This window comes from Brevibacillus sp. AG162, from assembly GCF_006715575.1.
Lineage (GTDB): Bacteria > Bacillota > Bacilli > Brevibacillales > Brevibacillaceae > Brevibacillus > Brevibacillus brevis.
In genome coordinates, this window is the sequence record NZ_VFNO01000006.1 from 288,358 (window position 1) to 339,899 (window position 51,542).

At 48.0% G+C, this 51,542-nt stretch carries 42 protein-coding genes, 15 tRNA genes and 2 riboswitches (1 of these 59 running past the window's edge); of the genes, 4 read left to right on the forward strand and 53 right to left on the reverse strand.

The annotated features are described in order from the left end of the window. Both FB479_RS19920 and FB479_RS19925 read right to left on the reverse strand, forming a co-directional pair. On the reverse strand, positions 1 to 360 hold the beginning of the coding sequence (locus FB479_RS19920) for a CpaB family protein (RefSeq protein WP_106652447.1). The gene continues 483 nt to the left of window position 1, outside the view; only the first 360 of its 843 coding nucleotides appear in the window; it begins with the start codon at positions 358 to 360; its stop codon lies beyond the left edge, outside the window. Positions 361 to 457: 97 nt separating this feature from the next. After that, entirely contained in the window at positions 458 to 913 is a 456-nt protein-coding gene (locus FB479_RS19925; protein ID WP_106652446.1) for a prepilin peptidase, read from the reverse strand. Positions 914 to 1,135: 222 nt separating this feature from the next. On the opposite strand from FB479_RS19925, the gene FB479_RS19930 reads away from it, so the two are divergent. The 3 genes from FB479_RS19930 to FB479_RS19940 all read left to right on the forward strand — a co-directional run bounded on the left by FB479_RS19930 (position 1,136) and on the right by FB479_RS19940 (position 4,513). Next, positions 1,136 to 1,480 carry a thioredoxin family protein gene (locus FB479_RS19930; protein ID WP_142066465.1) on the forward strand — a complete coding sequence of 115 codons (345 nt, stop codon included), beginning with the start codon at positions 1,136 to 1,138 and terminating at the stop codon, positions 1,478 to 1,480. A gap of 453 nt (positions 1,481 to 1,933) precedes the next feature. Then, positions 1,934 to 3,088 (forward strand): response regulator, encoded by a 1,155-nt coding sequence (locus FB479_RS19935; RefSeq protein ID WP_142066466.1) that lies wholly within the window; start codon positions 1,934 to 1,936, stop codon positions 3,086 to 3,088. 27 nt (positions 3,089 to 3,115) lie between these two features. Then, complete coding sequence (locus tag FB479_RS19940; RefSeq protein ID WP_142066467.1) at positions 3,116 to 4,513, forward strand: DUF4832 domain-containing protein; 1,398 nt, start codon at positions 3,116 to 3,118, stop codon at positions 4,511 to 4,513. A gap of 73 nt (positions 4,514 to 4,586) precedes the next feature. Here the strand turns inward: FB479_RS19940 and FB479_RS19945 are convergent, their stop codons facing one another. The 32 genes from FB479_RS19945 to FB479_RS20115 form a co-directional block, all read right to left on the reverse strand. Next, a complete protein-coding gene (locus tag FB479_RS19945; RefSeq protein WP_106652441.1) occupies positions 4,587 to 5,273 on the reverse strand; it encodes a DUF4956 domain-containing protein in 687 nt (228 codons plus the stop codon). Positions 5,274 to 5,295: 22 nt separating this feature from the next. Further along, positions 5,296 to 6,030 (reverse strand): polyphosphate polymerase domain-containing protein, encoded by a 735-nt coding sequence (locus FB479_RS19950; RefSeq protein WP_106652440.1) that lies wholly within the window; start codon positions 6,028 to 6,030, stop codon positions 5,296 to 5,298. Beyond that, positions 6,027 to 7,751, reverse strand: coding sequence for a CotH kinase family protein (locus FB479_RS19955; protein WP_142066468.1), 1,725 nt, complete (start codon positions 7,749 to 7,751; stop codon positions 6,027 to 6,029). The genes FB479_RS19950 and FB479_RS19955 overlap by 4 nt, the downstream gene beginning before the upstream one ends. Positions 7,752 to 7,782: 31 nt before the next feature. After that, the gene (gene pelG / locus FB479_RS19960; RefSeq protein WP_142066469.1) at positions 7,783 to 9,183 is read right to left on the reverse strand and encodes an exopolysaccharide Pel transporter PelG; all 1,401 of its coding nucleotides are present in this window, start codon (positions 9,181 to 9,183) and stop codon (positions 7,783 to 7,785) included. A gap of 5 nt (positions 9,184 to 9,188) precedes the next feature. After that, positions 9,189 to 10,595 carry a GT4 family glycosyltransferase PelF gene (gene pelF / locus FB479_RS19965; RefSeq protein ID WP_142066470.1) on the reverse strand — a complete coding sequence of 469 codons (1,407 nt, stop codon included), beginning with the start codon at positions 10,593 to 10,595 and terminating at the stop codon, positions 9,189 to 9,191. A gap of 3 nt (positions 10,596 to 10,598) precedes the next feature. Beyond that, positions 10,599 to 12,446 (reverse strand): DUF2194 domain-containing protein, encoded by a 1,848-nt coding sequence (locus FB479_RS19970; RefSeq protein WP_255438467.1) that lies wholly within the window; start codon positions 12,444 to 12,446, stop codon positions 10,599 to 10,601. A 56-nt stretch (positions 12,447 to 12,502) separates the two neighbouring features. Then, positions 12,503 to 13,477, reverse strand: a complete 975-nt coding sequence (locus FB479_RS19975) for a hypothetical protein (RefSeq protein WP_142066471.1) — start codon at positions 13,475 to 13,477, stop codon at positions 12,503 to 12,505. Then, the gene (locus tag FB479_RS19980) at positions 13,470 to 15,674 is read right to left on the reverse strand and encodes an NAD-dependent epimerase/dehydratase family protein (protein ID WP_142066472.1); all 2,205 of its coding nucleotides are present in this window, start codon (positions 15,672 to 15,674) and stop codon (positions 13,470 to 13,472) included. The genes FB479_RS19975 and FB479_RS19980 overlap by 8 nt, the downstream gene beginning before the upstream one ends. A gap of 27 nt (positions 15,675 to 15,701) precedes the next feature. Continuing rightward, positions 15,702 to 16,067, reverse strand: a complete 366-nt coding sequence (locus FB479_RS19985; RefSeq protein ID WP_106652435.1) for a response regulator — start codon at positions 16,065 to 16,067, stop codon at positions 15,702 to 15,704. 360 nt (positions 16,068 to 16,427) lie between these two features. Further along, positions 16,428 to 18,038, reverse strand: a complete 1,611-nt coding sequence (gene ggt, locus FB479_RS19990; RefSeq protein WP_106652434.1) for a gamma-glutamyltransferase — start codon at positions 18,036 to 18,038, stop codon at positions 16,428 to 16,430. A 313-nt stretch (positions 18,039 to 18,351) separates the two neighbouring features. After that, the gene (locus FB479_RS20000) at positions 18,352 to 18,882 is read right to left on the reverse strand and encodes a chromate transporter (protein ID WP_007729877.1); all 531 of its coding nucleotides are present in this window, start codon (positions 18,880 to 18,882) and stop codon (positions 18,352 to 18,354) included. Next, a complete protein-coding gene (locus FB479_RS20005; protein ID WP_106652431.1) occupies positions 18,879 to 19,460 on the reverse strand; it encodes a chromate transporter in 582 nt (193 codons plus the stop codon). The genes FB479_RS20000 and FB479_RS20005 overlap by 4 nt, the downstream gene beginning before the upstream one ends. 24 nt (positions 19,461 to 19,484) lie before the next feature. Next, entirely contained in the window at positions 19,485 to 20,471 is a 987-nt protein-coding gene (locus tag FB479_RS20010; protein WP_142066473.1) for an ABC transporter ATP-binding protein, read from the reverse strand. Beyond that, positions 20,468 to 21,442, reverse strand: coding sequence for an ABC transporter ATP-binding protein (locus FB479_RS20015; protein WP_026043173.1), 975 nt, complete (start codon positions 21,440 to 21,442; stop codon positions 20,468 to 20,470). The genes FB479_RS20010 and FB479_RS20015 overlap by 4 nt, the downstream gene beginning before the upstream one ends. Before the next feature lie 35 nt (positions 21,443 to 21,477). Beyond that, the gene (locus tag FB479_RS20020) at positions 21,478 to 22,308 is read right to left on the reverse strand and encodes an ABC transporter permease (RefSeq protein WP_142066499.1); all 831 of its coding nucleotides are present in this window, start codon (positions 22,306 to 22,308) and stop codon (positions 21,478 to 21,480) included. Then, positions 22,308 to 23,264, reverse strand: coding sequence for an ABC transporter permease (locus FB479_RS20025; protein WP_017249656.1), 957 nt, complete (start codon positions 23,262 to 23,264; stop codon positions 22,308 to 22,310). The genes FB479_RS20020 and FB479_RS20025 overlap by 1 nt, the downstream gene beginning before the upstream one ends. Positions 23,265 to 23,305: 41 nt before the next feature. After that, complete coding sequence (locus FB479_RS20030; protein WP_142066474.1) at positions 23,306 to 24,868, reverse strand: ABC transporter substrate-binding protein; 1,563 nt, start codon at positions 24,866 to 24,868, stop codon at positions 23,306 to 23,308. Positions 24,869 to 24,983: 115 nt separating this feature from the next. After that, the gene (locus tag FB479_RS20035; protein ID WP_106652427.1) at positions 24,984 to 25,460 is read right to left on the reverse strand and encodes an Lrp/AsnC family transcriptional regulator; all 477 of its coding nucleotides are present in this window, start codon (positions 25,458 to 25,460) and stop codon (positions 24,984 to 24,986) included. Between the two features lie 243 nt (positions 25,461 to 25,703). Then, positions 25,704 to 26,174 (reverse strand): nucleoside deaminase, encoded by a 471-nt coding sequence (locus FB479_RS20040; RefSeq protein WP_106652426.1) that lies wholly within the window; start codon positions 26,172 to 26,174, stop codon positions 25,704 to 25,706. Positions 26,175 to 26,244: 70 nt separating this feature from the next. Next, the gene (locus FB479_RS20045; protein ID WP_106652425.1) at positions 26,245 to 28,131 is read right to left on the reverse strand and encodes an ABC transporter permease; all 1,887 of its coding nucleotides are present in this window, start codon (positions 28,129 to 28,131) and stop codon (positions 26,245 to 26,247) included. Beyond that, entirely contained in the window at positions 28,106 to 28,876 is a 771-nt protein-coding gene (locus tag FB479_RS20050) for an ABC transporter ATP-binding protein (RefSeq protein ID WP_106652424.1), read from the reverse strand. The genes FB479_RS20045 and FB479_RS20050 overlap by 26 nt, the downstream gene beginning before the upstream one ends. Before the next feature lie 249 nt (positions 28,877 to 29,125). Further along, positions 29,126 to 30,142 (reverse strand): sensor histidine kinase, encoded by a 1,017-nt coding sequence (locus FB479_RS20055; protein WP_142066475.1) that lies wholly within the window; start codon positions 30,140 to 30,142, stop codon positions 29,126 to 29,128. Then, positions 30,139 to 30,837 (reverse strand): response regulator transcription factor, encoded by a 699-nt coding sequence (locus tag FB479_RS20060; protein WP_106652422.1) that lies wholly within the window; start codon positions 30,835 to 30,837, stop codon positions 30,139 to 30,141. The genes FB479_RS20055 and FB479_RS20060 overlap by 4 nt, the downstream gene beginning before the upstream one ends. A 663-nt stretch (positions 30,838 to 31,500) precedes the next feature. Further along, positions 31,501 to 32,016 carry a sigma-70 family RNA polymerase sigma factor gene (locus FB479_RS20070; RefSeq protein WP_069847459.1) on the reverse strand — a complete coding sequence of 172 codons (516 nt, stop codon included), beginning with the start codon at positions 32,014 to 32,016 and terminating at the stop codon, positions 31,501 to 31,503. Positions 32,017 to 32,311: 295 nt separating this feature from the next. Beyond that, on the reverse strand, positions 32,312 to 32,884 hold the full coding sequence (locus FB479_RS20075) for a GNAT family N-acetyltransferase (protein WP_142066477.1): 573 nt from the start codon (positions 32,882 to 32,884) through the stop codon (positions 32,312 to 32,314). 357 nt (positions 32,885 to 33,241) lie between these two features. Beyond that, positions 33,242 to 34,537, reverse strand: coding sequence for an adenylosuccinate lyase (gene purB / locus FB479_RS20085; RefSeq protein WP_106652419.1), 1,296 nt, complete (start codon positions 34,535 to 34,537; stop codon positions 33,242 to 33,244). After that, positions 34,534 to 35,697: a 5-(carboxyamino)imidazole ribonucleotide synthase gene (gene purK / locus FB479_RS20090; RefSeq protein ID WP_106652418.1), complete on the reverse strand. Its 1,164-nt coding sequence runs from the start codon at positions 35,695 to 35,697 to the stop codon at positions 34,534 to 34,536. Before purK ends, purB begins: the two co-directional genes overlap by 4 nt. Beyond that, positions 35,694 to 36,182: a 5-(carboxyamino)imidazole ribonucleotide mutase gene (purE, locus tag FB479_RS20095; protein WP_012684280.1), complete on the reverse strand. Its 489-nt coding sequence runs from the start codon at positions 36,180 to 36,182 to the stop codon at positions 35,694 to 35,696. Before purE ends, purK begins: the two co-directional genes overlap by 4 nt. A 179-nt stretch (positions 36,183 to 36,361) precedes the next feature. After that, positions 36,362 to 37,900, reverse strand: coding sequence for a M1 family metallopeptidase (locus FB479_RS20100; protein WP_142066478.1), 1,539 nt, complete (start codon positions 37,898 to 37,900; stop codon positions 36,362 to 36,364). A gap of 19 nt (positions 37,901 to 37,919) precedes the next feature. Continuing rightward, entirely contained in the window at positions 37,920 to 39,416 is a 1,497-nt protein-coding gene (locus FB479_RS20105; RefSeq protein WP_142066479.1) for a M1 family metallopeptidase, read from the reverse strand. A gap of 59 nt (positions 39,417 to 39,475) precedes the next feature. Beyond that, positions 39,476 to 40,777 (reverse strand): histidine--tRNA ligase, encoded by a 1,302-nt coding sequence (locus tag FB479_RS20110; RefSeq protein WP_142066480.1) that lies wholly within the window; start codon positions 40,775 to 40,777, stop codon positions 39,476 to 39,478. Between the two features lie 293 nt (positions 40,778 to 41,070). Beyond that, on the reverse strand, positions 41,071 to 42,447 hold the full coding sequence (locus tag FB479_RS20115; RefSeq protein ID WP_106652415.1) for an NCS2 family permease: 1,377 nt from the start codon (positions 42,445 to 42,447) through the stop codon (positions 41,071 to 41,073). A gap of 195 nt (positions 42,448 to 42,642) precedes the next feature. Beyond that, a riboswitch (purine riboswitch) is annotated at positions 42,643 to 42,744 on the reverse strand. A gap of 273 nt (positions 42,745 to 43,017) precedes the next feature. Here FB479_RS20115 and FB479_RS20120 point away from each other — a divergent pair. Then, the gene (locus FB479_RS20120) at positions 43,018 to 43,503 is read left to right on the forward strand and encodes an NTF2 fold immunity protein (RefSeq protein ID WP_106652414.1); all 486 of its coding nucleotides are present in this window, start codon (positions 43,018 to 43,020) and stop codon (positions 43,501 to 43,503) included. Between the two features lie 68 nt (positions 43,504 to 43,571). On the opposite strand, the gene guaA is transcribed toward FB479_RS20120, so the two are convergent. From guaA to FB479_RS20215, 19 genes are all read right to left on the reverse strand, one after another. Further along, positions 43,572 to 45,110 carry a glutamine-hydrolyzing GMP synthase gene (gene guaA / locus FB479_RS20125; RefSeq protein WP_106652555.1) on the reverse strand — a complete coding sequence of 513 codons (1,539 nt, stop codon included), beginning with the start codon at positions 45,108 to 45,110 and terminating at the stop codon, positions 43,572 to 43,574. A gap of 159 nt (positions 45,111 to 45,269) precedes the next feature. Further along, positions 45,270 to 45,372, reverse strand: a riboswitch (purine riboswitch). A gap of 20 nt (positions 45,373 to 45,392) precedes the next feature. Next, entirely contained in the window at positions 45,393 to 47,627 is a 2,235-nt protein-coding gene (locus FB479_RS20130; protein ID WP_185746393.1) for a transglutaminase TgpA family protein, read from the reverse strand. 4 nt (positions 47,628 to 47,631) lie between these two features. Continuing rightward, entirely contained in the window at positions 47,632 to 48,837 is a 1,206-nt protein-coding gene (locus FB479_RS20135; protein WP_142066482.1) for a DUF58 domain-containing protein, read from the reverse strand. 14 nt (positions 48,838 to 48,851) lie between these two features. Beyond that, complete coding sequence (locus FB479_RS20140) at positions 48,852 to 49,805, reverse strand: AAA family ATPase (protein ID WP_142066483.1); 954 nt, start codon at positions 49,803 to 49,805, stop codon at positions 48,852 to 48,854. Positions 49,806 to 50,001: 196 nt separating this feature from the next. Next, positions 50,002 to 50,078 (reverse strand) — tRNA-Arg (locus tag FB479_RS20145). 7 nt (positions 50,079 to 50,085) lie between these two features. Beyond that, positions 50,086 to 50,161: transfer RNA gene (locus FB479_RS20150), tRNA-Gly, on the reverse strand. A 51-nt stretch (positions 50,162 to 50,212) separates the two neighbouring features. Continuing rightward, positions 50,213 to 50,294 (reverse strand) — tRNA-Leu (locus tag FB479_RS20155). Between the two features lie 67 nt (positions 50,295 to 50,361). Beyond that, a tRNA-Lys gene (locus tag FB479_RS20160) sits at positions 50,362 to 50,437 on the reverse strand. 5 nt (positions 50,438 to 50,442) lie between these two features. Continuing rightward, positions 50,443 to 50,517 (reverse strand) — tRNA-Gln (locus tag FB479_RS20165). A gap of 4 nt (positions 50,518 to 50,521) precedes the next feature. Continuing rightward, positions 50,522 to 50,597 (reverse strand) — tRNA-Thr (locus FB479_RS20170). Positions 50,598 to 50,615: 18 nt separating this feature from the next. Beyond that, positions 50,616 to 50,691: transfer RNA gene (locus tag FB479_RS20175), tRNA-Phe, on the reverse strand. A gap of 35 nt (positions 50,692 to 50,726) precedes the next feature. Continuing rightward, positions 50,727 to 50,803 (reverse strand) — tRNA-Asp (locus tag FB479_RS20180). Positions 50,804 to 50,808: 5 nt separating this feature from the next. Beyond that, positions 50,809 to 50,885, reverse strand: a tRNA-Met gene (locus FB479_RS20185). A gap of 78 nt (positions 50,886 to 50,963) precedes the next feature. Beyond that, positions 50,964 to 51,039 (reverse strand) — tRNA-Val (locus FB479_RS20190). A 33-nt stretch (positions 51,040 to 51,072) separates the two neighbouring features. Beyond that, positions 51,073 to 51,146, reverse strand: a tRNA-Glu gene (locus tag FB479_RS20195). Between the two features lie 13 nt (positions 51,147 to 51,159). Further along, positions 51,160 to 51,244 (reverse strand) — tRNA-Leu (locus FB479_RS20200). Between the two features lie 8 nt (positions 51,245 to 51,252). Further along, positions 51,253 to 51,329: transfer RNA gene (locus FB479_RS20205), tRNA-Met, on the reverse strand. A gap of 24 nt (positions 51,330 to 51,353) precedes the next feature. Continuing rightward, a tRNA-Ser gene (locus FB479_RS20210) sits at positions 51,354 to 51,444 on the reverse strand. A 7-nt stretch (positions 51,445 to 51,451) separates the two neighbouring features. Further along, positions 51,452 to 51,527, reverse strand: a tRNA-Asn gene (locus tag FB479_RS20215). Positions 51,528 to 51,542: the final 15 nt, after the last annotated feature.

Consider the following 51,542-nt stretch of genomic DNA (forward strand, 5'->3'; position numbering starts at 1 on the left):
TGAAAATACCGTCACGAGCCTGTTGTTCTCATCCCGAACAACGTTCGCTGGCTTCATGATGTTTTTCGTAATGATATCCCCCTTCGACAAAGGGACAATCGTGACTTGATTTTTCAAACTGGCTTTATCGATCACATACGAATCATCCGCGTACTTTTTCGGGATTTCCCTTACCGTCAATTGGTCGGGTTGAATCAGTGCCCGAGATGGAATGTCTGCATTTGCCTCGTAAATTTCCACCATCTCGCCAAGCTGCGCGTTCAGATCCTTGATTTTTTGCAAAAACAGAAAGCCCGCCAGAGCAGCAAGTAGGAACGATAATACAAGGAAGATGATTGCTCTACGTTTTGATTCCAACATCTGAAGATTCCCTCTCTTTTTTGAAAAATCCATTCATGTGTCATACTTTGTCGTTTTATTACCAAGATTGCGAATCGACATCCTTATGAGAAAAAGACTAGTAATACATGACCATGACCAGCATCAGACTGGTTCCGCCAGCGATAAATGGCGCCAGTGGTATCTCTCGGCCAACCTTCATTCTGCCCGTCATCTTGGATATGACCCACATAGGAAGTACACTGACTCCCGCGAGCAAATACGTAAGCATGAGTACGACCAATCCCGCTTGCCATCCAACCGCCGCTCCCACCAGAGCCAGCAGCTTGATATCTCCTCCGCCCATCTGCCCTTTACTGATCACCGCCATAATCAGTGAGATTCCGCCCAGCATGATAGCTCCTATCGCATAGGTTAGCCATTTTTCCGGATGAAGGTACGCATGCACAAGGAGAAAATAAACGATTCCTGGAAGCGTCAGCCAGTCGTAAATGAGACGACTGCGTAGGTCGGTATACATAGCGACTGCCATTACGAAAAGAATGGGAATGATGACATACATGGATAACACCATATGTCCTCCTTCCTGCTTTTTAGGAAAAATTCACCATTACAGACGGAGGATTTTTGAAGATTGTTGCAAAAATACCCAATTTTTTTGGGGTATTTTAATGGAAACCGCTTCCATATTCTTTTTTCCTGAGATTGTGCGGGACGTTTTTCCTTTTCAATCTGTCGAATCGTAGGTTAAGCTGATGGTAAAGTGTGAGGACAACGAAACAAGAGGTGGAGAACCGTGCAGGATTATGTAGAACTGACTGAACTGCTTACAGACATCGAGGGCCATCCCCTCAGCCTGCTGTTCATTAAAACGGCAAACTGCGGTGTGTGCGATGTCACCTACGCAAGAACGGTAGAACTGCTGAAACAATACCCACAAGTGAAAAGTATGGTTGCATCCATGGAAAAAATGCCTAATCTTTCCGGTGAGTTTCTTGTATTTACTGCTCCGGCGATCCTGCTGTTTATGGACGGAAAAGAAGTGTTCCGACAAGCCCGGTTTGTCTCGTTTGATGAGTTGGAGCTTGTTCTGAAGTTGACAGTGGAGGAGACCCAGGCGAAGAAAAATACAAAAGCATGACAATCCCTACTTTTTGTAGCGAATCATCATGCTTTCCTTTGCGATTACGTGATATAAACAATGGTTTGGTACAAAATAATGATCCAGAACCATACGATTGCAAAACCAGTTGCGACTAGCCGGTAAAAGAGCATTTTTTTTCGTAGTTCTTTCCACTTTCGAAAAAATCCCGGGCATACCAATATTGTCAAAATAGAATTGAAAATAATTAGAATGACGTAAAGACCAAAAGGCATCTTCCACCCCTCCTTTTTAGCGTTGAACCCATTACCGCATCTTGAGTACACTATCACCCTATTCGCAATTCACCGTAATTCGCTAAAAAATTCACACTTCCTTCCACCGTAAAGATTTGGATAACCTCTCTTTTGATGATAGAGTAGAAAGTATGAACAAATCAGTTTCGCAAGACAATCTGTTGTATTTTATCGTTTTTTGAAGGAGAGACAGTGGATGAGAGCCTTATTGGTAGACGACGAGCAACTACCCTTGATGCATCTGCAACGATTGCTGGAAAAAGATGTTGGCGGCGTTAAGGTAGTCGGAGCCTACACCAATCCTCTCGAAGCGATCGACCAAGCAATATCCCTTCAACCAGATGTCGTATTTTTGGATATTAATATGCCGCGCATCAGTGGTCTGGAGATCGGAGAACGTCTGCAAGGAATCGATAACTCCCCGGAGATCGTTTTTGTCACGGGGTACGATAAGTACGCCGTCGATGCTTTTGAGCTGTGTGCGCTGGATTACATCATGAAGCCTGTACAACTTCAACGCTTGCAAAAGACAATGGACCGTTTGCGTGAGAGAATCAAGTCCGCGCAAGAAGCCGCGCCTGTTAAAGCAGAATCAGTCGTTTCCATCCAATGCTTTAATAGTATTTTGTTTCACCAGCCGAATCAGGAGCCGCAAGAGATCAAGTGGCGTACGAATAAAGCTCGCGAGCTGTTTGCGTATTTGTTGCATCACCGTAACAAGATGATCGACAAAGATTCGCTGATCGAGCTTTTGTGGCCGGATTATGATGGAAGCAAAGGCGTAACCCAGCTGTATACGACGATTTACCTCATCCGGCAAACCTTGAAACGCTATGGTCTCCAGACGATATCGATCAACAAAGGCAATTTAGAAGGCGGTTATAAGCTGACGATTGATTCGGCCACGATCGATGTGGAAGAATGGGAGAATCGCCTCAAACAACTACCGCTCCTTTCTCTTGCTAGTATGCAGGAGTATGAGAAAGTGCTCGCGACGTATGCGGGCGATTATTTCGGAGACTACGACTATTTATGGGCAGAGTATGAGCGAGAAAGGCTCCGCAGAATGTGGCTTCAGCTCGCGAAAACAATGAGCAGCTTCTATTTGGGCCACGGCAGAGTACAAGAGGCGATCAACGTCAATCAGCGCATTCAGCATTTGCATCCGTTAGAAGAGGACAGCTACATGATCTTGATGCAATTGTACGCTTCCTTGGATAATCATGCTGCTGTAGAAGAACAGTACCATCTCTTAACCTCTCGTTGGGAGCTTGAGCTCGGCACTGCTGCAAACGAACATATAACGACGTGGTATCACATATGGAAACAGGAGACAGAACAAAAGCAATAATTCTCTCACTTTATCTAGGGGGTACTCATGAAGATCAGAATTTGCGGCTTATACAGTGTACTTCTCGCTGCTTTTTGCATTCTCCCTTCCTCTGCTGCCGCATCCAGTTATGGAACGGCTACCTATTCACCGAAGCAAATCCAAGATGTGTTGCATAACCCGTATATGGGGCTGGCGCCAGATTCACGGATGAGTAATAATGACCAGGACCACACTCTCGTCTATGCCAATATTACGTGGAGAATGCTCGAGCCAACAAAAGGCGACTATGCATTTGATGAAGTCGAGGATGCGATTCGTTTCGAAGAGTGGACAGAAAAAGATGTCAAGTTCATCCTCCGTATCATCATGGACCTCCCAGATAAGAAATCGGACATGGAGATACCCGATTGGCTCTATAACGAAATCGGCGGGGACGATAATGGGTTTGATGATGGTGAGTGGTATCGAAACGACTATGGCAAAGGCTACAGCCCAAACTATAGCAATCCGCTTATCATCAAGTATCACAAACAGTTAATAGACGCATTGGGGGAGCGCTACAAGGATGACCCACGTATCGCTTTCATTGAACTCGGAAGCCTCGGTCACTGGGGAGAATGGCACACCGATACGTCTATCCCTTTCCCTGCATCGGAAATTACCGATCAGTACGTACAACCTTACTTGGACAACTTCGCTGATCCGATGCTGCTGATGCGCAGACCACACCCTATCTCCAAACAATATAAGCTTGGCCTGTTTAACGACATGTTCGGCAACAAAGAAGATACAGACAGTTACCTGTCATGGATACAGAAGGGCTATGTATCCTGGCTTACCAAAGAGAAAATGCCTGCCATGCCTGACTTTTGGAAGTACGCACCAAGCGGTGGAGAGTTCTCCCCATCCGACTCGTTAAGCAGCTACTTTGATCGCTCCTCAATTAACCAGGTAATCTCACAAGCCAAAGCTTCGCATATTAGCTGGCTTGGCCCGAATACACCCGCACGATTCGAAAAAGACGGCGAGCAACAAGAATATTTGGATCGCTTTTTAAACACGATTGGCTACCGCTTCTCCATCACCAAAGAGACACATGCCAAAGCAGTCGAGCCCGGAGACAGCCTCGCTGTGACGATGGATTGGCAAAACCGCGGTGTTGCTCCTTTTTATTTCCCGTGGATTCTCGAACTGTCACTCGCGGATGAAGATGGCGAGATCGTAACCAAGACAAAAACGGATGAAGACATCCGCAAATGGCTTCCTGGCAAGAAAACCGTCAAGCAAAGCTTGGAAATCCCGGATGATCTTCCAGAAGGAACATACACACTCTGTGTAGCGATCCTCGATCCCTATACGGAAGAGCCGGGCATTCAACTTGCCATGGAAGGAAAAAGAGCGGACGGAAGATACACACTAGGCAAGGTTCAAGTACGAGATTAATAAAATCAAAGAAAAATCCCTTCCTGACAGCCTGTTAAGGAGTCGTCAGATAGGGATTTTTTTGCAGAATCATTTATGGTGCATAATCGCCATCGTAGCTTACCAATGATACGTTTTTCACACCTTCTACCTCTGAGATATCTTGAACAAATGCCGTATTATCTCCTTTGATTTTTACTTCCACAATCAATTCGACGATCTCTTTGTTGACTGTCTTTGACTTCAGGGTGTATTTTAGCTTGTTCAACTGGTATTTGACCCCGTCGTTGGCTTGATCGTGATAGTTAATAATGAGCAGATAAGCAACATCTTTCATTTGCCGCTTGGATAATACGACGATGACAGCAGCTACCACCAGTGATCCCAGGACGGAGACAGGGTACACACCCGCTCCAGTCGCAATACCTACCGAGATCGACCAAAACATGAAGACAATATCCAACGGGTCTTTGATAGCGGTACGGAACCGCACAATGCTCAACGCGCCGACCATCCCGAGTGAGAGCACGATATTCGTGCTAATCGTCATGATAATCAGGCAAGTAAGCATCGCCATCGCCACCAGCGTGATGTTAAAGGTGTGTGTATAAACGACGCCACGAAACGTTTTCTTGTAAATATAGTAGATGAACAAACCAAGCAATCCCGACAGCACAAGACCGATGATGGTATCGATGATCGAGATGCTGGCGAATTGGTCCATTTTTAAGACACTTTTTTTGATGATATCTTGAAAATTAATGGTATTGGTAGTATCCATAGTTTCCCGACTTCTCCTCACCCTAAAGATTATAGTACTTTTTGGTCTCCTCTCTGCAAATGACGTATTTGGAGATAGCCGATCGCTGATTACTCAGGTTTTGTAGCAAATGTCTAATATTGAATGGCAGGAAGTGATCGTATTTCACTTCCATGATCATCATGGGCTGATGAATGGCTCTCACCATCATGATGTGCTCGTCAAATATATCAAGGGAATTGACGTTTGCCTTCAAGTACTTGTCAAACGTAATCCTGACATTCCCTTCTCTCATCAAATACGCCTCTCGAACGTAATCCGTAATAACGCGCGGCCGAAACAGATGGTTTTTGCACGACAAGTAAAAATCCCGCAGCACAGCACTTTCCGTCTCTTGCAAAAACTCAACATCGCCTGCCAAAATCAGTTCATACTCCTCTCGCGTGATCGACGCTGATTCTTTACAAATGTACCCGCCAAACTTGCTCTTCCGCTCCATCTTAATGACCGCATCACTTTTGTTGTAGATACGGATGCGGTACTTCTTTCTTTGAAAAACCCCGTAGTTTTTTTCATAGAGAGCCGTGTCGTGATAGTCATCAAAATACAAGCTGCGGATATGATATCCTTCCTCACTCACAGAATAGGGGTCAGGAGTTGCGATTAACCGCAATTTCTGCCGCAGCGGCTCGTAATGACTCAGCCGAAGATAATACTTCAACTCATGCCGCAATCGCTTGTTGCCGAGTTGGATGCCCGTGCTCTGTATTCCTTTCATTTCAATACGAACTCCTTCACCCCATGATAAATCGCATCCTCCGGCTCGACCCTGTCAAATGCCGTCTGTGTATTCCCTTTGCTGTCCCTTACAATCACGCGCCAAAAAAAGCGGCCTTTTCCCGGATCTTTTATCGCGTATTCAACCCCTGTCAGCCCCTTCGCCTGCGCATGTATCTTCGTAAAAGCAGGATCGTAGCTGACGGCAAAGTCGTAGGTCAGATCATCTCCTTGCAGGTCATAGGAATGGTCCCAACTAAAGACGAGCTTGTCCCCTTCTTTTCTTGGCTCCCCCATAAAAAAGGGCATCGGATTCTCTTGGCGTTCATAGTATCTCTTTTTGTTACGCTCCGGTTCACCAGAGAGAAGTGCTTGCTCCTTGTGAAAATAGGAGACATCCAACGGCAAATTATATAAATCAGGTTGTTGCAGCACGTATTTGCTCACAATCGGATAATAGCTCTTCAAGTATTTTTCCGTTTGCTCCTTCGTAATGATCTTACTGACTTCCTCAACCTTTTCGTTTAGCGCCTTGATGTTTTCCGGGTCTTTGAAGATGCGGCGGTGCAGGTTCGACACCCAGTAGTTGGAGAGGCCAAACTGCCATGGACCGAGTCCTTTTTCCGGACTGCGCTTGAGCTCTTCTTCAAAAAATCCCCACGATGAGTCATAGTCCCACGGGAGGAAATACCACTTGTTCGAGTTGCTCGGGCTGTATAAGTAAAAATTGTGAACAGCCGTGTCGTGATTCCCCATCAACAGGTTGGATGCCAGCCAGGTATAATAGTTCTCCCGATCAAAATGCTTGTCCAAAAAGTCTTGCGCATTGATCGCAGGATTGTGGAGATCCTCCAGCATGGCAATGAGCTTTTCATGGTTCTCGCTGCCTTTGATCTCCAAAATTTTCTCAAATGCTTTCTTGTCGTAGGTAGGATCGGTTGCCAGCTTGATTTGATCCTCGTAGCGGTGGAACTCGAAATCAATTGCCTTGTACAAATTTCCGTTCCGGTCCAATCCATGCGCCTGCAAAAATGTTTTGTTCGGCTGTTCAATTTGAGTGAACAAACCGTAATCAACAAAGTCCCGGTCCGGATTTTTTTTTGTCAAATCCTTGATTTTCACTTGAACGAACTGCGTCCGCAAACTGGTCATATTCGGCATCTGCTCGAAATAATCAAAGCTAAGCTTTTGTCGAACACGCGTCATGTCAGACTTGTGCTTGCTTAAGTTGATGTTGCGTTGATCCCGCCAGTATCCAGCGCTGTCGAACAAACGGATTTTGTACGATTTTTGTTCCGCTCTTCGGCTCGATTCCCCCCGCAGCTCAATCGTTCCGTTCGCTCTCGTATCGCCAAAACCAAAGTACCCCTGAGCTGGCCCTTCCGCCGTTCCTTCCTGCAAAATGACTTTGGCCTGGAGATCTTCTCCCTTTTCATTTCGTCCGCTAGGAGCTAAATTGAGTTGCGTAAAGGTGGTCGTCTCCAGTTTCGAATTTTCTTCGTTGACTACCGTCACATATAAATGGATGATGCTCCCATCAACATCCTGATCGTATACGCTTCTATTCTCAATCAGACCCTCGTTCATCTGCTGAGTTGGCGCCGCCTGACTCGTTGCTGGCGGGTTGTCTGACACTGACTGTTCTGACGCATCCTGTGTACAACCAGCCGTGACAACTCCCAATGCTGCGAGCAGGCTCAGCATGAATCGTTTTTTCTTCAACCCAAGTCCTCCCCAATCCATACATACCCACCTATTCCATTCGCTTTCCTTTGACAAAGAGTGGCTGTAGACAGTAGGTGTAATAATCGATATTTTTCAAGTAATAAATTAGCCTGCTGAGACCGGCTACCAGTGCAAGAAACGAAGCAATAAAAAATGAAAAGCCGTAGTTCTGAAGGGGCAGCATCGCTATGGTGATGAGAACCGTACTGACGAGAAATAAGGTTGTCACCGCAAGCGCTCCCTTCCGATCGTCAAAATAGAGCAGCATCAGCACGATTACAAACATAACAGCGTACAAGTATCCCGCGATGACCAGAATGTTATACCGCTCAATCTGATCGGACGTAAAACCGATGTGCGGGAGCAGCGTAATTCCCAGAGCCAGTGCGACGAAGGAAAAGAACAGCTGCACTTCCATCATGAAGCTGAGCTCCTGCATCAATGTTTGGACCATGTCTGTTTTTGCCCGCTTGATATCCTGGACCGAGCCTGTGCCCAATATTGTTCCGTAATACGCTCGATACTTCTCGTAAAAAGCTGTCTCCACAGATACAACAAACATGACCATCGTAGGCAATATGCTCAAGGAGGCGTAGAACGCAGGCACGTCATAAAAAGGCGCAATCACGTAAGTATCCGCAACGACCTCCTGCAGCGGACTTCCCAGCCAGTAAATAAAATGGTGCACATAGAAGCCGAGAGAGCAAAAAAGACCCACACCTAGCAGACTTGGGTATTTTTTCACGTACTTTAGGAAATCAAAGTAGTTCCTCTCCCGTTTGGGGAAATAGCTCTCCAGATGAATCATGGACAGAACGATCATCGTAAAGAAGCCAAGATCCAAAGAAATCAGCATCGCGATTCCTTTTTCCGCTTCAGTCAGATTCAACAGCAGAAACGCAGCCAGAAGCGTAACGGCAACAGCCGCCAAATACCCGCGAATGATGCGCATGTAATCCTTTAATGCAGACAAGTAAGCAGATTGCAGCCATACGACGATCAGTTCCACAAAAAGAAGGTAGGCTACGAGCTTAAAGCCAGTCGGCAAAGGCGCGAGCCAGTAAAAAGCAACGCCGAGAATTCCCCCCAAGCCCAGGCAAACAGCGATAACTCCATACAAGGAAGAAATAATGTCGTTGTACTCACGCAAGTAAATTTTGTCCGCAATATACCGAGAAATGACCATGGAAAAGCCGCAGGTAATCAACAGCGAAAACACGAATGCATAAACGACTGCAGCTAGAAATGACATTCGCTCCAAATAGCTGACATTCAATTGAAGAAGGATTTGCTGTAGCACCGTAATCATTACCATACAAATCAGCATCGGTCCGACTGTGACCAACGAAGAAAATGCATACGCCTTCACACTGGACAAATACCCTTTATTCCGAAACATTTTCTTCAGTTCAAAGCCAATGCCCGCCATGTTTCTTACACCTCGTATTTCCGATACATATTGCGATATCCCGCCAAGAAGTTCTCATGTGTGTAAATAGCCGACACTCTCTGGAAACCGCTTCTGCCCATACGCCGTCTCAATGGCTCGTTTTGACACAACGTAATCATCGCTTGGGCAATTTGGGTAAAATGCATGACGGGTACCGTTATCCCTGCGTTGCCATAGTTGTCACCATTGCCGTACAATAATTCCCGACAGCTTCCCACGTCCGTTGTGACAAAGGGCTTTCTGCATGCCATTCCTTCCAAAATGACGAGTGGTTGGCCTTCACTGATGCTGGTCAAAACAAGCATGTCCATTTTTCCGAGATACTCTTTCACATTGACCGCACCCGTAAACGTAACATCCTCAAGCTGTAGGCTGTCGACCAATTGCAGGCATTCTGTGTAGTACTCCTCGTCTTCATCCGTCGGGCCCATAATGACAAAGCGTGCGTGTGGCACTTGTTCTTTGACGAGTCCGAAGCTTTGCAGCATTGTTTTAATATCCTTGATGGGTACCACGCGGACGACAGCGCCAATTGTTATTGCGTCGTTATTTTGTTCCTCCACGATGTCTGCATAGTCGCTCACTTTCACACCGTTTGGGATCACGGATACTTTGGAAGGATCACAGCCTAGCTCGATCTGGATTTCCTTGTTTCGCTCAAACAACGTGACTACCTCATCCGCGTAGGAGTAGGCACACGCAGAAAGATTATGAAAATAATCGATCCAAATATCTTTAAAGTGACCCTTGATCCAGTTTGCCTTGATAATTTCTTCTTCCCGCTCGCGGGTATAGATTCCATGTTCCGTCAGCAAAAACGGCTTTGCATGCAGATACTTTCCGAGACTCCCTGCTACACCGCCATATCCCGTACAAACACTGTGATACAAATCTGCTTGCGGCATGCCGTTCTGAATGACCAGACATAACGGCAGCACCATGGAGCGAATCATCCAGATCATTTCGGTAAAAGGAATTTGCGGGTATTTTTGCTCGCAAAGCCGCTGGATTACCTCGAAAAAGTCCTTGCTTGTAAGCAACTCGGCAACAGATGGCACCTTACTCCCCGACAACACGGAAAAAAGAGCAAGCCAGTCGCCCTTGGTGCCATCGAGCAACGAAAGCAACGCACGCTGCTCATCCTCAGTCAGACCCAGACGCTTGCCCGGTGCGGCCTCTTCTTTGAGATAGGCATCCAGAAATACCTCTTTGATTTCCACCACATTCGCGGGGAGCTGGTAGACATATTTCCCCCTGTTTTTCTCTTCTGCACCAATCGCATAAATGATAAACTCATCCTCTGGCATGCTAGCGATTAAGGAATGAATCCAGCTAGAGACACCCCCCGTAATATAAGGGTAAGATCCTTCGGCAATCAGACAAATTTTCATGGCTTACTCTTCCAGTCCTATTTCAAATTTCGCACCCGTTGCATGTACGAGATAGGTGCCTTCCTCTATATTTTCTACCGTGCAATTTACTAAGTTCGTCATTTTTTTGTTTGTCCGCAAGATGAAATACATTTCGCCGGAGAAATCGTTCATGTAGCCTGTCATTTTTTTATCCGTATGCGCGATATACACATCCGTCTTCAAATAGCTCTCAAGGCTTGTTGCAGCTTCGGAAGCAGTCTGGCTGCGCAGCCATGGATACTGCTGGTAAAGCTCTTCCAGCATGAGCTGAAAGTCTTTTACCAATTCCGGCCACGACTTGTTATTGCTTCGCTCCTTGTCCAACACATCGTCTGGATGAACAAAATGAGAAAAAACACCGATGGATGTGATCGCATTCGCTACGTACCAATCATGAATGTCTGTACGACTGTATCCTGAGGTAATTCGCGGCAGCTCTACCATGCCATCTTCGGCCACGGAAAACTCCTGAATGTATTCGTGCGTGCTGTCTGATTCTGCATACAAGGAGGCAATGACTCTCAGATCAGGGAAGGACTTTTTCAGCGCTCGACGTCCCTCCTGTCCCAACACGTTGGAAGGCGGAACATACACCTGTATGTCATATGAAGAGAAGACCTTCTTGATATAATCGTCCAGGTATGCAAGTGACTCAGCCATGCTTGCTTCATCAGGCCAAGCCTTATACTCGTAATGGCTTGCCGTCGCTTGATCGGTAACCAGCGATTGATGATTGTATCCGTGGATGCCCAATTCGCCACCCAACTTCAACAAATCCCTGCCGTACGTAATCAGATTGTTCGAATCCGTTCCTTCCTCATCTGTGAAGGGGGAGGCAACTCGGTTATTGTAGGTCTTGATAATAGCTCCCGTGTAGGTCACATCGTAATCGGCAGCAAGCTTGATCATGTCGGGCCACCACACATCCCGGAAGAAGCTGGGAATATCTTTGCGGTACTCGCGGTAAATACTCGGCTCGATTCCCTGGCGAAAGGGAGCGGGAAAATCGTCAATATACGTGATTTTCATATTGAAAATGGGGTACATGAAATCTTGATTCAGCAAACTGATGCCACCAGCAATCAGTCCTCTGTTCATTGCAGATTGCATATTCGTCCCGTTATAGACCATGAACTTTCCCTGTCCATACCGGGTCTCCCATAGCAGTGGCATATTCTCGGCGGAAACAGCGTGAACCTTCGCATCCCTATCCAGCTCTACGGGAATCGAGGAATTAACAATGGACTCTGCCCCGATTTTTGCATCTTCTCCTTGGATTAAGAGATTGGATGTCATCTGAATGCCGTTTGTCACGATAGGGAGATTGATGGAATTGATCCCTAGTTTTCGGTATATGCGATACAAGCTGTCATTGTATTCAGGCGTACGTGAAAGGAACACATTTCCCCCATTGTGCACATATTGCATCATCGTATCCAGATTGGCTAGCATGCCCAGATTTTCTATGGTGACAATGACCGTCATGTATTGGGGATCGGGCTTGGAGAACTGCTTAACGTCTGCGAGATCATACTCCTTTTTCATATACCGCAGTACTTGCTCCACATTCCTCGCGATTGCCATGCTGCCCTCATCCTTGGAATCATACAGAATGAGGAATCTCTCCCTTGCGAGCTTGGCGATTTCCTCCTGGCTGATCGCGTTTTGCTTCGGCTCGTCAGTATGCATTCCCGAGCCGCCCGATTTATTACTGCTCACCTGAAGGATGAACTGGGATCGGGTAGCTTCTATGGTGATCCCCAGAATCGCCACAAAGATCAGAATGATGTAGATGTTTTTTTTCACGGGAATATCGTTGGACTTAGACATGCTCCATTCTCTGTCCTTTTCCTTGTCTCTTTTCCTTCTCCTGTTCCTTTTCATTCTCATTTTGTATCGCTCATCTCTTTCGAAATCGTCTCTGTTTCCTGTGCAACAGCGACTTCCTTCCAAGTGCTGTCTTGCTCATCATCTTCCAGGGAGTTCCAGTAGCGGATCATCATCAGCGTAGCGTGGGAGATTTTGACTGAAGAACTTTTTAACCGATTCATTTCTGCCACAAATCCTGCGTGGTCTCTGAGCGTAAAGAAGCGCTTTAACGACATGACATATGGCTGTTCGCTTTCTGGATGATGCTCATGAAACAATTGGCAGTACTGTGCGGCTTTTTCATAGGACTGGTTCACCAGCTCGCAATTGATCTTGTCCACAAAATAACTTTCTTCTTCTTGATAAATGTCCAATAATGACTCCAGAACAAAAGAATACGTGTAGCTGAATTTCACAAAGGTGCGTTGATCAATGAGTGAACTGTCCAGGTACTTCTTCAATACGTCTGCGTAGGCGCGTAAAACCTCAAGATCCTGCTTGTTTTCCTCGTATTTCACCGATAAATCCTGCAACTGAAGCTGAAGGTTGCGTCGCATTTCCGTTAATGCGGCTGCCGCGTAGTGAACCGTTTCCGAATCCTCGTTTTGCAAGGCTGTCTCCAAAGTGCCAATCTGCCAAATGGTCTGTTCTTTCAAGACATCGATTAGCATCTTTCGGCGCGTGCTAGTGTCGTTCAAAAACAGAATGTCCTCAACCGGAACGACGTTCATCTCCTTCTCCATGTCCGCTCTTCGGAAAATATTCGATCCCTCTGCCAGTTTCAGCAAATCGCTCTCAAGCATCAGTTCATTCACATGCTTTTTCGATGTTCGTTTATATACATCTGTCATCACCAATAACAAAAGACCAAAAATAGGAAGGAAGCCGGTTACAAGCAGGCGCATGATAAGCACTTGCTTGTTGTTGCCACGGCTTCGCAACAAACTGTAGCCAACAGAAACCACTAGATAGAGGATGACCAGCTTAAGCATAGGCGCCATCCTTCAGTGAGAAGCGCTCCTGGTCCTTTTCATGCGTAATTCTGGCTGAAATACCAAGTCTACCTAGCCGATCAATGACGATATTGGCTTCATTCTCGTTTGAATTGGAAAGAATGATATACACCTCTCCCGCTTCGTCCATCCCCATATAATCTGCTTCACGGAGGGAGCCCGCGACAAGAGTGGAGAGCGTGTGATAATCCATTTGCGCAGAATCTACTGCCAACAAGGTAAAGTCACTATTCAACTGTTGCTTGGCGTCCCTTTTGTTCTTCAACATTGCTGAAAAATAAGCGGGAATCAGGATAGAGGTATCTTCTAGGTAACGGTCCTTTTGTGTGGAGTTTAAGTATCGAAGAGAACGGGACAAAGCGGATGAGATCAATTGAACGGCGACTTGGAAAAGGTTTTGGGTGTACATCGTAAAATTTTCAAACCCGAGCTGCTGCAATGTAACCACCGCAACCATTTTGCCCTTGTCAAAAATAGGCGCTGCTATAAGGGGCATGTCGTGACGAAGCTCTTTATTCACGATGATCTTCTTCGTTGTCATTAATTCAGTGAGGTAAGCATGCTCACTCATTTTCAACGAGCGTGGCAGATCAAAGCCCGCTTTATTCGATTTGGCCATCAATCGCAAGAAGGAGCCATTTTGATTCATCGTATAAATCGCGATCTCATCGGACTTCATGATTCTTTCGAGCACCTTGACCGATTTCTGCAAAACGCGTTCAGGCTCGAGACTGTCCAACTCCTTGGTGATGTTGTAGATTTTTCCGAAGCTGTCTTCCGAATTCACGATCTGCTGCTGCAATTCTTGCTTGACCAACAGTACATCATTGTAAATGTCCTTTAAAAAGTCATACTTTTCTTCAAGGGCTTGCCTTTGCAGCTCCTTCGAGAGTACGTCCCTGTTTCGTTTGTCGATGGAATAACCGACAGCGATCCCGATAATAAAATAGACAGCGATATGAAACAGAACATTGGCGTCATATAAGAGCGATACGACATCGCGCCCGTTATGCAGGCTTTCTCCGATGAAAAGTCCACAGGCCAGGATGACAGACAAGAGGGATTGCTTTGTTCCGTAAATAGCGCCAATCAACACAATGTAAATCAGCTTGAGATCAAAGATACCGCTGTTAACCGTTCCAACTGTGGCGAAAATCACCACAAGAAAAGCAAGAATGTTCTCGATGTACGGCCTTGCATCCCATGAACGGAGCCAATTGATCGTTTTCTTCGCTTCGCTCTCCTGCTCTTGTTCTTTCTCAGCGATGGTCGCTTGATACCACTGCGCCGTTTTTTCCAGCCCCTCCGCCAATGAATACATCGGGATCCAATCTAGTCTTCTCTTTGCCCGCGCATTGTCCAAAGCCGACTTATCTACGTCTCCTGGGCGTTTTTCCCTTCGCACTATTCCCGGGAGCTGCTGGTTCGCCCCGAGAATGTCAATGAGCTCATTAATACTGCTTTCCTGATTGGTAGACAAATTCATCACACCGGTATCATCCGTGGTAACGGAACGGAAAATGGCGTCAGCTACATCCTCTACATAAATAAAATCTCTCGTTTGGCTGCCATCCCCGTGTAAAACAATTTCTTTTCCATGGTTGATCTGGGTTAAAAAAGTAGAGATGACGCCGCCTTCCCCTACTGCACTTTGTCTGGGACCATACACATTCGCCAAGCGAAAGGCAACCGTTCGCAAGCCGTACATTTCCATCCATTTGCGGCAATACAGTTCGCCGATGTGCTTGTTTATTCCATAAACAGATACCGGTTCACACGCTGAATCTTCGAGTAACGGAGTATTTTCATTCATGCCGTAGACGGCAGCGGATGACGCAAAAATAAATTTGGACACGCCATATTTGCTAGATAACTTCAACATATTCACGAGTCCAAGAATATTCGTATTCGAATCCAGCAGGGGGTCTTCCATAGATGCAGCCACACTCACTTGGGCTGCTAAATGTACGACAACATCGAACTTGTTGCTTTTAAATACTTCATCACATTTTTTATCCGCTACATCCAGGGTGTATGCCTTGTGCGGAATTGAAATGTTTCTCTGCTTGCCTGAACTGAGATTGTCGAGGATAAATACTTTGTAGCCCTCTTTGAAAAATCTCTCTGCTACAAAAGAACCGATAAACCCATAGCCACCCGTGACCAAAACCTTCATACTAACACCCCAGTTTTCCGTTTCGCCTTACTCTGTACCCAACACATGTCGGACTGCCCATTCAATTCGCTCGAACTGTAGTGGCTTGGCAATAAAGTCACGCGCTCCTGCTTGAATCGCTTTCATGACGGTATCGCGGCGTGAAACTGCTGAACAAATAATGATCTTGGCATCCTTGTCCAAATCCATGATTTTACGGGAGGCAGTCAATCCGTTCATTCCTGGCATGGTGATATCCATCATGACGAGGGATGGTTTATACAAACTGTAATTTCTGACAGCCTCTTCTCCTGAACCAGCCTCGGCAACTACATGAATGCCTAACGACTCAAAAATATTGCGAAGCACGAGTCTAGTAAACGCTGTATCATCAACGATCATAATGCTTTTCATTTCGAAAACGATATCTCCTGTCCGTGATAGGCGACTTACGACCTATTGTTATATAGTAAAATATCCCTAATATCCATATAAATCAAGAATTCTTTTTCACCAGTCATCTACTTTCCATAAGTACAAAGACCCCCTTTTTTTATTCTACTAAGTCAATCTCAACAATTTCTGAACAATAGACCCAAAACTTAAGAATCTCCATTCCTTGTTAAACAAAAAAAGAACAGAGGACCGTTACCTGTTCGGTAGTTGCTCGCTGTTCTTCTTTGCTGTTTCTCCGCTCGGGGCTCTTCTCGTTCCAACGCAAAAAGCCGAAGCATTGCTTCGGCTCCTTTGATCCTCTTCCATTCTCCTCTTTCATTACCAAGCAGCAATGCTGCTGTCTGCGCGCATATCCGTACCACCGCTCAGCACACCATTTTCATCACGCCAAATGATTTGACCACGCCCGAAGTAATTGCCGAGCTGCGCCCACTTGATCGTATGTCCCCTGCGCTCCAAAGCTTGTGCCAAATGCTCCGGGAAATGACGCTCCAGCTCCACCGTTTTTCCTTCCATCCACTGCCAGCGCGGCGCATCGAGCGAAGCTTGCGGATTGAGGTGGAAGTCGATGGTGTTCATGACCACCTGCACATGTCCTTGTGGCTGCATGAAGCCGCCCATTACGCCGAATGGTCCCACTGCTTTTCCATCCTTCGTCAGGAAGCCCGGGATAATGGTGTGAAACGTTCTTTTGCCTGGCTCCAAGCAATTGTCATGAGCAGGGTCCAGAGAGAAGTTATGACCGCGGTTTTGCATAGCGATCCCTGTCCCCGGCACAACGACCCCGGAACCAAAGCCCATGTAATTGCTTTGGATAAAGGAAACCATGTTGCCCTCACCGTCAGCGGTCGCCAAATAGACCGTGCCGCTCGTTTTCGGCTGACCTGGCTCTGGCGTTAAGGCGTCATGACCAATCAGTGCACGGCGAGTAGCAGCGTATTCCTCTGACAGCAATGCTTCCTTGGAAACTTTCATTTTGCTCTCTTCTGTGATGTATTTCAATCCATCGACAAAGGCCAGCTTCATCGCTTCGATTTGCTTGTGATACGTTTCCGTCGTGTCTTTTGCGTCAAAATCAAAGCCCTTCAAAATGTTCAACGCCATCAAACCGATCATTCCTTGCCCATTAGGCGGGATCTCCCACACATCATAGCCGCGGTAGTTGACACTGACCGGCTTCACCCATTCCGGCTCATAGGCAGCCAGGTCTTCTTTGCGCAAATAGCCGTCGCACTCACGGGAGAACGCGTCGATCTTGTCTGCCAGCTCTCCGCGATAGAAGCTCTCTGCATTTGTTTCCGCGATTTGACGCAGCGTCTCAGCATGACCCGGCGACTTCCAGATGTCGCCCGCTTTTGGCACCTTGCCATCTGGCGTAAAGGTGGAGAACCAATGCGCGAACTCTTCCCCTTTGCATTGCTGGGAAAACTTTTTGTACGCAGCATTCCAATAATGCGCCAATGTTGGCGATACCGGATAGCCATTTTCCGCATAATCAATCGCTGGCTGCAAAACCTCTGTCAACGGAAGACGTCCGAAACGCTTGGACAAGGCTGCCCAGGCAGCAGGAGCGCCTGGTACCGTGACAGGCGTCCAGCCGTAGGTAGGCATTTCTTCCAGACCTTTTGCTTTTAATGCCTCAATGGAGATTCCTTGTGGAGCAGGCCCGCTTGCATTCAATCCATGCAGCTCGTCTTTGATCCATACGAGGGCAAATGCGTCTCCCCCAATGCCGTTCGAGGTCGGTTCTACTACAGTCAGGCACGCAGCCGTTGCAATCGCCGCATCTACCGCATTTCCGCCCTTTTTCAATATATCGAGACCAGCTTGTGCCGCCAGTGGCTGCGAGGTCGCCACCATGCCGTTCTTGGCAAAAGTCGTCACACGCTTCGATGCGTATGGGTATTCCATTGCGTCATAATTAACCATGATTTATGCCTCCTTAGTTACAATGTTCGCCAATAAGAAAGACCAATGAAGGTCCTTTTGGTTTGAGTCAACATAGTGGAGGAGAAGAAAAAGCACAGTTCTCTTCGACTCTGACACGCCGGCATGGGGGATTGACTGGCCGTCTCCACTTTAAAAAGGGGACCGTCGAGCCAAAGCCACCCTACGGGCGGAAGTTTCTCAAGGAAGAAGTGTTCGACAAGCGTGGTCCCCTTTTTGAAGTTCCGACTGGGTAGGCGTTGTCAAGGTCTACGAGCCCTGTGATTTTTCTTCTTACCAGCTTACGTAAACTTTCCTAGCCGATGAAAACAAACCCGTAAGCCATTGCTCCCAAAATGACAAAAGCGGGATGGACCTTCCATGTTTCGAGCAAAAGGTAGGATGCCACTGTCAAAATTCCTGTTTGCATCCAGCCGATTCCCTCGACTGCGCCCATCAGGAATTGATATGTCATCGTTCCGAGCAAGACAGTTACGACTGGTCGTACCGATTGAGTCATCGCTTTTACCTGTGGAGCACTGCGGAATAAATTGATAAAACCCATCAGTAAGACCATCGCGATCGCTGTCGGAGCAACCGTTGCAAATAATGCGACTACTGCACCCGGTACACCCGCTACCTGATAGCCAATGTACCCAGCGAGCTTGGTCGCGATTGGGCTGGGCAGCGCATTTCCTACTGCCAGCACTTCTCCGAATTCCTGTACAGTCATCCACTGGTAATGGTCAACCACTTCATTTTGTATCAAAGGAATGCTCGGCGGTCCTCCCCCGTACCCCAAAATGTTGGAGATGAAAAAGGCCCAAAATAATTGCAGGTAGATCATGCTACTCCCTCCTTGCCGTCCTTGTCCTTGCGCTTGCGGACAGACCAGGTAGAGTAGGTAAATGAAACAGCCAGCGCAATCCCTACGACGATGCCCGGATGCCAATCTAGGAAGAGCAACGCTACGAGTGAGAGTGCGAGGGAAAGGCTCACACCAGCCTTGCTGGACGCTCCCTTCCAGCCCTTTGAAAGGAATTCCCATGTAAGGACGCCTGTCATGACTGCGATTACCGGACCGATTGCCTGGATCATGCCGTATACACCCGGCGCATCCTTCCATTGATAAATGACTTGCAGCAAACCGATCATCACAAGCACGATTGGCATCACTACTGCGATGTTTGCCACCAAGGCACCCTTCCAGCCTTTTACCCGATAGCCGATAAATGCTGCCAGCTTGGTCGCAATGGGCCCTGGAAGAGCGTTGCCGAGCGCCAGATTGTCGGAAAAGTCCTCATCTGTCACCCATTTGTACTTTTTCACGCATTCGGTGTAAAAGAGGGGAACCATCGTAGGTCCTCCCCCAAACCCGAAGATTCCGATGCGGAAAAAGGCGAGAAATAATTGCCAGTAAATCATAGCTGTACCTCCGTCCTTGCCTAACTAGCGGAAAAGTTCGCCCGATTTCACCAAATGACAGGACACCAGTTGACCGTCCCCGATGTCTGACAGACTGGGCACCTGCGTCTTGCAAGTCTCTGTCGCATATGGACAACGCGGATGAAAGGTGCAGCCGCTCGGTGGATTTGCTGGACTCGGCAAATCGCCTGTCAACAAGATCCGTTCGCGCTTTTGCCGTGGTTTCGCTACTGGAACAGCCGAGAGCAGCGCCCGTGTATACGGATGACTCGGGTTCTCAAACAACGTCCGCTTGTCAGCAATTTCTACGATCCGCCCCAAATACATCACCGCGATCCGGTCGCACAAGTGCTTCACAACCGATAAATCATGCGAAATGAACATCAGGGTCAGATTGAATTCTTTTTTCAAATCCTTCAACAAATTGAGTACCTGTGATTGAATCGATACGTCCAAAGCAGATACAGGCTCATCGGCAATGATTAGCTTTGGTTTTACGACCAGTGCGCGGGCGATTCCGATCCGCTGCCTCTGTCCGCCGGAAAAATCGTGTGGATGGCGGTTCAGATGTTCTTTTCGCAAGCCAACGACCTGAATAATCTCTTCGATGACTTTTTCCCGCTCTGCCTTTGTCCCGATGTTGTGCACCATCAGCGACTCCATCAAAATCTGCTTGATCGTCATCCGCGGATTCAGCGAAGCGTATGGGTCCTGAAAAATCATTTGCAGGTTTCGGCGCATGACGCGCATATCTTCTTTGGGAAGCTTCGCTAAATCTTTGCCATCAAACCAGACTTCTCCTGCTGTCGGCTCCAAGAGGCGCAGAATCGTTCGGCCCGTCGTAGACTTGCCGCAGCCCGATTCCCCTACAATGCCAAGCGTTTCACCGGGATAGACTGTCAGATCAATACCATCGACTGCTTTGACATGTCCCGTCGTCCGCTTCAAAAAGCCACCCTTGATGGGAAAATGCTGTTGCAGCCCTTTTACTTCTAAGAGAGGTGTCGTCATGCCTGTTCTCCCTCCTTCGCGTACAGCCAGCAGCGACATTTTTGATTGTCCAGTTGCAGGAGTTCAGGGGGCTTTTCGTGACAAATCGCAATTGCTTGCGAGCAACGCGGGGCAAAACGGCAGCCCACTGGCATTTGATACGGCAAGGGAACTGCTCCCGGAATGGTCTCCAGATATTCGCGCTCTTCGTCCAGCTCAGGAATCGAGTTCATCAGACCGATCGTATACGGATGCTTCGGACTGTCAAACAGCGTATCGACATCAGTCTCCTCTACGACTTGCCCGGCATACATGACGATAACGCGGTCACACATCTCGGCTACTACCCCCAAATCATGCGTAATCAGCATGATGGAAGTTCCGGTCTTTTCTTTTAAATCGCGCATCAAATCGAGAATTTGCGCCTGAATTGTCACATCCAGTGCCGTTGTCGGCTCGTCTGCAATTATCAGCTTCGGATCGCAGGACATGGCCATCGCGATCATGACACGCTGGCGCATCCCTCCTGACAGCTGATGCGGAAACTCTCCGTAAATCTCTTCTGCACGAGGCATTCCGACTGCTTTTAGCATCGCAATCGCCCGTTCTTTTGCCTCTGCCTTCGTTACCTTGCGATGTAGCATAACTGCTTCCTCAATCTGTTTGCCTACGGTATGAAGCGGATTGAGGGATGTCATTGGCTCTTGAAAAATCATCGCGATTTCATTACCGCGTACACCTTGCATTTCTTTTTCCGACAGCGCAAGCACGTTCTTCCCATTAAAGCGAATCGATCCTTCCGTGCTTCCGTTGGGCGGCAGCAAGCGCATGATCGACAGGCTGGTTACACTCTTCCCACAGCCCGATTCGCCCACGACGCCAAGCGTTTCACCAGCACGGATAAAGAAGTCGACGCCGTCCACGACACTGACGACACCGCTGTCCGTGCGAAAACGGGTTCTCAGCTGTTCCACTTCCAAGATGGTCGTCATCTGCTCCACTCCTTTTCTCCCGTGTAGGGCATTCATTATTTGCGTGCGCGTGGGTCAAGAACTTGCTGTAGGCCATCTCCCAACAAGTTGAAGCCCAGCACGACTAAGAAGATGGCAATCCCCGGATAAAATGTCGCATAGGGCGCGACGGACATAAGTGTTTGTGCTTGGTTTAGCATGCTGCCCCATGATGGAGTCGGCGGCTGTACACCCAATCCCAGATAGGACAAGGATGCTTCTGCAATAATCCCGGATGCCATCGCCAACGTCGCTTGAATCACAATCGGGTTCATGGCGTTCGGCAAAATGTGGCGGAAAATAATGCGGGCATCCTTTACCCCAACCGAACGTGCTGCTTGAATATACTCCATATTTCGAAGCGAAAGAACTTGACCGCGTGTAATCCGTATAAAAGCAGGGGCAAAACCAATCCCAATCGCCAGCATGGCATTCCCGAAGCCTGAGCCGAGCACCGCCGAAATCGCCAGAGCCAGAATCAAAAACGGAAAGGCCTGCATCGCATCGACGCTCCGCATGACGATCCACTCATCCCAAAAGCCGCGGTAGTAACCGGACAAGAGTCCAATCGGCACCCCGATCAGCATCGCAATACCGACAGAGATCAGCGCTGCCTGAATGGAGATGCGAGCCCCGTAAACAACACGGGAGAAAATATCCCGACCGAGATCATCGGTCCCAAACAAATGCTCACCATCTGGCGACATCAAAATTTTGTTATAGTCTTGTGCATTGGGGTCGAAGGGTGCGATCAGCGGCGCGAAAATCGCCACCAAGATCAATCCGAGGATAATCACCGCTCCGATGACGCCCAAACCATTCCGGAGAAATTTGCCCACGGTTTTCATCACTCACCTGCTCCTTTCCCAGCCTTGATGCGCGGATCAATGACAGCGTACAAAATGTCGACAATCAGATTTACCAAGACAACGAGAACCGCAGAAACAAGAATGGCTCCTTGAACCGTTACGTAGTCACGTTTGAATACAGATTCCACAATCAGACGGCCAAAGCCAGGAATCGAAAAAATCGACTCGGTAATCACCAGACCACCCAACAAGCCTGCGATCATCAATCCCGAGGTCGTTACCACTGGAACCATCGCATTTCTCAGCGCGTGCCCCAGAATCGTGCGAGCCTCATTCAATCCCTTCGCTTTCGCTGTCCGAATAAAGTCCATGCTCACGACATCGAGTAAAGAAGAACGCAGCATTCGCATCAATACGGCAGACTCCCGCAAGCCAGTTGCCAAACAGGGCAGAATCATGGCCATCAGGTTTTGTGTAGGATTCTCGGAAAACGGTACATAACCGGATGAAGGCAGCCACTGGTTTTCCACGGCAAAGAAAATAATCATCATCATCGCCAGCCAGAAGCTGGGGATACTCATACCGCCTAGCGCAGTAAAGGTACTTGTATAGTCAATCCAGGTCCCGCGTCGCACGGCTGCGAGAATTCCCGCAGGAAACGCAATCAGAATCGCTACCAAGAACGTTCCGATTGTCAACTCCACGGTAGCTGGGAGTCTTTGCATAATTAAGTCTGCGACCGGTACCCGGTCCGTAATCGATATTCCCAAATCACCCGTTACCACTTTTCCTAGCCAGGAAAAATACTGCACCACGATCGGCTGATCCAATCCCAGCTCGGTTCGCAGTGCCGCATAGGCTTCCGGTGTCGCTTCCTCCCCTAAAATGACCCGGGCAGGATCGCCCGGGATCATATGAATCAAAGAGAATGTCATAATCGACACCAGCAGGAGAATCGGGATTGTCAGCAATAGACGCCTGACTATGAACATCATGACAATTCCTCCTTGCTCTTGCTGTTATAGTGTTGCGCTACCTATTGCTTGTCCAAATTGGCTGTACGGATCAAACCGTCTGGGACATAAGTAAAGCCGGTTACTTTCTTGTTCATGCCAAGCAGTACATATTGGTGGTACATGTAGGCATAGCCCGCTTCTTCTTGCAGCAATGTGGCAGCTTCGTCATACAGCGCCTTGCGTTTTGCTTCGTCCAACTCACCACGTGCTTTGATAACCAGTTCATCCAGCTTCGGAATGGAAATGCGGCCATCGTTGTTCGATGTATCTGTTACGACGAAGTCATGGAAGTTTTGATCAGGGTCCTGACGTCCGGACCAGCCCAATTGCATCGCTTCAAATTCGCCTTTATCGCCTGTTTCGATCAATTGTCCATATTCCAATTTTTCCAATGTCACGTTGATGTTGTGTTGTTTCAGCATGTTTTGCAGTACCGCACCCAGTTGTTCATTCTCTGGAGAAGTAGAGATGTACAGCTTGAAGTTAAATCCGTTTGGTTGACCGCCCTTCGCGAGCAAATCCTTGATTTCCGCAGCATCCGGCGGCTTCGGTGTGTTCAGTGCTTCATTGTAAGCCAGACTGCCTTTTGTAAATGCTGTGCGAGCCGGTGCCGCATAGCCGTTAAACAGTACTTTTACCAATGCTTCACGGTCAATGGCACGATCCACAGCCTGACGGAGGTACTTGTTGTCAAACGGCGGGCGGGAGTTGTTCAAATAAAGACCTTGGTAGCCCATGCCGGATTCCGCAACCAATTGCAAGTTCGCATCGCCCTTGATTGCAGGGATTTCTTTTACAGGGGTATCATCGATGATATCCAGCATGCCGGAGCGCAGGTTTTGCACCTTTGCGGTTCCGTTCGTGAATACTTTGTAGTTCACTTTATCGATCTTCACTTGACCATTCCAGTAGTTTTCATTTTTCGCAAGCGTCACATGGTCGCCTTTTACTTGTTCAACAAAAACATATGGGCCTGTACCAACCGGATGATTGAGGTATTGATCGCCATGTTCCTTCACTGCTTTTGGCGATACCATAATGCCCGAACGATCAGTCAAGACGGATAGGAATGGAGCGAAAGGCTCTTTCATCTGGATTTTTACGGTATGCTTGTCCACAACGGCAACGGAATCTACGAATTTCAATTCGCCTTTCCGGCGGGACTTCTCATCGTTCATGTTGCGCTCGAAGTTGAATTTCACTGCCTCAGCGTCAAACTCGGTGCCATCGTGGAATTTCACGCCCTGCTTCAGCTTCAATGTATAGGTCTTGCCGTCTGGCGTTACTTCATGCGATTCCGCCAGCATTGGCACTATTTTTCCTTCTGAGTCGATATCAAACAACTTGTCATAGAGGCTCGCGTACACTTGACGGTCGTACAGCGAAGTCGAGGTGTTTGGGTCCATCGAAGGCGGGTCTGCCTTTAACCCAATATTCAGTACTTTTTTTCCGGAGGCTGGCGCTGTTGTTGCGGCTTTGCCGTTGTCTGTACTCGCACTGTTTCCTCCTCCACAGCCTGTTACCAATAAAACTGTCCCCAGAACAGCACTGAGCATTGCTTTGCTCATTTTGGTCGAAAACATAGAATGACCCCTTTTCTCTCGTTTTTTCTCCAGGTTCTTCTCAGCATCGTACGACATTCATAATCCCAGCGGATTTTCGCCCGATGGCATTCCCCCTTCCAAGGTCACTCGTGCCCTAACGGATAAAGTTATATTTGGACTTCAGTATTTTTAATTCGTTAATCACATTTGTTTTGGAGATGCCAGGAATTTTGTGTAGCTTTTTGAGCAAAAATTGCGATAATTCTTCATTGCTTGTTACGAGCACCTGTGTGAAAAGCTGATACTCCCCCGAAGTGAGTACGATGAGCCTGATCTCTACGATGTCCGTTAACGCAGCAACCACATCGTCCAGCTTTTCCGCATCTACAGCTACTTGAATCATCGCCTGTACGTGAAACCCTGCCTTGACTGGATTGACAATACCGACCAGACTCAGGGCCCCTTCGTCCTGCAATTGCTGGACGCGCATTCGGATCGTCTTTTCCGTGACCCCGAGGTCCTTCGCAATTTGAGTAAACGGCAAGCGTGCATTTCCTTGCAAGGCTCGAATGATCCCATAGTCGATGTCATCTAAATCAGGATAAAGTGATCTTCGGAAAGTTTCCTCCATATAAACACGTCCTTATTCGTCTTTTTTAAACAAAATGCGACCTTATTACAGTTCAAATATTTAAAAATTGGTCGAATTCCATAATGATTGTTGTTACTATAATACGATCTTCGACATAGTGCAATACTTTATCTGAAAATTTCATTTTGAAAGCATTTTCATTTTATTTTTTCCTTTCTACCTATTCCCACTATAAATAAAACGAAGAAAAAGAGCCTGCTCCGCTAATGGAGAGGCTCGCTATTAATACTCGATACGGTCTGATGTTTGTGACCATGCTTCAAATGGACTCCGTCTATTCGCCAGATCTATTCTCCGGAAAGGAATGCTTCGCTCTTCATGAGGGAGAACAATCTGCTCATAAATAAACTGATCATCAAAACCGACATGCGCCGCATCTTCTTTCGTGCAAGCGTAATAGACATTGCGCGGTCTGGCCCAATAGATGGCTCCCAGACACATCGGACACGGCTCGCAGCTCGTATACAGGTCACAATCGTTTAACTGAAAGGATTCGAGATTGCGACATGCTTCCCGAATTGCTTGAATTTCGGCATGTGCCGTAGGGTCATTGCTCGTCGTCACTTCATTGCGTCCTCGCCCGATTACGTGCCCGTCCTTCACGACAATGGCTCCAAACGGTCCGCCCATTTTATCACGTACATTTTCAAACGCAATCTGTACGGCTTGCCCCATCCATGCCTCTCGTTCCATCTGCTTTCCCCCTCGCATTCTTCTCCTTTTATCCTATGTCCCAGCTCATCTGGACATGATGGAAAAGTCACTAGCGGTTCATCGATTGCTTTAAATGGAACAAGTAACGGTTTCGAATGATCCAGAAATACACACCTTGAACAACGACGAAGCTACATAGGACAATCGCGGTCGGCTTGACCACAGACGCAACAAGAATCAGCTTCAACAAGCTTTGCAGAGATACGAACGCTACCATGCTGTGAATAATGGCCACCACAATCGGCACGAAGAACAACAGGGCAACCTGAGTCGTAACGATCCGCGTCAACTCCGCATCCGTGAGACCAATCTTGGAAAGCGCTCCGTAATGCCGCTTGTCGTATTCCAGATCTGTGTACAGACGGAAATAGAGAAAGCTTGCTGCGGCTACAAAGAACAACACGCCCACAAACAATCCGATAAAGAGTCCCATGTTCGCCATTTGTTTCATGGAGTGGTAATAGGGCGCACGAGCTGAAAACGAGTAATTATCTTCAACATGACGAATATCTTCCTGAAGCTTGAGACTAAGATCCTGCGTTTCCTTCCATCTTGGCACCTCGTACACAAAGCGCTCTTCTTCCTTCATTTTCGGAAGCTGGTCATACACCTGATTCGGTACGACAACCAATCGCTCAAATTCAATCCCTCTGATCAATGGAGTCATATTCGTATCTGTTTTGACTGCGAGCTGTGCCTTCCCCACTTGCAGCGTTTTGCTCGCTACCGAATCACCAATCCAATTGAGCAGTACGAAGGCCTCTTTATTCGTCATTTCGAGTACAGTCGAATTGGACGCTACCGCCAGCCGGTTGTAGTCGGACAGCTTGACTACTCCGACCCTTTCCTCCTGAACCAGTTCCGGCAAAACTCGCATAGCCACTTGATATTTTTCGAAGGAAAAGCCACTTTGCTGCAAGCTCGTTTCGATTAACGACAGATGCTTCGCTCTCTCCGCATCGCTTTGTTTGGACTGGTATTCAAACGCAAACGGATGTGTTTTCATCACCGTGATCTGAATCGATCCAGCCAACGCCGCCAGCGTTCCAATCGCACAAAAAGCAACGGTAGAGACGATGCTTACCAGAAAGAACATCCGCGCGTTATCCTTCATCCGATAAGCCAAATCAGAGAGCGTCAGGAGATTTGTACGTTTCCAATAGAAAGCTCTACGCTTTTTCAGAAAGTCGATAAAGATGACACTCAGCTGTGTAAACAAAAGGTATGTGCCTACAGTCGTCAGCGCAATGACCGGTAGCATCAGCACGAGCACATTCACGCCGTCAGCAGTGAGGGCTAAGGCATAGCTCATTCCCAACAAAGCTACTGCGACCAGAGACAGCACTAACGATGCCCTCGGCTCACGCTTAGGCCGACCACTTCCTTGCAACAGATCCAAGAGACTGCGGCTTCGCAGCACGAGGACGGTAAACAGCGAAATGGCTGCATACAAGATGAGAAACGCCACCACTGTCAAACCGATCGCTTTCCACGGGAAGTAAAACCCGAGCGCTTTTACATCCAGCAAAAATCCGGCGAACTGGAAAAACAGCTTGGCGAGAACCAGCCCGAGCCCAATCCCGATGGCAATCGAGACAATGCCAATCAGCATGTTTTCCATAAAAATCAGCATGTTCCGCTGTAACGGTGTCATGCCCTGGATAAAAAGGATGCCGAACTCCTTCTCCCTCTTTTTCAGGAAAGCACCGACACAATAAAAGAGAAAAAAGAAGGAGAACAGAAAAATGACGTACTCAGCCGCCATCATCCCAGTAGCTACGGATTCATGAATCTCCTGCCCGATAATTTCCGGATGAAAAATGAACATCGCATAGACGAAAAAAATGAGGACAGAAAAAACGCTACTCATGAAAAATGCAGCGTACATACGCTTATTTCGTACAACGTTATTACACGCGAATTGTCGAAAGGTCATAGGTGTTCCCTCCCAAAAACGACAACGAGTCAATAATTTTCTGGAAGAATACCTGTCGACTCTCACCACGATACATCTCGTTATGGAGCTGTCCGTCTTTAATAAAAATTACCCGATGACAATAGCTGGCCGCCAAAGCATCATGCGTCACCATCATCATGGTGGTATTGTCTCTCTTATTGATCGCTTCCAGTGTCTCCATCACATTGCGCGAAGACTTGGAATCGAGATTTCCTGTCGGCTCGTCAGCGAGCAAAAGCGAAGGAGAATGGATGATCGCTCTGGCAATGGCTGTCCGTTGGCGTTGCCCCCCAGATACTTCGAAGGTTCGCCTCTCCAAAATGTCCTGAATCCCTAGCTTCTCAGCAACATTTTGCAGCTTTTCTTCCATGACCGATACTTTCTCATTGTCCAAAGTAAGCGGCAACACGATATTTTCCCCAATCGTCAACGTGTCCAAGAGGTTAAAATCTTGAAATACAAAGCCGAGCTCACGACGACGAAACAGGGCGAGTTTATCTTTTTTTAAATGATGCGGATTCGTACCGTTCAAAAGAACCGCACCAGAAGTTGGTGTATCAATAGTGGAGATCATGTTTAATAGCGTAGTCTTGCCACTGCCTGAGGGACCCATAATACCGACGAATTCGCCTTTGCGAATCGAAAAATCGATATCAGTCAACGCGCGGTAAGTTACCTTGCCCCCGTATATTTTACTCAAGCTATTTACAGCAAGCATTTCCATGCGCCATTCCCCTTTCTTGCACTTCCAAATTCAAGTGCATGTTCAAAAAATCGTCTTTTCAGCACCGAGAAAGAGGCGAGAACCTGCAAAAGGAGGAGCCGAGTGTAGGAACCTACATGAGCACCGGACTTTAAAGGTGAACGCCTCTTTCGATGTCGAATCAGCTTTCTTAATTACTTCGTGATCAAAAGACGACTTTTTGAACTACCTCTTCAACTATACGAAAGTGCGCATAGTGCAACTATCGAATTAACTTTCAGCTATCTTACTTTCTTGTAAGGTTGGTACGACGGCAGACAAGACGATACGTACGGTTGTCCCCTCGCCCACTTCTGATTCCATTTCCACCCCATGATGGAGCCGCCCGCAAATTTCCTGCACCAAGTACAGCCCCATCCCGGTGGACTCAGGGTATTTGCGCCCGTTTTCTCCCGTAAAATACGGCTTGAATACGCGGCGAATATCTTCGGCAGGGATCCCGATTCCATAATCCTGCACTTCCAGTATGGCATGCGCTCCACGTTCATACGCACGAATGGTGACCTTGTTGCTTTTCCCTGCTGAATAACGAACAGCATTCGTCAGCAATTGGTTGAGGACAAAAGCGAGCCACTTTTCATCCGATTCCACTCGCCAATTCTCATCCACTTTTACCTCGGGATACACTTGGTTGCGAATAAACAGCCGCTTGTTTTCAGCCAACACATTCTGCACCAAGGAACGCAGAGTTACGGGCTCGATCAGGAAGTCCTGTTCAAATCGGTCGAGGCGAGCTATGTACAATACTGTTTCCAGTCCACGCTTGATCCGGTCCACTTCTTCACGGACGCTCTCAGCTGTTAGATCGTCTTCATTTTGCAGCAACAGATGAATAACCGAAATCGGCGTCTTCATCTGATGAACCCACTGCTGAATAAACGTCGTATGATCCCGTTGCTTGTTTTCATAGGCATGAAGCTGTTCTTTGTAGAGTCGGTACTGCTCCTGACTGATGTCATCCATTGCGCGGCACAACGGTGCATTCCCGTATGTCTGGGTCAGCTCCTCCAATGACTCTACTGGCTTGCTCAGTCGCTGATAGATTGTACGGTGAGACAAATAGCGGATGGCGAGAAAAGCCCCCGCGAAAAATACAGATAAAAACATGACATAGATCATCAATGACTCATTCCAGTACCCATCCATCGCAAAAATCATAATTAATAAGATCAATTGGACGAGGAAAAACGCTGCGAAGGGCCATTGATCTCGAAGGAACAGCTTCATTGCCCTTCCTCCCAAGTCGCGCGCAAGCGATAACCAGAACCGCGAACGGTTTCGACAGCTCCCTCTACGCCTAAGTCCTTCAGCTTGCCGCGTACGCGTGTGATGTAGACATTCAGTGTGTTTTCATCAACAAACTGCTCATCCCACAGCTTTTCTAACAAACGCTCACGGCTGACGACACGCGGGTGTTGATTCATCAAGGCTTCGAGAAGTAACGCTTCCTTTTTGCTCAGCTCGATTTTGGTATCGTTCATGGACAGCTCCATTCGCTCTAAAAACAGCTTGAGCCCCGCCACTTCAACCGTACGCTCCCCTTCTTGCGGAGCATATTGTCCGTAAGCCCGTCGTAGCTGACTGCGGATTTTGGCCAAAACCACATCGTAGTCGAACGGCTTCGTGATATAGTCATCGGCCCCATTTTCCAAGGCCATCACCTGGTCCATTTTACTTTCTCGTGCAGAGATGAACAGGATCGGGCAGTTGGACTCCTGGCGCATTTGCCGGCACCAATAAAATCCGTCAAATTTCGGTAGATTCACATCCAACAGAACCAGATCAGGGCGCGACTGGGTAAATACCTCCATGACTCTATCGAAATGTACAACATTGACTGTTTGAAATCCGTATTTTTCCAGCTGTTCTTGCAGCAGCTGGTTGATTTTTGGGTCGTCTTCTACAATCATAATTGTGGACATCACTCATACTCCTCTCGTCTTGAGTCTCCTCCATTTTATTCTTTACTATACCATTAGAAAACTAGACTACGCCAAGCCTTTGACGTTTCTCTTACTTAGATGTCTATTGAAAAAACGGCTTGTACGTTGCTGTTGTGGAGGGGAGGAAACAGGAGAAAACGCTCAGCTTCTAGGGCCACCCCCTGGGGGACCCTCTGCACGACTCCATGCAAAAAGCGAAACCGCGTCCAAAGTTGTCCTTTCAGGATGTGTTTCAGAGGTGGACGCTTAAGAACGTGTTTCGCTTTTTGCATTACGTCTCGGTCGGTGTCCCTAAGATCTTCGCTTATTTCTCCTGTTTCCTCTACGAGCTTCTAGAGTTAAACGGATTTTAAAAGTATTAAATCCTTAAAAGATTGAAGAATCGCATCTGTCGCGACAGAGAAGAATATTTCCAGACGTAGCGACTTGTGGAGTCCTACCCAGCGGAGAAGGGATTCGCGGGCAACAGAAACGCAACGTGCTCGGGCTACGAAGCGGCTACCACTTTTGCGTTTCCCCGCGAATCCCTTCGGAGCGGACAGTCTCAGCCCTCAGCAGGACGGAGCCTGGAGCCTAGACTGGAAATATTCTTCTCTCCACTACAGCCACATAGTAAAAAAGGAAGGACTTTTGTCCCCCCCTTTATGCTTGAGCCTCCATCAATTGCTGTAGTTTCTTGATCCCACGGAAGTGCAGGATTTTCACCGAAGCCTCTGTCTTACCTAAGATTTCCGCGATCTCATTCATTCGCAAATCTCCGAGATAGCGCAGGGCGATTACATTGCGCTGATCCTTTGTCAGCGTGTGCACCTTATCCCACAAGCCTTCGGTTGTCTCCTGATTCAGAAGGCACTCCTCCGGCAGCTTATCTGTTGCGACCATATTGCTAAATGTGTCCTGATCTACCGGACTCTCCCGCTTCTTGCGCATGTAGTCAATCAAAGCGTTATGCGCAATTCGGAAAATCCAGGCACCAAAGGGATGGCGGCCATCGTACTGCTCAAGCTTGGAGTATACCTTAATAAACACAGTCGTTGTCAGGTCTTCCACATCCCAAACATTTTTTACCCGGTAGCGGAAATAGCGATATATTTTAGCGGAGTAATCTTCATAAATTTGTTGGTGACTTAATTTTGGATACATGATTGCTGTAGTCATAATCGATCTCCCGTTTCGTGAACCGTCTGATTGATTTCATTGTACGGTCGAAACGAAGCAGGAACCATCGAGTTATATTTCAGGAAGCTTACACTTTTGTAAGGTACTTATGGGCTCGTTGTAAGCTCGCACAAGTAGATACGGAAGAGGTTTCATTTCGGTTACAACTTTCGAAAGAAATTTTTAAGAATTTCTTAAGGAGTATTTTAAGTTGTCTTCAATACCGTTGTGATGGGGGGAGAAGTCCTGCCTCAAGTAGACTGACCATTTACTTTCGCATCCGTTAGCTCAGTTATCAATGATATTCATATCCTTTTGCTATTGAAAAGATATGGGTATCAGTTATTTCTCCTGAGTCATTTAGGTTAACATTGCGTAAAGTACCCTCCAACGTAAAACCTGCCTTCTTAGCTACAGCTATACTTGCGTTATTCCGTGTATCACAGCGAATCTCAAGACGGTTAGCTTCCAACTCAGAAATAGCAAAGGCAACGATACCTTTTACTGCCTCTGTCATTAGACCCTCACCAGTACGCGATGTGCGTAGCCAATATCCAATTTCAAATTTGCGTACATACCAATCAAAGCGATGGAGCCCACTACTGCCCACAAATTGCCCTGTATTCTTTTCAAATATATGTAGCACTAAATCTGTGCGCTCTAGAAAATTGAGCCTGGCCTTACGCACGTAGGCTTCTGAATCGTCAATAGATGGGAGGTTTTTTACAAACGGAAGCCAGGGGCGCATCTCATTTACACTCTCACGTATGGCTTCATTTACAAATTGACCATCACCCCATTGCGGTGCTCTAATCAATAATCGCTGAGTTTCAAAATGTTCCGGAAAAGAGAGAAGTAGTGGATTCATATTAGTCCTCCTTCTATAGGAATGAGTTTCCAATAATAGTAGCCGCTTGACCGCTCATTGACAATCTTGAACTCACTTTCAGGGTTCTTAAAAAGCTGCGCAGGAGAAGCGCATTTCCAGTCCAAGCGCCTCTGGAGCCCACCCCAGCGTAGGAATAAATGGCGGGGAATTTCAGCTTCACTTATGAAATCCTTCATTGAAACTTCTACGTTTGAAGCGCTCCCGCCATTTATTCCGAAGCGGACAGTCAATCCCCCAGCAGGGCGTAGGCCGAAGCGTAGACTGGAAATGCGCTTCTCCCCACACTAAAGCTACTTTAATAAAAAATGCCCCCGAAAAATTCGAGGGCACTTGCCATTACACTAAACCAAGACGTTGGAAAATCGTATCCACATGCTTCAGGTGGTAACGGTAGTCAAAGCACTCATCCAGCTCTTCCTTGGACAGTGTAGAGCTGACCGTTGCATCCTCCTCGACGATCGCACGGAAGGAGCGTTGCTCTTCCCACGCCTGCATCGCACGAGGCTGTACCGTGTCATAGGCTTGCTCGCGGCTCATGCCTTTTTCGATCAGCTTGAGCATGACTTGCTGCGAGTAGATCAATCCAAAGGTACGGTCCATATTGCGCTTCATGTTCTCAGGGAACACCGTCAAGTTTTTCACGATGTTCATGAAACGGCGCAGCATGTAGTTCAATGCTTGCGTCGCATCTGGCAAAATCACGCGCTCCGCAGAGGAGTGGGAAATATCCCGCTCATGCCAGAGGGAAACATTTTCATAGGAAGTGAGCATGTGACCGCGGATGACACGAGCCAGTCCGCAAATATTTTCGCTGCCGATCGGGTTGCGCTTGTGTGGCATTGCAGAAGAACCTTTTTGTCCTTTGGCAAATGCTTCTTCCACCTCGCGCATTTCGCTCTTTTGCAGACCGCGAATTTCTGTCGCGAATTTTTCCAAAGAAGTTGCGATCAGTGCCAATGTCGCCATGTACTCGGCGTGGCGATCACGCTGCAGGGTTTGGGTAGAGATAGGCGCTGCGGACAGCCCCAGCTTCTCGCACACGTACGCTTCCACGAACGGATCGATGTTTGCGTATGTTCCAACTGCGCCAGAGATTTTGCCGTATGCCACTTCTTTTTTCGCAGCCTGAAAACGCGCCAGGTTACGCTTCATTTCTTCATGCCACAGGGCCAGCTTCAAGCCAAAAGTCGTAGGCTCCGCATGTACGCCATGCGTTCTGCCCATGCAAACCGTATCCTTGTGCTCACGAGCTTTGTCTGCCAAAATCTCGATGAAATCTTGAATATCCTTCTCCAAAATCTCGTTCGCCTGACGCAGCAGGTAAGACAGAGCAGTATCCACCACATCGGTAGAAGTCAGTCCGTAATGCACCCACTTCTTTTCTTCACCCAAGGTTTCCGATACCGCACGGGTAAACGCCACCACATCATGGCGTGTCTCTTCTTCGATCTCATAGATTCTGTTAATGTCAAAAGTAGCTTTATCCCACAGCTTTTTCACGTCTTCCTCAGGAATGACGCCCAGCTTGGACCATGCTTCACACGCCAGAATTTCTACTTCCAGCCACGCTTTGAATTTGTTTTCTTCCGTCCAAATGGCACGCATTTCCGGTCGGGAGTAACGTTCGATCATGATAATACCTCCGATGTATTCGTCCAGATTTTCAGCTCATCAATCAGGGTGAGCGCTTCTTCTACAGTAGGGGCGAGCACATTGATATGCCCCATTTTTCGCTTGGCCTTGCTCTCTGCTTTTCCGTACAAATGGAGCTTGGCTGTGCGCGGCAGCTTGTCGATCTGATCGATGACAGGCTGTAGATGCTCTCCCAAAATATTAACCATCACGACGCTCGAGAGCAACTCTGTAGATCCCAAAGGCAGATTGCAAACTGCCCGAACATGCTGCTCAAACTGCGAGGTCACACATGCATCCATGGTAAAATGCCCGGAGTTATGCGGTCGAGGCGCCAATTCATTGACATACAGCTGACCATCTTCGGTCAAAAACAACTCAACTGCAATGAGTCCGACCACATCCAGCTTTTCTACAATCGTGCGGGCAATTTCTTCCGCGCGGGCTGCTACTTCAGCCGAAATACGAGCGGGTACGATGCTCAAATGCAGGATGTTTTCCTGATGAATATTTTCTGACACAGGAAAAACAGCCAATTCTCCCGCAGGATTGCGTGCAGCAATCACAGACAGCTCCATTTGGAATGGTACAAATTGTTCCACGATCAGCTCTGTACCTGCTTTGGACAACGTTTCATACGCCTCCGCCAGCTCAGCCTCGCTTCTCAATACCCATTGCCCTTTGCCGTCATAGCCACCGGTTGCGGTCTTCATAACAGCAGGCAGTCCCAGTTCACGCACGGCGTTCTGCAAATCCTCCAAGCTATTCACGACACAAAACGGAGCAACAGGAATGCCGATCTCGCGAATAGCAGTCTTTTCCCGAATCCGATTTTGGGTGATACGCAAAAGACGGCTCCCCTGCGGTACATAAGCGCGGCTCTCCAACACTTCAGCCACCTGTGCATCGACATTTTCAAATTCATAAGAGATAACATCACTGACCGAGGCAAGCTGCATCGCTGCTTCTACATCATCGTAGCTGGCAACAATTTGCCGATCTGCCGTTTGGCCGCATGGTGCGTCTGCCGTCGGGTCCATTGTGACAAAGCGGTAGCCCATAGCTCGTCCCGCAAGAGCAATCATCCGTCCAAGCTGTCCTCCGCCGAGTATTCCTAAGGTCGATCCTGGTTTGATTTGCTTACGGTCTTTGGTTGTCATTCGAGTTCACTAGCCTCCAGCACCTTATTGCGTACATCATCACGTCTTTGCACGAACCGCTCTTGTACGTCTGGATATTTGATCCCTAAAATTTGCGCAGCCAATAACCCTGCATTGATAGCTCCAGCTTTTCCGATCGCAACTGTCGCCACAGGTACGCCCCCTGGCATTTGCACAATCGACAAAAGCGAGTCGAGACCATTCAAGTTGGATGATTTCACCGGTACACCAATGACAGGCAGCTCTGTCTTAGCAGCTACCATTCCTGGCAAATGCGCCGCCCCGCCCGCACCCGCAATAATGACTTCCAAGCCGCGGCTTTTAGCGGTCTCGGCATACGTAAACATCAAGTCTGGCGTTCTGTGTGCAGACACGACCTTCTTTTCGTACGGTACCTGCAATTCGTCCAAGATTGCGCAAGCTTCCTTCATTGTTTCCCAGTCTGACGTACTGCCCATAATGACTCCTACCAAAGGCTGTAGCATGAACCATTCGCCCCCTACGTTTTGTAACATCAGAAGAAAACCCAACCGACTAACGGCTTTTCGCCGCTCTCATCGCCTGGGCTATTCGAACTCGTTTTCATTCAACATATTCAGTGTAGCAGGGAGAAAGTTTGCCTGTCAACCTCGTTTCCGAACATTTAAAAATGATAGTTCAAAAATTATTCGTGTTTGCCTTTTTCTACCCAATTGTTTGCCGCTTCTGCTTTCTCTAACTCGACCTGAAGCCAATAATCCAGAAAGGGAGTGGCATCAGCCCCGGCAGCTGCAGTCAACAGCTCTGTGATTTGCTCCCCATTTGCCTGCTTGTATTGATGATCTCGTACATATTGACGCAACACCTGATGCAGTCGTTCAACTCCCCATTCCTCTTTCAAGTTCCACCACATGGCACCCGCTCGCCCATAGACGAGGTCATTGTAGCTCCTCCAATCTGGAAAAGCCGCCACAGACGATTTCGCAGTGACTCCTTGGCTCGCATATCCTTCCGCTGCACGTGCTTGACCTAGCCGCATTTGAATATACGCTTGTGAACGTGCAGGGGACTTTTGCTGCAAAAATACCATCGTTGCATAATCCGTCAGTCCCTCATCCACCCAAGCCTCTCGCACCTCGTCGTTTCCGACCAACCCGTAAAACCACTGATGTGCCGTTTCATGCGCTACGACCGCTTCCCCCATGGCATCGCTGCGGTCAAAATACTCCTGGGCAATAAAGACGAGGCTCGGGTATTCCATTCCGCCAAAAAAGCCGCCTGTTTTGACAACATCGTATTCCTTATACGGATACACGCCGAACTGTTTTCCGTAATAGTCGAGAGACTCCCTGGCAGTCTCATGTATACGTTCTACGTTTTGCGGGTCATCACTTTTCTGCACCCACGTACGTACGATGGTTTCCCCGACCTTGCCAGATATGGGCTGGTACGTATCGTCCATGACGACAAGGGCAAAATCCCGAACGTTCCATGCGTCCACCTCATAGATTTTTAGCCGTTGTGGTCTCGTCTCGGTGATGACAGCCACGCTCTCCAATCCACTCGTAGCAAGCTGGTACCCCTCTGGTAACTGCACACGCAAGTGATAATTCGCCACATCTGAGTAAAATGGATCGCCAATCGCGGAATAAGGATCGAGCCGCCAGCCCCCTGCGTCCTTGACCGCCAAGATCGGCAGCCAGTTGCCCAGCCACATCGCATGATCATGGTAAGACATTCGCCCGTTGTTAAAAGGGACCTCGAGCTGAAATTTCATATCCACCACCATCTCAGCAGACGATGTTCTGGCAGGAAGGGGCACTTGTAAAAGTGTATTGGTCTTTCCTGCATACTGTACACCGACACTTTTTCCGTTAACCCGTACTTCGTTTATCTTGATACCACCAGGCTCACGCTGTTTGCCCAGCACAACCTCCCAGTTTTCACTACTGAGAGCAGCGTTTGCAGAAAAAGCATTAGGATATAAATGAAAATAAGCTTGGTCATCTTGTGGGACAAAACGAGCCGTCAGCATGCCTTTCACCACGTGCTTATTCATATCGATTTGTACGTCGGCCTTGTAAGTGACTGCAGTGTGCCTGTGATCAATCGGCACAATCTCCTGAGCATCTGAGCCTGCCTGCCCTGTCCAAGGACGGACGGTCAAGAATACAGTCAAAACGACTCCTACTGCCACGATGACCACCCAATGCTTCCGCCACATCGTGATCCCCTGCCTTCAATTACTTCTTCTGATGCTTGAGACGTTGGCGCTCCAGCCAAGCTGCTGCCTGTTCCTGCTGGGACATGTCTACTCTCAACCAATAATCCAAGAAAGCACTCGCATCTTCTCCTGCCATCTCAGATAGAAAAGCTTCCCATTCCTTTCCAGTCACAACCTGATAACGGTATTTCTCGACGTACTGCTTCAAAACATCATGTACCCTTTCTTCCCCCCACGCTCCCTGCAATAGCCACAGCATCGAGGACGGACGGGAATAAACAAGATCGCTATAGCTCTGATTATCAGGAAATGCAGACAACGCTTGCCAAGGACGCTGTTCCTCTGCCACGTAATACTGAACAGAGGTGCCTTGCTCCAGCCGTCTGCGCACTCGTTCTGCTCCCATCAGCGGGTCTTGCTGAGATAAATACGAGAGTGTCACGTACTCCGTGAATCCCTCATCCAGCCATGCTTCCTTTACCTGATTATTTCCGAGCAAGCCGTAAAACCACTGGTGTGCCGTCTCATGGACAACCGTGACGATACCTGTTTCTTCCCCGGAAAAGAAATGACGTCCGTCGAGAAAGACTAATGCCGGATACTCCATCCCGTTAATCGCGCCACCAGTCCTTACCACATCGTATTCGGGATATGGATAGGCACCCAATTGATGATGAAAATAGGCGAGAGACTTCGCTGCTGCTTCATGAATCTGCTCAGCAGTTGCCGGATCATCTGTTTTCCGCCACCATGTTCGAACGACTGTTTCGCCCACCTTCGTTTCTATTCGTTGATAGGAGGCATCCATAACGACAAGGGCAAAATCCCTCACGTTTTCTGCGCCGAGCTGTATCGTCTTTTCTCCCTCACGAGCAGAAACCTGCTTCGCAGTCCTGTCTGACGCTGTGCTCGCCAGTTGATAGTCTGTTGGCAGCGTCACGTTCACCTCATAATCTGCGTTCTCACTGTAAAATGGATCACCGACAGGCTCGTACGGATCGAGATGCCAACCTTCCTTGTCGTACACCGCAAGAACCGGGAGCCAGTTCCCCAGCCAAATCGATTGGTCATCGTAGGACATCCTGCCGTCGTTTTGCGGAAGAGTCATCTCGAACTCCATCACAATCTTTCGTGGGCCCGGCTCTCCTTCTAAAGGCACTTCGAGTATGTTCAGGTCCTTCGTCTTTTTGCCGACGACAGTGACACCATCGACCAAGAGCTTTTTATTAGTGTATGTGCCAAGCATAGGGCCATTGCCTAAAAGTTCCTCCCATAGCATGCCTTGATGCTCTTCAGTAAATACATTCGGGTAAAGATGGAGATAGGCACGAGCAGGGTCTTTTGGCCAAAAGGTAATCGTTACGGTTCCTGCTACTTCTTTCTTGATTGGATCAATTCGCACATCAGCCTGATAGAGTGGTTTACGCGTAAGCGCATTACCCTCCTCAGCATTTACAGGCAACATCCACGTCAAAAACAATAAGCTACAACCGACCATTGAGACCCATTTCTTCACGCCATCTCCCCCTTTTCTCTACTGTACAAAAAATGGAAGAAAAAGACTATCTTTCCTCTTTACCCTGATAGCTTGTCGGACAGCCACTTTTCAATCAACTCTAAAGGAAGCGGCTGTTCTGTTCCCTCTCGCATATCTCGGACGACGACCTGCCCACTGTTCACTTCGTTTTCCCCATAGATCAAGGCAAAGGCAAAGCCTTCTTTGTTTGCATAATCGAGTGCTTTTTTCAGTCGTCTACCTGTCAGCTCCAGCTCGACTCGGATGCCGCACTCACGCAATCGATTGGCCAGACCAAGACTGAGTGCTTCTGTCCCGAGAGGAATGACGAGGACATCGGCAGCTTTCTGCTCTTGTGTGTTGCGATTTGCCAACGCGGCAAGAATGACATCCAACCCAAACGAAATCCCTACAGCGGGATACTCTCTTCCATCATCCAAAAGCCGACCGATAATCTGATCATAACGTCCCCCACTGCCGATACTGGACGTAATACTTCCATCCTGCAAAAAGATCTCATACACAATCCCCGTGTAGATCCCTAAGCCTCTTGCCAAAAACGGCGAAAAACGAAGCTCCCCAGCCACACCCGCTCCTTTTACATAGGCAAGCATATCGCGCAGCTCCCGAATCCCTTCCTGAACTAGCTGGGATGTAAAGCGCTCTGCCAACAGATCCAGGGTAATCACACCTTCTTGCAGAAAAGACGTTATCGCCAAAACGAGTGGCTCCTCGACGTTTCGCTCCCGCAAGTCATCACGCACTCCGTCCACGCCGATTTTCTCGAGCTTATCCAGCGACAGCATGACATCCCCGGCCCTCTCACCGGGAACTCCCAGCTCCTGAAGCACCCCAGACAACAGCTTGCGGTTGTTGACCTCAATGTACACGTCGAGCCCCAGCCGCTTGAATGCCTCAAACGCCATACTGAGCAATTCTGCTTCAGCCAGCACCGATGTCGTTCCCACGATATCGACATCGCATTGAATAAATTCACGCAATCGTCCGGTTTTTACTGGACCGTCCCGAAATACTTTTCCGATCTCATACCGCTTGAACGGCATCCGCATCTCCGGATTCATGCCCACTACCTTCGTTAACGGTACGGTCAAATCATAGCGCAGCCCAAGCTCTCTATCTCCTTGATCGCTCAAGCGATACACTTCCTTCAAGATTTCATCCCCGCCGCCGTACTTGGATGCCAGCAATTCGTAGTGCTGCAGCATAGGTGTCTCCAACGGTTTGCAGCCGTATGTCTCAAATACAGCTTCGAGCGTCCGGCGTATCCAGTTTCGTTGCATTTGCTCCTGCGGCATGAAATCTTTTGTGCCTTTTACCGTTTTTAATACTTCGTTTTCCATGAGTAACACCCTTTCTTTTTTCAGATGAAGAAAACCAAAAAAGCCATGCAAGGCAACTTCCTGCCCGCATGGCTTCCTAAATACACCACCGCAGGCACGAAGCACAAGAAGCGCTTGCACCTGCGGAAAAATTTCCGGAGATACAAACGCTCTACGTGTGGTGATGCTGCCCTTGGAACATGTTTAGACCTGTCATTTTCATCGGTCCATCCTTCCGTGAAAAAGATTTTTCCTATCATAGCGCAAAAAAAACTCCCCGTCCAGTAGACGAAGAGCTTGATTCCCAAAAAATTCTATTCGCGCAACCAGATGAAGTACGCCAGGAAGACGAAGAACAGCACATACATCGCCGGATGTACTTCGCGAGCCTTGCCCTTCATTACCTTCATCACCGGATAAACGATGAAGCCCGTCGCAATCCCTGTTGCAATACTGTAAGTCAATGGCATCAACAAAATCGTAAGGAAGGCAGGGAACGCTTCATCCAGGTCATCCCAAGCCACTTTTGCAATGTGAGATGCCATCAGAACACCGACGATAATGAGCGCTGGTGCTGTAACCGCTGGTGTCACAATTGCGAGAATCGGCGAGAAGAACAACGCCAGAAGGAACATGATCCCTGTAACAACTGCCGTAAATCCGGAACGTCCACCTGCCGCTACCCCTGCTGTCGACTCAACATAAGCTGTAGTGGTAGATGTACCGAGTACCGCACCTGCCATACCTGCAATCGCATCGGAAGCGAGTGCTTTTCCTGGACGTGGCAAGTTGCCGTCTTCGCGGAGCAATCCAGCTTGGTTTGCTACACCCAAGAGCGTACCCGTCGCATCGAAAAAGTCTACAAACAAGAACGTCAACACAACGATCAACATGTTCACAGTGAACAAAGCAGATGGATCACCGAGATATTGGAACGCAGCACCGAATGTAGGAGCAAGGCTCGGTGGTGCAGAAACGACTTGCTCAGGCAGATTCACCAGTCCGAAAATCATCCCGGTAATCGCCGTAATCAACATTCCGATAAAGATACCCGCATTGAATTTGCGAGAAAGCAGAATTACCGTCACGATCAGACCAAACACAGCGAGCAATGCATTTTTCGCTGCCAAAATTTCTTCCGGCTTCATGCCCTCGTGATAGAAGGTCAGATGTCCCAGTGCTACGAAGGTGGCATCATTTGCTACGATGATACCCGCGTTTTTCAAACCGATAAACGCGATAAAAAGACCAATCCCTGCCGAAACTGCGTACTTTAAGCTTTGTGGAATCGCTTTGATGATCGCTTCACGAACACCAGTCAGGGACAGAATCAAAAAGATCGTACAAGAAAGGAATACGCCAGCCAAAGCCTGTTGCCAAGGAATTTGCATCGTCAGAACGACGGTATAAGTGAAAAATGCGTTCAATCCCATCCCCGGAGCTTGTCCGATCGGCAAACGTCCGAGAATACCCATTAACAGTGTACCGAGAGCAGCAGCCAAAGCCGTTGCGGTAAAGACAGCCCCAAATTCAGGATAGTTCGCTTTCAAATCTGGCGGCAGATCAGCACCACTGAGAATGAATGGATTGACAGCCAAGATATATGCCATTGCCAAAAAAGTAGTGATACCCGCGATGATTTCGCGACGGTAATTGGTGCCTAGCTTGTCAAACTCGAAATAGTTCCGCACCTATAAGTCCCCCCATACTAATCTTGTTGCCAAAAACAGTCTAACTGTTTTTTGCCGACCGTAAACGGTCACATCTTATTTAATGAAAAACGTCGAGACGTTTTTCACAAAAAAAGGCCCGGACGCTCTTATCATGCGCCTGGCCTTCAAACAAAACACTCCGGGAATAATTCCAAATATAATAACAAAATCAGATCCCGATGACATTTTGTTCGTAGCCAGGTCGTTAACGGCGACCATGTAGAAACTCTCGAGCCATATTCTCAAGAATATACGAACCTTCCTATATTACCTACTCACATTGAGAAGTGTATCAGGTGACTTAGGGAATGTCAACGAAAATACGAACGTTCATTTTTGGAAAGAGTTTAATATCCGGATATTATCTATCTCTGTCCTTTTATCTGAGAGTTTGCATTTGAACTCTCCCTCTATGAGTAAGCTCTTGGAATGGCATGGTTCGCTCTTTGCACTGTATGAAAGAAAGCCTGTGTTATAATTCATAACTAGATGGAGGAAATGGATGGAAGTTCATAGATTCCTCAACAATCTCTTTTAGGGTGATCCAAAATGAACTTTATGGATGCTTGGGAACAAATAATAGCGGAGCAGGAACGAGAACGTGACCGGCTTCGAGTCAATCAAATCACCGTACGGGTCGATGATAAGAAAAAGAGCAAACGCAACGTTCATCAAAAGGAAAAGTTCATCGAATATGGCTTTGTAGAACGTGATTTGTATGATGAGAAATTATTTGGGAGGTTTGAACTCTATTTCGCAGATCGCGACACTCTTCTCCAGCAAGATCGGTTTGGAGATGAAATGGCTTTTGGCGAGCTTGCAGATGAACATGCAGTTGCAACGGCAATCTTCTCCTATTTAGCGGAGCACTATTCTCAGTTTTTGGAGGAATCTCCCTTCGCTATCAGCTATAACCCTATTGCAGAAGCTTGGATTATCGAAGGAACGCTTCCTCCGGGATGGCTAGGCGGAGTCATTTATATTGCTCTTGCAAAAGAAAATGGCAAGCTTCTCATGATGTATGGAACGAGATAATTCTTGGTCATAAAAAAACTCTCTTTTATTCGCAAATCACGCAAATAAAAGAGAGTCATTTTTTGCTCCTATTCCCACTCAATGGTTGCTGGTGGTTTGGACGTTACATCATACACAATGCGGTTTACATTGTCTACTTCATTCACGATACGCACAGAGATTTTCTCCAATACGTCCCACGGAATGCGCGCCCAGTCAGCGGTCATACCATCAATGGACGTTACCGCACGAATCCCTACTGTGTAAGAATACGTACGAACATCTCCCATTACACCTACGGTCGTCATGTTTGGCAAAGCCGTGAAGTACTGCCAGATTTCCCGATCGAGACCTGCCTTGGCAATTTCCTCACGCAAGATCGCATCAGATTCACGAACGATCTTCAGTTTTTCTTCCGTAACTTCACCCAAAACACGAATGCCGAGGCCCGGTCCTGGGAATGGCTGACGCCAAACAATTTCATCTGGCAAGCCCAGCTCTGTACCCAGTTTGCGTACTTCGTCTTTGAACAATGTTTTCAATGGTTCAATCAACGTGAACTTCATGTCTTCTGGCAAACCGCCTACGTTGTGGTGCGATTTGATCGTTTGTGCAGTTGCTGTTCCACTCTCCACGATATCGGTGTACAGCGTACCTTGTGCCAGGAAGTCCATATCTGTCAGCTTGGCTGCTTCTTCATCGAATACGTAAATGAACTCGTTACCGATGATTTTGCGCTTTTGCTCTGGGTCAGATACACCTTTGAGCTTGCTCATGAAACGCTCGCGAGCATCGATCTTGATCACTTTCATGGAGAATTTCTCAGCGAATGTCTCCATTACCCCTTCTGCTTCCCCTTGGCGCAGAAGACCGTGGTCAACGAACATGCACGTCAATTGATCGCCAATCGCCTTGTGAATCAGCGCTGCTACTACGGAAGAATCCACACCGCCGCTCAACGCACACAGTACTTGCTTGTTGCCGACTGTTTCACGAATGCGAACCAGCTCATCCTCGATGAACGTCGTCATGCTCCAAGTCGCTTCACATCCACAAATGTTGAACAGGAAGTTTCCGATGAACTCAGTACCTTTTTGGGTATGAACTACTTCTGGATGGAACTGTACGCCGTACAGCTGGCGCTCAGGGTTGCTGATCGCAGCTACCGGGCAGCTGTCGCTTACCGCATCAATAACAAATCCGGTTGGGAGCTCCACTACTTTGTCAGAGTGGCTCATCCACACGATTTCGTTCGTATCCCATTTGTCGTACAAGCTGTGTTTTTGCTGCATACGCAATTCAGCTTTTCCGTACTCGCGTTTACCCGCGCGTTCTACTTTTCCGCCCGTCAAATGGCTCATCAACTGCATGCCGTAGCAAATACCCAATACAGGCAAGCCCAGGTCAAAAATTGCAGGGTCTACAGTTGGTGCTCCCTCTTCGTACACGCTAGCAGGTCCGCCAGAGAAAATAATCCCTTTTGGATTCATCTCTTTAATCTTTTCAACAGGTGTATTGAACGCAATGAGTTCACTATAAACACCCAGATCGCGTACACGGCGCGCGATCAACTGATTGTACTGGCCTCCGAAATCGAGTACGACGACCATTTCCATTGACTTGTCCATCATATCCCCCTTCTCCTGTAACATACAGGACGTGCAAGTGTCGGCATGCCATGCGAAGTTGTCGCATATTTGCAAAAAAGCCGGGACTGCTTTTCTCCGATAAACAATACGGAGGCAACGTCCCAGCTTGTGTACACATGTGCGGTTTGCATGTACAAAAATCCGATGTGCTCTCCTCGTAGTCGCCAAATTTACGGTCTAGCGGTAGAAACTTTCAGGCCCTATTCCTGATCATTATACGAGTCTCATTGATCGTCATTCTAGCAGATGGAACGGCATTGTTCAAGGCTTCAATTGACGGATTAACCGTTCGAGTATTTGCTCTGCTATTGTTCTCGCCTTTTGTTCCATTTGTTTGTAGCCATACACGGTACGTTCGTACAGCTCCGTCAAATAGCGCAGGTCTTGTCGCTTGTCTGCCGGCAGGGTCATCCTGCCCACGTACTCCCGCAACGTTTCTCCTGGCTGTCTGCGCGTGTAGACTCGCTCCATCATCCGCATCAGCATGTGGTACCGATCCGGGAACTCACTGCTTCGCTCTTGATTCAGTTGCCTGCGCATCCACCATAGCTGGATGTCTTGTCTGCGACGCCATGCGATAATTCCTGCCGCCACAGCGACTACTGCCAATACCGCGTTGACTTGCCACGGAATTTTAATCCAACTGCCTGCTGGCCTGTCTCCCTCTTCCAGCTCATTGAAGCGTCCATCCCCACGATCGATGTCCGTTTGATTCGCCATGTTTGGCAACGGAACGGGGATCTCCGGCTGTGAGGTGACCAGATCATACTGAAAACGAACAGGTGACATGAATGTACTCGTCGCTTCAAAAGGAACCCAACCAACCCCCGGGAAGTATACCTCTACCCACGAGTGAGCATCCTTGTTGCGCACTTCTACAGTCTCGTAGTTAAGCGCATCCGTTCCCACTCGTTCACCAGGTGCGAAGCCTTTGACCCAACGTGTCGGGATATCCAGGGTACGAAGCATAACGGCCATCGAAGTGGAGAAATGGTCACAGTACCCTCGAAGGCTGTCAAACAAGAAGTGATCGACAAAGTCCTGACCTTCTGCAGCGACTGGAACGTCTTTCGTTTCATACTTATATTTTCCACTTGAGCGCAAGTAATTCTCGATCGCTCTCACTTTGTCATAAGGAGTCTTCGCATCCTTTGTAATCGTGGCAGCGAGCTCTCTTACTCGCGGAGGCACCGAGGCTGGCACTTGCAAATAGCGCTCTTGGATATCATCCGGATAGTTCGTCCCCGCATTCGTCACAGCCTTTTCACTGACAATCGGTACTTCTGTCTCGACCTTGTATTGATTCAGTTTGAGCAAAAGCGGATTGGGGCCGTACTCTGGCCGACCGTTTTTCTCACTCAGCTGAACCAAGTTGATTTTTCCCGCCCGTACTTCGAGTTGCTGATTCATTTTGTCATATACGACGGTTGCCTCTGGTGGAGCGTAGTTGCTCACCTTTTTCAGCTGACCTTGATAAAAGACAGTCGGGAATTGCTGTGGGCCTTTAAATTCCAATGTAGCTTGTACCTTCTTCGTTTCAAGCCCTTGGAACAACGTATTCTCCCATGTATAGGTTTGCGGGTCCAGGATTGACTCGTACTCTCTATCGCCTTTTTCCCAGCCAACTCCCGTATACACGTCCTTCGAGTCACCGCGCCAATAGCTGCGCTCGTTCGTCTTTGCAATAAACACGAGTGTGTTATCTTGCATGAAAGGACCGCCCAACCGTTCGTCGTTGTTGTCGTATCCTACTTTTTTCATCACACCAACAGGGGTATCATTTCCTTTCCCTGTGAAATAGGCGATCGGATCAGGCCATGACGGTCCTGTCTTCGGTGCAGCATAACCGATGCCTATACAGGCCATAATGACCATCACCGAAGCTAGCAGTGAATTGAGCATGATTCGGCTTCTCTTCCCTGCCAATGTTGCCATGTTCGTCATCTTCATCAGATGGCTAATGGCCAGCATCAGGAAACCAATGATAAGCGTCCGTACAACCCCTGCACTGGCATCATATGGGAGAAACGTATCCAACACAGCCAAATACAATTCCGTCAAAAAGACAAACCATAAGCCTTGTCGTTGTTCCAGCACCAGATACGTTAACATCGTCGCTAACAGCACCAAGACGAGATCAAACATGGTATTCCGCGACAAGATCGACATGCTGGCCCAATCCTGTTGAAACGCTAACGGAAGATCGTGAATCATCTGCCCGTACAATTCGCCAATCCATTCCGTGTCAAAAAACGGTTTGTCAAATAAAGTAGCATGCAAAAGCACTAATAGCCCCACAGCCTTGATCGGCAAGGTTAGCCACCGATAAGGGATCAACAGGTCAATGATGATGACTCCAGCCACAAGCGCATAAAACGGCCACAGAACGCCCGTATCGGTTAATGTCTGTAGAGGAATCAGCCACTCTCTTAACATCAGGAACAGAAAAAGGGCCAAGACCCATTCCCAAATCGTTGGACGCTTCCAAACGCTCATGAGTCTATGCACCTCCAATCCGTTTCCACTCTTGATCATCCATGTGAATAGACGTACATGTTACTTTGTTTGCGCCAAGCAGCTGCAACGCTTGTTTTTGTTCATGCGAAATCGTTGACTCGTTCTGCATGAGAAACAATTGCACCCGTCTGCCTTTTTGAGCGAGTGTGACTAAACGACTGATCAACGTTTTTTCTACATGCGGTGTAATAATAATCAAAGTAACACCTTGAGGCTGCTCCAATGCTTCTCTTCCCACAATTCTTGCAAATGACTCTTGTCCTTCTGGTGCGACACGAGCTAATTGATCAAAAACTCTAAGGAAATGTGCATGGGACAGACCTGGTGGTATCGATATTCGTTCTGCTTGCTTGTACACGAGCCCATAATGATATTGGTTCCGATTTGCGTAAGCGATCAGGCTCGCGGCTAGCTTCACTGCTGTTTCAAACAAGTGAACAGGCTTCCCTTGGTAGCTCGCCTTCTCTACATCAAGGAAAAAGACAGCCTGATTCATCGCTTGATGCTCAAACTCCTTCGTCTTCAGACCCATCCCCCGTGCAGAAGCTCGCCAATGAATTTGGCTCAACCGATCACCCCGATGATAGTCTCTTACGCCGCGTACTGCTGCTACGTCGTCAGAGCGTCGATGAGAAACATGCACCGTCCCACTGAAGCTCCCGTCACCCAGGGCCCAATGGGTCAATTCTTTATATTTTGGATAAACGAGAAACTCCTGAGAAATCGAATAAACCTTGCGGCGCTCAAAAAATCCAAAAAAATCACCGCCACTTACTACACATTCATCGAGTCGATAGTACCCCCTCGGTACATTGGGTATGACATACCGAAACTCGACTTCCCTTTTGAACCACGGGAATATCAGTTGTCGATGCGGCTCATACACACCAGCCAGTCTCGCCGGCAATGGCTCCATAATCATATTCCATCCCAGCGGAAACCAAATTCTCCGGCGCAGGCGTATCGTTACAATCACATCTTCCCCATCCTGCAGACGATTGCGATCTAGTTCACGCTCGACTTCTAGCTTCGTGAACATGAGTACATAAGCGACAATTTCATACAGAAGAAACACCAAACCACTATAGAAAAGAAACCAGCTTGAGAAGCCACCTTGAAATTTTGCGAATACATAAGTGATCAGGACTAATGCAATCGCCTTGAGCTTACCCCACCTTTGCTGTCTCATCCGCAATCACCGCCTTAGCTTACCGGGACACGGGTCTCAGACAAGATCATAGCTAACACCCGATCTACGGTTGCTCCTTCCAGTCTTGCTTCTGGTTTCACAATCATACGGTGTGCAAACACTGCTGGAACGAGTTCCTTCACATCATCTGGAATGACATAATCACGTCCACGAACAAATGCCAATGCCTGAACAGCCCGATAAAGAGCAAGGGAACCTCGCGGGCTCACGCCTAGATAAATATGATGATGCTCACGCGTACGATGACATAGACGCACGATGTATTCTTTTATTCCTTCCGATACCTTGATCGTCGATACCTGGCGTTGAAGTTCCGCAAGCTCAGCGGTGGTCATAACCGGCTGAAGCTCTTCCAATGGATTCGCTGCCGAGAATCTGGACAGCATCCGCATTTCTTCCTCTACTGTTGGATACCCCAAGCTTAATTGCATGAAAAATCGGTCCAATTGAGCTTCAGGTAATGGAAAGGTTCCTTCATACTCTAATGGGTTTTGCGTAGCCATCACAAAAAACGGCTCTGCCAATCGATACGTAGCACCATCGATTGTTACCGAGCGCTCTTCCATGGCTTCCAAGAGTGCAGATTGTGTTTTTGGCGATGTCCGGTTGATTTCGTCTGCAAGAATGACATTTGCAAAAATCGGCCCTTGACGGAACTCAAACTCCAGACTTTTTTGATTAAAGATAGCAACCCCTGTCACATCCGTTGGCAACAAATCTGGGGTAAATTGAATCCGTTTAAAATCACCACTGATTGATTTGGACAATGCCCGTACCATCATGGTCTTCCCAACGCCTGGTACATCTTCGAGCAAAACGTGACCATTCGCTAGAACAGCCGCTACCATCAGCTCAATCACAGAGCGTTTACCAATTAATACTTTTTCTATATTATCGATTAAACTGGCTATTGCAGGATTTACTTGTTCCAATTTGATAGGGTTCATGTTGATACAACTCCTGTTCCATGATATTCTTCCGCAGGTTTGTAACAGCTGTTCCTCCATGCTTTCAGCGTAATTCTAAAGTAATGGATGCAAATAGGAGATACAAGGGAAAAATGCTTAAAATTTGCAAAAACACACCAGTCATTATAAAAAAAAGAGTAGGATCTATTCCTACTCTTCGGTTTCATATGAAATATGGCGTGCCCTGAGAGATTCGAACTCCCGACCTTTTGATTCGTAGTCAAACGCTCTATCCAGCTGAGCTAAGGGCACAAATAAATGGAGCGGACGAAGGGTCTCGAACCCTCGACCTTCGCCTTGGCAAGGCGACGCTCTACCAATTGAGCTACGTCCGCATGTTACATCTTATGAGGTTTGTACTGAGGGCAAAGCTTTCTGTCATAGTATGGTGCGGGTGAAGGGACTTGAACCCCCACGGTTGCCCGCCAGAACCTAAATCTGGTGCGTCTGCCATTCCGCCACACCCGCATTTTACTTAGAACAGAAAAGGCATTACTGTTACTATCACGCAGCTTTGCTTGTTCAGCTAAAAAACTGGTGAGCCATGAAGGACTCGAACCTTCGACCCTCTGATTAAAAGTCAGATGCTCTACCAACTGAGCTAATGGCTCGCAAATGGCTGGGGTACTAGGATTTGAACCTAGGAATGACGGAGTCAAAGTCCGTTGCCTTACCGCTTGGCTATACCCCAATGGTGGTGCCGGCAATAGGACTTGAACCCACAACCCCCTGATTACAAGTCAGGTGCTCTACCAATTGAGCTATACCGGCGCTGTTGAATTTAATTAGTGGTGGCTCGGGACGGAATCGAACCGCCGACACGAGGATTTTCAGTCCTCTGCTCTACCGACTGAGCTACCGAGCCATTTATGATTGATCTTCGCCATTCATTCGAGAAAATGGCGGAGCTGACGGGACTCGAACCCGCGACCTCCGGTGTGACAGACCGGCGTGAACTCCAACTTCACCACAGCTCCATATTTGGTTGCGGGAGCAGGATTTGAACCTGCGACCTTCGGGTTATGAGCCCGACGAGCTACCGAGCTGCTCCATCCCGCGATAGTCAGGACGACTAAGTGTCAGTGTTGCCACAGGACGTGGCGCTTTTAGCTGACCTTCCTTGTCCATTAATATAAGTGGTGGAGGCTGACGGGATCGAACCGCCGACCCTCTGCTTGTAAGGCAGATGCTCTCCCAGCTGAGCTAAGCCTCCAGGATCCCTGCTATTGCAGGGCATTTTGCTAGGTGACCCGTAGGGGATTCGAACCCCTGAATGACAGCGTGAAAGGCTGCTGTGTTAAACCGCTTCACCAACGGGCCAAGATATGAAGTATGGTGCGGTCGGCGAGACTCGAACTCGCACGGGTCGCCCCGCCACCCCCTCAAGATGGTGTGTCTGCCAATTCCACCACGACCGCAACTAATATGGTAGCGGCGGAGGGAATCGAACCCCCGACCTTTCGGGTATGAACCGAACGCTCTAACCAGCTGAGCTACACCGCCATGAAGCTATGAGATTAAAACATATGGCGGAGAGTGAGGGATTCGAACCCTCGCTACGCTTGCGCATACTAACGGTTTAGCAAACCGTCCCCTTCGGCCTCTTGGGTAACTCTCCGTATATATGGCTCCTCGGGACGGACTCGAACCGCCGACCGATCGGTTAACAGCCGATTGCTCTACCAACTGAGCTACCGAGGAACGTTGAAGGATTTA

Bases quoted from the DNA above. Each gene is read 5' to 3' on its own strand.
- pelF (WP_142066470.1), bottom strand. From the start codon at position 10,595: ATGAAAATTTGTCTGATTGCCGAAGGATCTTACCCTTATATTACGGGG.
- FB479_RS19980 (WP_142066472.1), bottom strand. From the start codon at position 15,674: ATGAAGGTTTTGGTCACGGGTGGCTATGGGTTTATCGGTTCTTTTGTA.
- purB (WP_106652419.1), bottom strand. From the start codon at position 34,537: ATGATCGAACGTTACTCCCGACCGGAAATGCGTGCCATTTGGACGGAA.
- FB479_RS19940 (WP_142066467.1), top strand. From the start codon at position 3,116: ATGAAGATCAGAATTTGCGGCTTATACAGTGTACTTCTCGCTGCTTTT.
- FB479_RS20010 (WP_142066473.1), bottom strand. From the start codon at position 20,471: ATGACGACACCTCTCTTAGAAGTAAAAGGGCTGCAACAGCATTTTCCC.
- FB479_RS20110 (WP_142066480.1), bottom strand. From the start codon at position 40,777: ATGGAAAACGAAGTATTAAAAACGGTAAAAGGCACAAAAGATTTCATG.
- FB479_RS19950 (WP_106652440.1), bottom strand. From the start codon at position 6,030: ATGAAAGGAATACAGAGCACGGGCATCCAACTCGGCAACAAGCGATTG.
- FB479_RS20005 (WP_106652431.1), bottom strand. From the start codon at position 19,460: ATGATTTACTGGCAATTATTTCTCGCCTTTTTCCGCATCGGAATCTTC.
- FB479_RS20000 (WP_007729877.1), bottom strand. From the start codon at position 18,882: ATGATCTACCTGCAATTATTTTGGGCCTTTTTCATCTCCAACATTTTG.
- FB479_RS19945 (WP_106652441.1), bottom strand. From the start codon at position 5,273: ATGGATACTACCAATACCATTAATTTTCAAGATATCATCAAAAAAAGT.
- pelG (WP_142066469.1), bottom strand. From the start codon at position 9,183: ATGGCGGGCATTGGCTTTGAACTGAAGAAAATGTTTCGGAATAAAGGG.
- FB479_RS20015 (WP_026043173.1), bottom strand. From the start codon at position 21,442: ATGACGACCATCTTGGAAGTGGAACAGCTGAGAACCCGTTTTCGCACG.
- purK (WP_106652418.1), bottom strand. From the start codon at position 35,697: ATGACAACCAAAGACCGTAAGCAAATCAAACCAGGATCGACCTTAGGA.
- FB479_RS20075 (WP_142066477.1), bottom strand. From the start codon at position 32,884: ATGAATCCACTACTTCTCTCTTTTCCGGAACATTTTGAAACTCAGCGA.
- FB479_RS20130 (WP_185746393.1), bottom strand. From the start codon at position 47,627: ATGAGCGTTTGGAAGCGTCCAACGATTTGGGAATGGGTCTTGGCCCTT.
- FB479_RS20025 (WP_017249656.1), bottom strand. From the start codon at position 23,264: ATGATGTTCATAGTCAGGCGTCTATTGCTGACAATCCCGATTCTCCTG.
- FB479_RS20030 (WP_142066474.1), bottom strand. From the start codon at position 24,868: ATGTTTTCGACCAAAATGAGCAAAGCAATGCTCAGTGCTGTTCTGGGG.
- FB479_RS20135 (WP_142066482.1), bottom strand. From the start codon at position 48,837: ATGAGACAGCAAAGGTGGGGTAAGCTCAAGGCGATTGCATTAGTCCTG.
- FB479_RS20040 (WP_106652426.1), bottom strand. From the start codon at position 26,174: ATGGAACGAGAGGCATGGATGGGGCAAGCCGTACAGATTGCGTTTGAA.
- FB479_RS20035 (WP_106652427.1), bottom strand. From the start codon at position 25,460: ATGGAGGAAACTTTCCGAAGATCACTTTATCCTGATTTAGATGACATC.
- ggt (WP_106652434.1), bottom strand. From the start codon at position 18,038: ATGGTTAATTATGACGCAATGGAATACCCATACGCATCGAAGCGTGTG.
- FB479_RS20100 (WP_142066478.1), bottom strand. From the start codon at position 37,900: ATGTGGCGGAAGCATTGGGTGGTCATCGTGGCAGTAGGAGTCGTTTTG.
- FB479_RS19970 (WP_255438467.1), bottom strand. From the start codon at position 12,446: ATGTCTAAGTCCAACGATATTCCCGTGAAAAAAAACATCTACATCATT.
- FB479_RS20045 (WP_106652425.1), bottom strand. From the start codon at position 28,131: ATGACCTTTCGACAATTCGCGTGTAATAACGTTGTACGAAATAAGCGT.
- FB479_RS19985 (WP_106652435.1), bottom strand. From the start codon at position 16,067: ATGAAAAGCATTATGATCGTTGATGATACAGCGTTTACTAGACTCGTG.
- FB479_RS19975 (WP_142066471.1), bottom strand. From the start codon at position 13,477: ATGCTTAAGCTGGTCATCCTCTATCTAGTGGTTTCTGTTGGCTACAGT.
- FB479_RS20020 (WP_142066499.1), bottom strand. From the start codon at position 22,308: ATGAAAACCGTGGGCAAATTTCTCCGGAATGGTTTGGGCGTCATCGGA.
- FB479_RS20140 (WP_142066483.1), bottom strand. From the start codon at position 49,805: ATGAACCCTATCAAATTGGAACAAGTAAATCCTGCAATAGCCAGTTTA.
- FB479_RS19925 (WP_106652446.1), bottom strand. From the start codon at position 913: ATGGTGTTATCCATGTATGTCATCATTCCCATTCTTTTCGTAATGGCA.
- FB479_RS20070 (WP_069847459.1), bottom strand. From the start codon at position 32,016: ATGACTACAGCAATCATGTATCCAAAATTAAGTCACCAACAAATTTAT.
- FB479_RS19935 (WP_142066466.1), top strand. From the start codon at position 1,934: ATGAGAGCCTTATTGGTAGACGACGAGCAACTACCCTTGATGCATCTG.
- FB479_RS20050 (WP_106652424.1), bottom strand. From the start codon at position 28,876: ATGGAAATGCTTGCTGTAAATAGCTTGAGTAAAATATACGGGGGCAAG.
- purE (WP_012684280.1), bottom strand. From the start codon at position 36,182: ATGCTACAGCCTTTGGTAGGAGTCATTATGGGCAGTACGTCAGACTGG.
- guaA (WP_106652555.1), bottom strand. From the start codon at position 45,110: ATGGACAAGTCAATGGAAATGGTCGTCGTACTCGATTTCGGAGGCCAG.
- FB479_RS20120 (WP_106652414.1), top strand. From the start codon at position 43,018: ATGAACTTTATGGATGCTTGGGAACAAATAATAGCGGAGCAGGAACGA.
- FB479_RS20055 (WP_142066475.1), bottom strand. From the start codon at position 30,142: ATGAAGCTGTTCCTTCGAGATCAATGGCCCTTCGCAGCGTTTTTCCTC.
- FB479_RS20060 (WP_106652422.1), bottom strand. From the start codon at position 30,837: ATGTCCACAATTATGATTGTAGAAGACGACCCAAAAATCAACCAGCTG.